The sequence below is a fragment of the Dietzia sp. NPDC055877 genome (genome assembly GCF_053615975.1).
The window spans coordinates 225,320-282,990 of the sequence record NZ_JBSHCV010000002.1; the positions used below are offsets into that span (position 1 = coordinate 225,320).

Annotated in this window: 49 protein-coding genes (2 of these 49 running past the window's edge); 39 read left to right on the top strand and 10 right to left on the bottom strand. The window is 69.9% G+C overall.

Annotated features, from left to right (window positions below; genetic code table 11):
* From ACWGLC_RS03270 to ACWGLC_RS03310, 9 genes are all read left to right on the top strand, one after another.
* A protein-coding gene (locus tag ACWGLC_RS03270; RefSeq protein WP_452098556.1) for a DNA-directed RNA polymerase subunit beta' crosses the window boundary here: on the top strand, window positions 1-2,759 show its 3' portion. The gene continues 1,201 nt to the left of window position 1, outside the view; the window shows 2,759 of its 3,960 coding nt (coding positions 1,202-3,960); the start codon falls outside the window, past its left edge; the stop codon is at window positions 2,757-2,759.
* A 210-nt stretch (window positions 2,760-2,969) separates the two neighbouring features.
* Complete coding sequence (locus tag ACWGLC_RS03275) at window positions 2,970-4,343, top strand: glycosyltransferase family 4 protein (RefSeq protein ID WP_452098557.1); 1,374 nt, start codon at window positions 2,970-2,972, stop codon at window positions 4,341-4,343.
* Window positions 4,337-5,056 carry a class I SAM-dependent methyltransferase gene (locus ACWGLC_RS03280; RefSeq protein WP_230928288.1) on the top strand — a complete coding sequence of 240 codons (720 nt, stop codon included), beginning with the start codon at window positions 4,337-4,339 and terminating at the stop codon, window positions 5,054-5,056. Before ACWGLC_RS03275 ends, ACWGLC_RS03280 begins: the two co-directional genes overlap by 7 nt.
* A gap of 90 nt (window positions 5,057-5,146) precedes the next feature.
* Complete coding sequence (locus ACWGLC_RS03285; protein ID WP_452098738.1) at window positions 5,147-6,340, top strand: prenyltransferase; 1,194 nt, start codon at window positions 5,147-5,149, stop codon at window positions 6,338-6,340.
* Window positions 6,341-6,416: 76 nt separating this feature from the next.
* Window positions 6,417-7,274 (top strand): LLM class F420-dependent oxidoreductase, encoded by an 858-nt coding sequence (locus ACWGLC_RS03290; protein ID WP_452098558.1) that lies wholly within the window; start codon window positions 6,417-6,419, stop codon window positions 7,272-7,274.
* Window positions 7,275-7,408: 134 nt separating this feature from the next.
* A complete protein-coding gene (locus tag ACWGLC_RS03295) occupies window positions 7,409-8,302 on the top strand; it encodes an SDR family NAD(P)-dependent oxidoreductase (protein WP_452098559.1) in 894 nt (297 codons plus the stop codon).
* 60 nt (window positions 8,303-8,362) lie between these two features.
* Window positions 8,363-9,403: a pirin family protein gene (locus ACWGLC_RS03300; protein WP_452098560.1), complete on the top strand. Its 1,041-nt coding sequence runs from the start codon at window positions 8,363-8,365 to the stop codon at window positions 9,401-9,403.
* Window positions 9,404-9,458: 55 nt separating this feature from the next.
* On the top strand, window positions 9,459-9,821 hold the full coding sequence (locus ACWGLC_RS03305; RefSeq protein ID WP_452098561.1) for a GNAT family N-acetyltransferase: 363 nt from the start codon (window positions 9,459-9,461) through the stop codon (window positions 9,819-9,821).
* Window position 9,822: 1 nt separating this feature from the next.
* Window positions 9,823-10,278, top strand: a complete 456-nt coding sequence (locus tag ACWGLC_RS03310) for a carboxymuconolactone decarboxylase family protein (protein WP_452098562.1) — start codon at window positions 9,823-9,825, stop codon at window positions 10,276-10,278.
* Between the two features lie 70 nt (window positions 10,279-10,348).
* Here the strand turns inward: ACWGLC_RS03310 and ACWGLC_RS03315 are convergent, their stop codons facing one another.
* On the bottom strand, window positions 10,349-10,765 hold the full coding sequence (locus ACWGLC_RS03315) for a YccF domain-containing protein (RefSeq protein WP_452098563.1): 417 nt from the start codon (window positions 10,763-10,765) through the stop codon (window positions 10,349-10,351).
* Window positions 10,766-10,821: 56 nt separating this feature from the next.
* On the opposite strand from ACWGLC_RS03315, the gene ACWGLC_RS03320 reads away from it, so the two are divergent.
* Both ACWGLC_RS03320 and ACWGLC_RS03325 read left to right on the top strand, forming a co-directional pair.
* A complete protein-coding gene (locus tag ACWGLC_RS03320; protein ID WP_452098564.1) occupies window positions 10,822-12,222 on the top strand; it encodes a sigma 54-interacting transcriptional regulator in 1,401 nt (466 codons plus the stop codon).
* 62 nt (window positions 12,223-12,284) lie between these two features.
* On the top strand, window positions 12,285-14,303 hold the full coding sequence (locus tag ACWGLC_RS03325; RefSeq protein ID WP_452098565.1) for a vWA domain-containing protein: 2,019 nt from the start codon (window positions 12,285-12,287) through the stop codon (window positions 14,301-14,303).
* Window positions 14,304-14,338: 35 nt separating this feature from the next.
* On the opposite strand, the gene ACWGLC_RS03330 is transcribed toward ACWGLC_RS03325, so the two are convergent.
* From ACWGLC_RS03330 to ACWGLC_RS03350, 5 genes are all read right to left on the bottom strand, one after another.
* Window positions 14,339-14,998, bottom strand: coding sequence for a class I SAM-dependent methyltransferase (locus ACWGLC_RS03330; protein WP_452098566.1), 660 nt, complete (start codon window positions 14,996-14,998; stop codon window positions 14,339-14,341).
* A 24-nt stretch (window positions 14,999-15,022) separates the two neighbouring features.
* Window positions 15,023-15,421, bottom strand: coding sequence for a carboxymuconolactone decarboxylase family protein (locus ACWGLC_RS03335; protein ID WP_452098567.1), 399 nt, complete (start codon window positions 15,419-15,421; stop codon window positions 15,023-15,025).
* Window positions 15,418-16,452 carry an NAD(P)-dependent oxidoreductase gene (locus ACWGLC_RS03340; RefSeq protein WP_452098568.1) on the bottom strand — a complete coding sequence of 345 codons (1,035 nt, stop codon included), beginning with the start codon at window positions 16,450-16,452 and terminating at the stop codon, window positions 15,418-15,420. The genes ACWGLC_RS03335 and ACWGLC_RS03340 overlap by 4 nt, the downstream gene beginning before the upstream one ends.
* 14 nt (window positions 16,453-16,466) lie before the next feature.
* Window positions 16,467-17,219 (bottom strand): SDR family oxidoreductase, encoded by a 753-nt coding sequence (locus ACWGLC_RS03345; protein ID WP_452098569.1) that lies wholly within the window; start codon window positions 17,217-17,219, stop codon window positions 16,467-16,469.
* A 68-nt stretch (window positions 17,220-17,287) separates the two neighbouring features.
* On the bottom strand, window positions 17,288-18,793 hold the full coding sequence (locus tag ACWGLC_RS03350) for an aldehyde dehydrogenase (RefSeq protein ID WP_452098570.1): 1,506 nt from the start codon (window positions 18,791-18,793) through the stop codon (window positions 17,288-17,290).
* 57 nt (window positions 18,794-18,850) lie between these two features.
* Between ACWGLC_RS03350 and ACWGLC_RS03355 the strand changes: the two genes are divergently transcribed.
* From ACWGLC_RS03355 to ACWGLC_RS03395, 9 genes are all read left to right on the top strand, one after another.
* Complete coding sequence (locus ACWGLC_RS03355; RefSeq protein ID WP_452098571.1) at window positions 18,851-19,423, top strand: TetR family transcriptional regulator; 573 nt, start codon at window positions 18,851-18,853, stop codon at window positions 19,421-19,423.
* Window positions 19,424-19,431: 8 nt separating this feature from the next.
* Window positions 19,432-20,649 (top strand): cytochrome P450, encoded by a 1,218-nt coding sequence (locus ACWGLC_RS03360; protein WP_452098572.1) that lies wholly within the window; start codon window positions 19,432-19,434, stop codon window positions 20,647-20,649.
* Window positions 20,646-21,440, top strand: a complete 795-nt coding sequence (locus tag ACWGLC_RS03365; RefSeq protein WP_452098573.1) for an SDR family oxidoreductase — start codon at window positions 20,646-20,648, stop codon at window positions 21,438-21,440. The genes ACWGLC_RS03360 and ACWGLC_RS03365 overlap by 4 nt, the downstream gene beginning before the upstream one ends.
* Before the next feature lie 89 nt (window positions 21,441-21,529).
* The gene (locus tag ACWGLC_RS03370; RefSeq protein WP_452098739.1) at window positions 21,530-22,828 is read left to right on the top strand and encodes a cytochrome P450; all 1,299 of its coding nucleotides are present in this window, start codon (window positions 21,530-21,532) and stop codon (window positions 22,826-22,828) included.
* Window positions 22,829-22,845: 17 nt separating this feature from the next.
* Window positions 22,846-23,046, top strand: coding sequence for a ferredoxin (locus ACWGLC_RS03375; RefSeq protein WP_230928272.1), 201 nt, complete (start codon window positions 22,846-22,848; stop codon window positions 23,044-23,046).
* A gap of 72 nt (window positions 23,047-23,118) precedes the next feature.
* Window positions 23,119-23,694 carry a nuclear transport factor 2 family protein gene (locus ACWGLC_RS03380; protein ID WP_452098575.1) on the top strand — a complete coding sequence of 192 codons (576 nt, stop codon included), beginning with the start codon at window positions 23,119-23,121 and terminating at the stop codon, window positions 23,692-23,694.
* Window positions 23,695-23,699: 5 nt separating this feature from the next.
* A complete protein-coding gene (locus ACWGLC_RS03385) occupies window positions 23,700-24,974 on the top strand; it encodes a hypothetical protein (protein ID WP_452098576.1) in 1,275 nt (424 codons plus the stop codon).
* A gap of 42 nt (window positions 24,975-25,016) precedes the next feature.
* A complete protein-coding gene (locus ACWGLC_RS03390) occupies window positions 25,017-26,732 on the top strand; it encodes an AMP-binding protein (protein ID WP_452098577.1) in 1,716 nt (571 codons plus the stop codon).
* The gene (locus tag ACWGLC_RS03395) at window positions 26,729-27,622 is read left to right on the top strand and encodes an SDR family NAD(P)-dependent oxidoreductase (RefSeq protein WP_452098578.1); all 894 of its coding nucleotides are present in this window, start codon (window positions 26,729-26,731) and stop codon (window positions 27,620-27,622) included. Before ACWGLC_RS03390 ends, ACWGLC_RS03395 begins: the two co-directional genes overlap by 4 nt.
* A gap of 190 nt (window positions 27,623-27,812) precedes the next feature.
* Here the strand turns inward: ACWGLC_RS03395 and ACWGLC_RS03400 are convergent, their stop codons facing one another.
* Complete coding sequence (locus ACWGLC_RS03400) at window positions 27,813-29,531, bottom strand: AMP-binding protein (protein WP_452098579.1); 1,719 nt, start codon at window positions 29,529-29,531, stop codon at window positions 27,813-27,815.
* A 203-nt stretch (window positions 29,532-29,734) separates the two neighbouring features.
* On the opposite strand from ACWGLC_RS03400, the gene ACWGLC_RS03405 reads away from it, so the two are divergent.
* From ACWGLC_RS03405 to ACWGLC_RS03420, 4 genes are read left to right on the top strand one after another with little or no spacing between them, the layout of a single operon-like run.
* Entirely contained in the window at window positions 29,735-31,261 is a 1,527-nt protein-coding gene (locus tag ACWGLC_RS03405; RefSeq protein WP_452098580.1) for a CoA-acylating methylmalonate-semialdehyde dehydrogenase, read from the top strand.
* Window positions 31,262-31,289: 28 nt separating this feature from the next.
* On the top strand, window positions 31,290-32,465 hold the full coding sequence (locus ACWGLC_RS03410) for an acyl-CoA dehydrogenase family protein (RefSeq protein ID WP_452098581.1): 1,176 nt from the start codon (window positions 31,290-31,292) through the stop codon (window positions 32,463-32,465).
* Between the two features lie 3 nt (window positions 32,466-32,468).
* Window positions 32,469-33,365 carry a 3-hydroxyisobutyrate dehydrogenase gene (mmsB, locus tag ACWGLC_RS03415; RefSeq protein ID WP_452098582.1) on the top strand — a complete coding sequence of 299 codons (897 nt, stop codon included), beginning with the start codon at window positions 32,469-32,471 and terminating at the stop codon, window positions 33,363-33,365.
* A gap of 28 nt (window positions 33,366-33,393) precedes the next feature.
* A complete protein-coding gene (locus ACWGLC_RS03420) occupies window positions 33,394-34,257 on the top strand; it encodes a LuxR C-terminal-related transcriptional regulator (RefSeq protein WP_230928263.1) in 864 nt (287 codons plus the stop codon).
* A 104-nt stretch (window positions 34,258-34,361) separates the two neighbouring features.
* Here the strand turns inward: ACWGLC_RS03420 and ACWGLC_RS03425 are convergent, their stop codons facing one another.
* Window positions 34,362-35,678, bottom strand: coding sequence for a cytochrome P450 (locus ACWGLC_RS03425; RefSeq protein ID WP_452098583.1), 1,317 nt, complete (start codon window positions 35,676-35,678; stop codon window positions 34,362-34,364).
* Between the two features lie 276 nt (window positions 35,679-35,954).
* Here ACWGLC_RS03425 and ACWGLC_RS03430 point away from each other — a divergent pair, with 276 nt between their 5' ends.
* Window positions 35,955-37,382, top strand: coding sequence for an MFS transporter (locus ACWGLC_RS03430; protein WP_452098584.1), 1,428 nt, complete (start codon window positions 35,955-35,957; stop codon window positions 37,380-37,382).
* 114 nt (window positions 37,383-37,496) lie between these two features.
* Here the strand turns inward: ACWGLC_RS03430 and ACWGLC_RS03435 are convergent, their stop codons facing one another.
* The gene (locus ACWGLC_RS03435) at window positions 37,497-38,003 is read right to left on the bottom strand and encodes a MarR family winged helix-turn-helix transcriptional regulator (protein ID WP_452098586.1); all 507 of its coding nucleotides are present in this window, start codon (window positions 38,001-38,003) and stop codon (window positions 37,497-37,499) included.
* A gap of 164 nt (window positions 38,004-38,167) precedes the next feature.
* Between ACWGLC_RS03435 and ACWGLC_RS03440 the strand changes: the two genes are divergently transcribed.
* Window positions 38,168-39,715 carry a succinate CoA transferase gene (locus tag ACWGLC_RS03440; RefSeq protein WP_452098587.1) on the top strand — a complete coding sequence of 516 codons (1,548 nt, stop codon included), beginning with the start codon at window positions 38,168-38,170 and terminating at the stop codon, window positions 39,713-39,715.
* Window positions 39,716-39,750: 35 nt separating this feature from the next.
* A complete protein-coding gene (locus tag ACWGLC_RS03445; protein ID WP_452098588.1) occupies window positions 39,751-41,199 on the top strand; it encodes an acyclic terpene utilization AtuA family protein in 1,449 nt (482 codons plus the stop codon).
* A gap of 48 nt (window positions 41,200-41,247) precedes the next feature.
* On the opposite strand, the gene ACWGLC_RS03450 is transcribed toward ACWGLC_RS03445, so the two are convergent.
* The gene (locus tag ACWGLC_RS03450) at window positions 41,248-42,855 is read right to left on the bottom strand and encodes a class I adenylate-forming enzyme family protein (protein WP_452098589.1); all 1,608 of its coding nucleotides are present in this window, start codon (window positions 42,853-42,855) and stop codon (window positions 41,248-41,250) included.
* Window positions 42,856-43,022: 167 nt separating this feature from the next.
* Between ACWGLC_RS03450 and ACWGLC_RS03455 the strand changes: the two genes are divergently transcribed.
* The 12 genes from ACWGLC_RS03455 to fusA form a co-directional block, all read left to right on the top strand.
* On the top strand, window positions 43,023-43,841 hold the full coding sequence (locus ACWGLC_RS03455) for a TIGR03084 family metal-binding protein (RefSeq protein ID WP_452098590.1): 819 nt from the start codon (window positions 43,023-43,025) through the stop codon (window positions 43,839-43,841).
* A complete protein-coding gene (locus ACWGLC_RS03460) occupies window positions 43,838-45,661 on the top strand; it encodes an acyclic terpene utilization AtuA family protein (RefSeq protein WP_452098591.1) in 1,824 nt (607 codons plus the stop codon). Before ACWGLC_RS03455 ends, ACWGLC_RS03460 begins: the two co-directional genes overlap by 4 nt.
* Entirely contained in the window at window positions 45,658-46,860 is a 1,203-nt protein-coding gene (locus ACWGLC_RS03465) for an acyl-CoA dehydrogenase family protein (protein ID WP_452098592.1), read from the top strand. The genes ACWGLC_RS03460 and ACWGLC_RS03465 overlap by 4 nt, the downstream gene beginning before the upstream one ends.
* Entirely contained in the window at window positions 46,857-48,455 is a 1,599-nt protein-coding gene (locus tag ACWGLC_RS03470; protein ID WP_452098593.1) for an acyl-CoA carboxylase subunit beta, read from the top strand. The genes ACWGLC_RS03465 and ACWGLC_RS03470 overlap by 4 nt, the downstream gene beginning before the upstream one ends.
* An 11-nt stretch (window positions 48,456-48,466) precedes the next feature.
* Window positions 48,467-50,557, top strand: a complete 2,091-nt coding sequence (locus ACWGLC_RS03475; protein ID WP_452098594.1) for an ATP-binding protein — start codon at window positions 48,467-48,469, stop codon at window positions 50,555-50,557.
* 5 nt (window positions 50,558-50,562) lie between these two features.
* Window positions 50,563-51,744, top strand: coding sequence for an acyl-CoA dehydrogenase family protein (locus tag ACWGLC_RS03480; protein WP_452098595.1), 1,182 nt, complete (start codon window positions 50,563-50,565; stop codon window positions 51,742-51,744).
* Between the two features lie 11 nt (window positions 51,745-51,755).
* Window positions 51,756-52,574 (top strand): enoyl-CoA hydratase family protein, encoded by an 819-nt coding sequence (locus ACWGLC_RS03485; RefSeq protein ID WP_452098596.1) that lies wholly within the window; start codon window positions 51,756-51,758, stop codon window positions 52,572-52,574.
* A 69-nt stretch (window positions 52,575-52,643) separates the two neighbouring features.
* On the top strand, window positions 52,644-53,777 hold the full coding sequence (locus ACWGLC_RS03490) for an NDMA-dependent alcohol dehydrogenase (protein ID WP_452098597.1): 1,134 nt from the start codon (window positions 52,644-52,646) through the stop codon (window positions 53,775-53,777).
* An 11-nt stretch (window positions 53,778-53,788) separates the two neighbouring features.
* Window positions 53,789-54,439, top strand: a complete 651-nt coding sequence (locus ACWGLC_RS03495; RefSeq protein ID WP_452098598.1) for a TetR family transcriptional regulator — start codon at window positions 53,789-53,791, stop codon at window positions 54,437-54,439.
* Between the two features lie 203 nt (window positions 54,440-54,642).
* The gene (gene rpsL, locus ACWGLC_RS03500; RefSeq protein WP_182631374.1) at window positions 54,643-55,014 is read left to right on the top strand and encodes a 30S ribosomal protein S12; all 372 of its coding nucleotides are present in this window, start codon (window positions 54,643-54,645) and stop codon (window positions 55,012-55,014) included.
* On the top strand, window positions 55,014-55,484 hold the full coding sequence (rpsG, locus tag ACWGLC_RS03505; protein WP_452098599.1) for a 30S ribosomal protein S7: 471 nt from the start codon (window positions 55,014-55,016) through the stop codon (window positions 55,482-55,484). Before rpsL ends, rpsG begins: the two co-directional genes overlap by 1 nt.
* A 196-nt stretch (window positions 55,485-55,680) precedes the next feature.
* A protein-coding gene (gene fusA / locus ACWGLC_RS03510; RefSeq protein ID WP_452098600.1) for an elongation factor G crosses the window boundary here: on the top strand, window positions 55,681-57,671 show its 5' portion. Its footprint extends 121 nt past the window's final position; only the first 1,991 of its 2,112 coding nucleotides appear in the window; its start codon is at window positions 55,681-55,683; its stop codon lies beyond the right edge, outside the window.

Below are 57,671 nucleotides of genomic sequence, written 5' to 3' on the forward strand. Positions count from 1 at the left end.
CGCTGTCCGACCTGCTCAAGGGCAAGCAGGGCCGCTTCCGTCAGAACCTGCTCGGTAAGCGCGTCGACTACTCGGGTCGTTCCGTGATCGTCGTGGGCCCGCAGTTGCAGCTGCACCAGTGTGGTCTGCCCAAGCTCATGGCACTCGAGCTGTTCAAGCCGTTCGTCATGAAGCGTCTGGTGGACCTCAACCACGCGCAGAACATCAAGTCCGCCAAGCGGATGGTCGAGCGTCAGCGCGACCAGGTGTGGGACGTGCTCGAAGAGGTCATCGCCGAGCACCCGGTGATGCTCAACCGTGCGCCCACGCTGCACCGTCTCGGCATCCAGGCGTTCGAGCCGCAGCTCGTCGAGGGTAAGGCGATCCAGCTGCACCCGCTGGTGTGTGAGGCCTTCAACGCCGACTTCGACGGTGACCAGATGGCCGTCCACCTCCCGCTGTCCGCGGAGGCCCAGGCCGAGGCCCGCATCCTCATGCTCGCCTCGAACAACATCCTGTCGCCGGCGTCCGGCCGTCCGCTCGCCATGCCGCGACTGGACATGGTCACGGGCCTGTACTACCTGACCCGTCTCGACGAGGGGGCGACCGGCTCCCACGTGCCGGCCACCGAGAACGAGCCGGCCCAGGGTGTGTACTCGACCCCGGCCGAGGCCATCATGGCCGTCGACCTCGGTGTGCTCGACATCCACGCGCCGGTCCAGATGCGTCTGACGCATCAGCGTCCGTCCGCCGAGATCGAGGCCGAGAAGTTCCCCGAGGGCTGGGCCCCCGGCCAGGAGTGGATCACCGAGACCACGCTCGGCCGCGTCCTGTTCAACGAGCTGCTCCCGACGGACTACCCGTTCGTCAACGAGCAGATGCCGAAGAAGCGTCAGGCCGTCATCATCAACGACCTGGCCGAGCGCTACCCGATGATCGTCGTGGCGCAGACGGTGGACAAGCTCAAGGACACCGGCTTCTACTGGGCCACCCGCTCGGGTGTCACCATCGCCATGTCCGACGTGCTCGTGCCGCCGGCCAAGAAGGAGATCCTCGCCTCCTACGACGCCAAGGCCGCGCGCCTCGAGTCGCAGTTCGACCTGGGCAAGATCACCGACGAGGAGCGCAAGAGCGACCTCGTCAAGCTCTGGCAGGAGGCCACCGACGAGATCGGCCAGGCCATGGAGGCGAACTACCCGGACACCAACCCGATCCCGACGATCGTCAAGTCGGGCGCGGCGGGCAACATGACCCAGATCCGAGCGCTCGCGGGCATGAAGGGTCTGGTGACGCGTCCGAACGGCGAGTTCATCCCGCAGCCCATCAAGTCCTCGTTCCGCGAGGGCCTGACGGTGCTCGAGTACTTCATGAACACGCACGGTGCCCGTAAGGGTCTGGCCGATACCGCCCTGCGTACCGCCGACTCGGGCTACCTCACCCGGCGTCTGGTCGACGTGTCGCAGGACGTCATCGTCCGCGAGACCGACTGTGGCACCAACAAGGGTGTCGAGACGGTCATCGCCCGTCCGGTCATGGACGTCCAGGGCAACCCGACCGGTGACCTCGAGCGGGACGAGCACGTCGAGACCTCGACGTTCGCCCGGACGCTCGCAGAGGACGCCACGGACGCCTCGGGCAACGTCATCGTCGCCGCGGGCACCGACCTGGGTGACCCGACCATCGAGGCGCTCATCGCCGCCGGCGTGCAGAACGTCAAGGTCCGTTCGGTCCTGACCTGCACCACAGGAACCGGCGTGTGTGCGACCTGCTACGGCCGCTCGATGGCCACCGGCCAGCTGGTGGACATCGGCGAGGCCGTCGGCATCGTCGCCGCGCAGTCGATCGGTGAGCCCGGTACGCAGCTGACCATGCGTACGTTCCACCAGGGTGGCGTCGGTGACGACATCACCGGTGGTCTGCCGCGAGTCCAGGAGCTCTTCGAGGCCCGTGTCCCCAAGGGCAAGGCCCCGATCGCCGAGGAAGCCGGCCGGATCCGCCTCGACGAGGAGGAGCGTTTCTACACGATCACGATCGTCCCGGACAACGGGGCGGACGAGATCGTCTACGAGAAGCTCTCCAAGCGTCAGGGCCTCGCGCACATCGACCTCGACGACGGCTCGTCGCGGCCGATCGCCGACGGCGACCACCTCGACCGCGGTCAGCCGCTCCTCGAGGGCCCCGCCGACCCGCACGAGGTGCTGGCGATCCTCGGTACGAACGGCGTCCAGAAGCACCTCGTCGACGAGGTGCAGAAGGTCTACCGCTCGCAGGGTGTGTCGATCCACGACAAGCACATCGAGGTCATCGTCCGCCAGATGATGCGCCGCGTGGCCATCAGCGAGTCGAACAGCACCGAGTTCCTGCCCGGTGCCCTGGTCGAGCGTGCGGAGCTCACGGCGGAGAACCGTCGCGTGCTCACCGAGGGCGGCTCGCCCGCCTCGGCGCGCCCGGTGCTCATGGGTATCACCAAGGCCTCGCTCGCCACCGACTCGTGGCTCTCGGCGGCCTCCTTCCAGGAGACCACCCGCGTGCTCACCGACGCCGCCATCAACAAGCGGTCGGACAAGCTCGTGGGCCTCAAGGAGAACGTCATCATCGGTAAGCTCATCCCGGCGGGTACCGGTATCAACCGCTACCGGAATTCGACGGTCGAGCCCACCGAGGAAGCCCGCGCAGCGGCGTACTCCATCCCGGATTACGGCGACGGCTTCTACGGTCCCGAGGACGGTTTCGGCGACGCCACCGGCGCGTCGGTCCGCCTGGACGACCTGGGCTACTGACACCGTCGGTGGGCGCGCGTAAGCCGTTCACCAGCGATATCGCCATCACCGGACCCCCGAGCACACACTGTGCCCGGGGGTCCGGTGCGTCAGCCCGGCCGCGTTCTGGCCAGGGGCGAACGTGTTCTAGACTTGACCGACGTGCCCTGGGCCGCCTCGCCTGTGGCGAGTGGCCCGCGGCGTCCGATGACCGGAGGGAGACGATCGACCGTGCGGATCGCACTGCTTTCGTACAGGAGTAAGCCACACGGCGGAGGGCAGGGCGTCTACGTCCGTCACCTCAGTCGTGAGCTGGCAGCACTCGGGCACACCGTCGAGGTGTTCTCCGGTCAGCCGTACCCCGAGCTGGACCCGGGGCCGTCGCTGTCGAAGATCCCGAGCCTGGATCTCTACAACGACGCCAACCCGTTCCGTACCCCGCACCCGCGGGAGATCCGCGACTGGATCGACGTGCTCGAGGTCGTCACCATGTGGACCGCCGGCTTCCCGGAGCCGCGGACCTTCAGCCTCCGCGCCGCCCGCACCCTCAAGAACAGGCTCGCGGATTTCGACGTGGTGCACGACAACCAGTGCCTCGGCACCGGCCTCCTCGAGATGGAGGAGGCCGGATTCCCGGTGGTGGCCACGGTGCATCACCCGATCACACGGGACCGCGCGTTGGCCATGAAAGAGGCGCCGCTGCGTAAGAAGCTCACCACGTGGCGGTGGTTCGGATTCCTGGGCATGCAGATCAAGGTCTCCCGCCGGCTGCACGAGATCATCACGGTGTCGTCCAACTCGGCAGACGACATCGCCTCGGACTTCGGTGTGGACCCGCAGCGGATAGTCACCATTCCGCTCGGCGTGGACACGGACCGTTTCCACGACCGCCGCGACCGGGAACCGGGTCGCCTGGTCTGTGTGGCCAGCGCCGATCAGCCGCTCAAAGGCGTGCCGATCCTCCTGCGCGCCCTGGCGAAGGTCCGCGAGGAACACCCGGGAGTGCGCCTGACGCTGATCTCCAAGCTCAAGCGCAAGGGCGAGGCAGCCAAGCTCCTCGATTCACTCGGGTTGCGCGATGCGGTGGACCTGGTCTCCGGGGTCGACGACGACGAGCTCGCCGAGCTCGTGGGTACGGCCGAGATCGCTGTCGTCCCGAGCATGTACGAGGGCTTCTCGTTGCCCGCGGTGGAGGCCATGTCCAGTGGTTGTGCACTCGTCGCGACCCGGGCCGGGGCGCTACCGGAGGTCGTGGGTACCGACGACTGCGCGGCCCGGCTGGTCGAGCCCGGCAACGTGGACGAGTTGGCGCAGCAGATCAGCGCTCTGCTGGCGGACCCCGCCGAGCGCAGGCGCCTCTCGGAGGGTGGCCGCGAACGGGTCATGGAGCGTTACAGTTGGGCGGCTGTGGCGCGCCGGACCGTCGAGGTCTACCAGGCGGCCATCGCGCGGGTCCGCGGCGAGACGCCGCCGGACTTCACCGCCGGGCCGGTCATCGGACCGGATCAGGCCGAGATCGACGAGCACGTCACCGCTGACGTGCCCGAGGTACTGCCGGACACCGGCACGTACGACATCCGTGAGCAGGAGGACGCCGCATGCTGACCGCTGACTTCGACCGTCTGGGGGTCACCCCGGGCATGCGAGCCATCGACGTGGGGGCCGGCCTGGGCCGGCACACCTTCGAGCTCTACCGGCGTGGAGCCGACGTGACCGCGTTCGATCAGAACGCGGACGAGATGCAGCAGGTCGCCGACATGCTCGCGGCCATGGAGGCGGAAGGGCACGGGCTCCCGGAATCCAAGGGTGAGGCCATCACCGGCGACGCGCTCGCGATGCCGTACGACGACGCGACCTTCGATCTGGTCCTCATCTCCGAGGTGCTCGAGCACGTGCCGGAGGACACCAAGGCGATCGCCGAACTGGTCCGCATCCTCAAGCCGGGCGGCGTCGCCGCGGTGACCGTCCCGCGTGAGTGGCCGGAGAAGCTGTGCTGGAAGCTCTCGGACGACTACCACTCCAACCCGGGTGGCCACTGCCGCATCTACACGGCTGAGGAGCTCGGCTACAAGCTCCGTGCCGCGGGCCTCGAGGTCACCGGGACCGGATTCGCCCACGCGCTGCACGCCCCGTACTGGTGGCTCAAGTGCGCGGTGGGTACGGAGAAGGACGACCATCCGCTGCCGAAGGCGTACCACAAGCTGCTCGTGTGGGACCTGATGAAGGGGCCGTGGGTCACGCGGACCGCCGAGAAGCTGCTCAACCCGGTGATGGGCAAGTCCATCGTGTTCTACCTTCGTAAGCCCGTGGAGGCCTGATCGTCCGTGCAGCCCCAGAACATCGGTTCCCGTAACGGCGCGACGCAGGGCGCCCCGGTAGGCGGTGACGCCCCCGCCGGTTCGCGGCTCGTGCCCGGCGTCCCGGGCGTTCTGGACGAGGACGCGGTCCGCGCCACCGGGGAGTGGATCGCCTCCGTCCAGAAGCCGAGCGGGGAGATCCCGTGGTTCACCGGTGGGCACACCGACCCCTGGGACCATGTCGAGTCCGCGATGGGACTGACGGTCGCCGGACAGTGGGAGGCCGCCCGGCGCGCGTTCGGATTCCTCCGGGACACCCAGCGCACCGACGGTTCCTGGCCGATCAAGTGGCAGGACGGCGAGGTCGCCGATGCCGACACGGACACCAACTTCTGCGCCTACATCGCGGTGGGACTGTGGCATCACCACCTGGTCACCGGAGCACGTGACTTCCTGGAGTCGATGTGGCCGACCGTGCGTCGCGCCCTCGATCTCGTGCTGACCCATCAGGGCCCCCAGGGACAGATGTGGTGGGGCTCCAGCCCGCGTGGCTTCTGCGACGAGGCGCTGATCACCGGATCCTCGAGCATCCACCACGCCCTGAGGTGCGGAGTCGCGATCGCCGAGGAGCTCGGTGAGAGCGCCCCGGAATGGGACCTGGCCGCCGACCGGCTGGGGCACGCGCTGCGCGCGCACCCGGAGCTGTTCACGCCCAAACCCGAGTTCTCGATGGACTGGTTCTACCCGGTGCTGACCGGCGTGATGGTGGGCGAGCAGGCACAGCAACGGATCGACGCCCGGTGGGGCGATTTCGTGGTGGACGGCCTGGGGATCCGGTGCGTCGACCACCGCCCGTGGGTGACCGGCGCCGAGACGTGTGAGTTCGTGCTCGCGCTCGAGGCCGCCGGTCGTCACGAGCAGGCGCTGGAACAGTTCACGAACATGCAGCACCTGCGCGAGGCGGACGGTTCCTACTGGACCGGCCTGGTCTTCGCGGACGGCAAGCGCTGGCCGGTCGAGCTGAGCACGTGGACCGGCGCGGTGGTGCTGCTGGCCGCGGATGCGCTCTCGCGCACCACGCCGGGCAACGAGATCTTCCGCTACGTTGCCGATCACACGATGCAGCGGCTGCGGTCGCGGCCGGGCGACCCGGCCACCTGCGAGGGCGACACCGCGGCCGACTGCGCGTCGGGCGCAGGGCCGAACGGGAGGCCCGTCAACGGGGCATCGCGCAACGGGGCATCGCGCGAGGCGGCCGAGGGCGCGGTCGGCGAAGCCCGCCCGTCCGAGTACTCCGTGCGATAGTCTTTCGGTAGCCGTCGATGGACACCTGTCTGGTCGGGTGTCTTGCAAGGCGGGGGCCGCGGACGAGGGAGTACGCATGGAGTTCGGACTGACCCTGTTCACCAGTGACCGGGGGATTCGGCCGACCACCGCGGCCGTCGCGGCCGAGCGGGCCGGTTTCTCCGCGTTCTACGTGCCCGAACACACACATATCCCGGTCCGCCGCGACGCGGCCCACCCCGGCACCGGCGGTGCCGAGCTGCCCGATGAGCGCTACTGCCGGACCCTGGACCCGTGGGTCGCACTGGGGGCGGTCGCGGCCGTCACCCGGACGATCCGGCTGGGCACCGCCGTGTCGATCCCGGTCGAGAGCGATCCCATCACGCTGGCCAAGTCCATCGCCACCGTCGACAACCTCTCAGACGGCCGCATCGTCCTCGGCGTGGGCTACGGCTGGAACCTGGACGAGATGGCCGACCACAACGTGCCACCCGGGCGCCGCCGCACCATGCTCCGCGAGTACCTCGAGGCGATGCGCGAGCTGTGGACCCACGACGAGGCCGAGTACCACGGCGAGTTCGTGGACTTCGGGCCCAGCTGGGCCTGGCCCAAGACCGCGCGCAAGCCGGGGCCGCTCACCCTGGTGGGGGCGGCGGGCAACGAGAAGAACTTCAAGTGGATCTGTCGCAGCGCCGACGGGTGGATGACCACGCCGATCTCGCAGGACATCTCCGGAAGCGTCCGACTGCTGCGGGAACTGTGGGCCGAGGCGGGTCGTGAGGGTGAGCCGTACATCGTCGTCCTGGACGGGAAACCGGAGCCCGGGAAGATCGAGATGTATCGCGAGCTCGGCGTCCACGAACTCGTCTACGGCACGCCGGACCGCTCCGAAGACGAGGTGCTCGGCTACATCGACCGCCTCGCCGGGAAGCTGGGAATCGGCGCCGGCGTCTGAGCCCGACGCTTGAGCCCGGCTTCGGAGACAGACGCCCGGCCCGGCGCCCAGTCCGTTACGGTGACGCCCTGCGCCCGCACCCGGGCCGCGTGAGGCGTCACCCGGGGACGGGCGCCCGACGGTAACGTCGGGTCATGGACACCGCGGAATCCGGTAACCCCGTCGTCGTCGTCACAGGTGCCGGGGGCGGCCTCGGGGCCGCCACGGCCGCGCTCTACGCCGAGCGCGGCTGGCAGGTCGTGGCCGTCGACCTCAGGGCGCCCGCCGGCGGCGCAGGCATCACCGGGCTGGCCGCCGACGTCACCGATTCGGCCTCGTTGGAGACGGTCGCCGACCGCGTGCGCGCCGAGCACGGCCGCATCGACGTGCTGATCACCTTCGCGGGAGTCCTCGGGATCGGGCCGCTCACCGAGTCCGACCCCGAGAAGACCCAGCGCGTGCTGGACGTCAACGTCATGGGCACCGTCCGCACCGTTCACGCGCTGTGGGATCTGCTGCGCGAGAGCGGCGGGCGCGTGGTGCTCATCAGCTCCGAGACCGGCCCGCAGCACGCCATGCCGATGAACGGCCCCTACGCCATGAGCAAGCACGCCGTGGAGGCCTACGGCGACGCGCTCCGCCGCGAGCTGATGTTCCTCGGGATGGACGTCGTGCTGGTGCAGCCCGGCCCGTTCCGGACCGGGATGACCGCCGCCATCCTGCGCAACTTCCAGGAGTCGACCCGGCCGGGCTCGCCGTTCGCCGCCATGGCATCGGTGATGGGGGAGATGGCCGCCGGGCAGGACGAGGTCGCCGGGGACCCGTCGGTGCTGGCGGAGACGGTATGGGCTGCCGGGACCGCCCGCCGTCCTCGACACCGCTACGCGGTGAAGTGGGACCTCGGACGTCGCCTGCTCGACCTCCTGCCCGTGCCGGTCGTCGACAAGGCGCTCACCCTCGCGCTCGCCGGAAAAATCAACGCCCGCAAGCTCGAGCTCCGGCGCGAGGCCGCCGACGACCGGCGGGCGATGAGCGAGGTGGCCGACTGACGCACCCTGCCATGACCGACCCGACCAGTTGTACCGACGTGACGATCAGGAGCGCGACCCATGACCAACCTCGACCCGCGACCGGACGAGATCGAGTGCGAGGCCGGCGGGGCGGCCAACGGCCGTGAGCCCGGCGGCGCCCGCGTGGAGATCATCACCTCCCGCGACGTCCCGCTCGGCGGCCCACGCGCGATGACCGTCAAGCGGACCCTGCCGCAGCGGCAGCGTTCCCTCATCGGGGCGTGGTGCTTCGTCGACCACTACGGGCCCGACGATGTCTCGGCGAGCGGCGGAATGGACGTGCCCTCCCACCCGCACACCGGGCTGCAGACCGTGAGCTGGCTGTTCGAGGGCAACGTCACGCACCACGACTCCGGGGACAACCACGCGGTGGTCCGGCCCGGAGAGGTCAATCTCATGACCTCCGGCGCCGGCATCTGCCACACCGAGGTGTCGACCCAGGACACGACGGTGTTGCACGGGGTGCAGCTGTGGACCGTGCTCCCCGACGAGCACCGCGAGACCAGCGGCCGCCGCTTCGATCACCACGTGCCCGAGCCGGTGGCATTCGACGGCGGTTCGGCCCTGGTGTTCATGGGCTCGTTGCTGGGGTCGTCGTCGCCGGTCTCCACGTTCTCCCCGCTGCTCGGGGCGGAGATCCGCCTGGACCCCGGTGCGGAGCTGACCATCGACGTCGACCGGGACTTCGAACACGGGCTCCTCGTCGACGCCGGGGACCTCACGCTCGAGGGCGTGAGCGTCGAGCCGGCCCAGCTGGCCTACACGGGCGTCGGTGAGACCACGCTGACCGTCCGTAACGTCGGCGATTCCCCGGGCCGCGCCGTCCTGATCGGTGGCACGCCGTTCGAGGAGGAGATCATCATGTGGTGGAACTTCATCGGCCGCACCCATGATGAGATCGCCCGCTACCGGCAGGAATGGGAGGAGCACTCGGAGCGCTTCGGACGCGTCCACGGCTACGTCGGCCACGACCTGGAGGGGCTGACCCGCCTGCCCGCGCCCACCCTGCCCACCACGACCCTCACACCGCGCGTCAACCCGGCGGGGCGAGCCCGGACCGACCGGCCCGGGACCGACTGACCCGCTGCGGCCCCGCACCGTGGCGCCGCCGAACCCGAAGGAAAGGACGACGACGATGACAGATCGCCAGTACACCGACAAGACCGGAGAGACCGTCACCGTGCGGCGCGACCCGCAGCAGGAGGCCTTCGAGATCAGAACGGCCGACGACGAGGTGGCCGGTCACGCCCACTTCCGCACTCGCGGCGACGATCGGATCTTCCACCACACGGTCGTCGACGAGCGATTCGGCGGCCGCGGGATCGGGACCGCGCTCGTCCGCGGCGCAGTCGAGGCCACGATCGCCGAGAACGTGCCGATCGTGGCCGTGTGCCCGATGGTCAAGGGATTCCTGGAGAAGAACGCCGAGGAGTTCGCGGACTCGTATCGACTCCCGACACCCGACGACATGGCATGGCTGCGCGAACAGGAGGACTGACGTGGCGATCCCACAGCTCGACCGGGTCCACCGGGAGGTCTACAAGCAGCTCGTCCGCTCGGCGGTCGCCTCGCGAGAGGCATCGACCGAGGCCGGGCTCGACGAGGGGCTGCTCGAGCTGGTCAACGTGCGGGTCTCGCAGATCAACGGGTGCGCGGCCTGTCTGGCCACCCACGTGCCGGCCGCACGCGATGCCGGGGTATCCCAACGGCGACTCGACCTGTTGCCCGCGTGGCGTGAGCTCGACGCGTTCGGGGAGCGGGAGCGGGCCGCGCTGCGGCTGGCCGAGACCCTCACACGGCTGGACGATGTGGATGAGCGGGCCGCCGCCATCACGGCCGCGTCGGAACATTTCGACGACGAGCAGCTCGCCGCACTGGAGTGGGCGATCGTGCTGATCAACTCGTTCAACCGCGTGTCGATCGCGAGCCACCACCAGCCACGTCTCGAGGACTGAGGACGGGCGCCGACGGGGCCCGGTGGCCGGCCACCGGGCCCCCGGATCGCCCGACGACCGGGGCCTCGCGTCAGCGGCCGGTCACCGGGATCATGCGCGCCCGGTCCGACGGGACGATCTCCTTGCCGAACGGGAAGCACGTCACGGGGATGAGCTTGAGGTTGGCCCACGCCAGCGGCAGCCCGATGATGGTGATGGCCTGGGCGATGGCGGTGCCGATGTGGCCGATCGCGAGCCACAGGCCGGCGATGAGGAACCAGACGACGTTGGCGACGGTGCTCGCACCCCCCGACCGGCCGGTGTCGACGACCTCCCGGCCGAACGGCCACAGCACGTAGAGCCCGATCCGGAAGCTCGCCACGGCGAACGGGATGGTGACGATGAAGATGACGGCCAGGATCCCGGCCGCGAGGTAGCCGAGGAACAGCCAGAACCCGGCGGTCACGAGCCAGATGATGTTGAGGACCAGAGTCAGCACTTCGCGCATGACACCCGAGTCTAGGCCGGAAGCGGCGGTGCGCCGGCGGGGCTACGGTGGGCAGCGTGAGCAACAAACCGGACATCAGGACCCTCGGCGAGTTGCGCGCCGCCGGGTACACCAGCCGCACTCTCCGAGAGGAGTTGCGGCACAACCTGCTCGGGGCACTCGCCGCTGGCCGGGATCCGTGGCCGGGCATGCACGGCTTCGCCACGACCGTCATCCCGCAACTCGAACGGGCGATCATCGCCGGCCACGACATCGTGCTGCTCGGCGAGCGCGGGCAGGGCAAGACACGCCTACTGCGCACCCTGGTCGGACTGCTGGACGAGTGGTCGCCGGTGGTGGCCGACACCGAGCTGTGGGAGGACCCGCTCGCCCCGATCACCGGCCCCACCCGGGAGCGGATCGCCCGCGAGGGTGACGCCCTGCCGATCGAGTGGCGCCACCGCAGCGAGCGGTACGTCGAGAAGCTCTCCACGCCGGACACCTCGGTGGCGGACATGATCGGCGACGTGGACCCGATGCGGGTCGCGGAGGGCCGCCGGATGGGGGATCCCGAGACCATCCACTACGGCCTGGTGCCCCGCGCCAACCGCGGGATCGTGGCGCTCAACGAGCTCCCGGATCTGGCAGAGCGGATCCAGGTGGCGCTGCTCAACGTCATGGAGGAGCGGGACATCCAGATCCGCGGGTATGTGCTGCGCCTGCCGCTGGATGTGTTGGTGCTGGCCTCGGCCAACCCGGAGGACTACACCAACCGCGGCCGGATCATCACCCCGCTCAAGGACCGGTTCGGCGCCGAGATCCGCACCCACTACCCGCTCGAGCTCGTCGACGAGATCGAGGTCGTGCGGCAGGAGTCCGACCTGACCGCAGACGTTCCGCAGCCGCTCATGGAGCTGTTGGCGCGGTTCACCCGCGAACTGCGCGCCTCCGACGCGGTCAACCAGGCGTCCGGGGTGTCGGCGCGTGTCGCGATCGCCGGCGCCGAGACCGTCGCCGCGGCCGCGCGGCGTCGGGTGGCGGTGCGAGGTCTGGATGACGACGACGGCGAAGCCGTGGCCCGCCTGGTCGATGTCGACGCCGCGGTGGACGTTCTGCGCGGCAAGATCGAGTTCGAGCCCGGGGAGGAGGGGCGGGAGTCGGAGATCCTCCGATACCTGCTGCGGAGCGCCACGATCGATGTCGTCCGGGACCTGTTCCGAGGGGTCGACATGGCGCCCCTCGTCGAGGCCTTCGACGGCGATCTGACGCTGACCACCGGCGCCGACGTGACGGCGGCGGAGTTCCTGGAGGCGCTGCCCGAGCTGTCCGAGCCCGGGTTGTACGACGAGATCGCCGAGCGGGCCGGCGCGCGGACCGCGGGTCAGCGGGCCGGCGCGATCGAGTTGGCGTTGGAGGGGCTGTACCTGTCGCGCCGGTTGTCCAAGGAGACCGGGGACGGCGCCGCGGTATACGGCTGACCCGGCACGGCCGCGAACGCCGGACCAGCGCTGCACGCCGGCGCGGAGGAGAGAGGTGCACGATGGCGCGAGCCGAACGCAATGCCCGCTATGGACGGTATGTCGGCGGGCCGGACCCGCTCGCCCCACCGCTGGACCTGTCGGAGGCGCTCGAGGCGGTGTCGGAGGGCGTGATGGCCGGCTACTCGCCGCAGCAGTCGATGCGGGAGTTCCTGCGCAGCGGTGGTCGGGACCTGACCGGGCTGGACGAACTCGCCGGCGACCTGAACTGTCGGCGGCGCGAACTGTTGGAGAAGCACCACCTCGGGGGCACGCTGGACGAGGTCGCTCGATTGCTCGAGCAGGCCGTGCTGGCCGAGCGGGGGCAGCTCGCCCGGGACACCCGGATGGACGCGATGGACCGCACCATGCGGGAGATGACCCTCGAGAATCTCCCGGGCTCCCCGGCCGCGGCGGTGGGGGAGCTGGCGGAATATGACTGGGCATCCACCGACGCCCGCGAGTCGTTCCGGCAGATCCAGGATCTTCTCGGCAGGGAGGCGCTGGACGCCCGGTTCTCCGGGATGAGGCAGGCGCTCGAGAACGCCACCGACGCCGACCGGGCCGCCGTCTCGGAGATGTTGTCCGACCTGACCGACCTGCTGGACAAGCACTCGCGCGGGGAGGATACGCGCGAGGACTTCGAGCGCTTCATGGACACGCACGGGGACTCGTTCCCGGAGCAGCCGCGCGATGTCGAGGAACTCATCGACACGCTGGCGGCCCGATCGGCCGCGGCGCAGCGGATGATGAACTCGATGATCCCCGAGCAACGGGAGGAGCTGATGGCCCTGTCGCAGCAGGCATTCGGTTCGCCCGAGCTCTCCGATCAGCTCGGTCGGCTCGACGGGCTGCTCCAGACCCTGCGACCCGGCGAGGACTGGGGTGGTTCCAGCGACTTCGAGGGCTCTGACGGACTCGGTATGTCCGAGGGGGCGGCGGTGATGGCCGAGCTCGGTGATCTGGATCGGCTGGCCGAGCAGCTCGCGCACTCCGACGGATCGCCATTGTCCGAGCTGGACCTCGAGGCCGTGGCCCGGCACCTCGGTCACAGTGCGGCGGTCTCCGTACAGACCCTCGCCCGGATCGAGCGGGAGATGCGGGAGTCCGGCTACCTCAGTCGCCGTCCGGACGGTGACCTCAGGCTGTCCCCGGCCGCACTGCGGAAGCTGGGCCGTTCGCTCCTGCGGGACGCGGCCCGCCGGTTGTCCGGGAGGTCGGGCGCGCGGGAGACCCGGGCCTCGGGAGCCGCCGGGGAGCAGACCGGGGCGAGTCGCCAGTGGCAGTTCGGTGACGTGGCGTCCTGGGATGTGCCGAGGACGGTCACCAACGCGATCACCAGGTCGGCGGCGGAGGGCCGCCCGACCGGGCAGCGGATCCGGCTGCTGCCCGAGGACATCGAGGTCCGTGAGAGCGAGGCCCGCACCCGGGCGGCGGTCGCGCTGCTGGTGGACACCTCGTTCTCCATGGCGATGGAGGGCCGCTGGGTCCCGATGAAACGCACGGCGCTGGCCCTGCACCACCTGATCACCACGCGGTTCCGGCAGGACCGCATGCAACTCATCTCGTTCGGCAGTCTCGCGCAGACGAGGACCATCGAGAGCCTTCTCTCCCTGGACGCCCGATACGAGCCGGGGACGAACCTGCACCATGCGCTGCTGTTGGCGGGACGCTTCTTCCGCGAGCACCCCACGATGCAGCCGGTGCTGCTCATCGTCACCGACGGCGAACCCACCTCGCACCTGCTCGCCGGTGGGGAGCCGTGGTTCGCCTATCCGCCGGATCCCGAGACGATCCGCACGACCGTCGACGAGTTGGACCGGGTGGCGCGGTTCGGGGCCCGGACGACGTTCTTCCGGCTGGGGGACGACCCCGGACTGTCGCGGTTTCTCGACGCGCTGGCCCGGCGGGTGGACGGCACGGTGGTCGCGCCGGAGGTCGACGACCTCGGCGCCGCGGTGGTCGGCCGATTCCTGCACGCCCGGCGCGGTGGGCCCGGTGCCGGCGACCCTTGGAGTGCCGGCGGCCGCTGGGCCGTCTGATCCGGCGTCCCGGAGGGTGTGGCCGGCGGCCCGGCTCAGGGCATCGGGGCGCCGACCTCGCCGGCGTCGCGGCGCAGCACGCGCAGCGAGTCCACGGCGCGGACCTCGGTGAACTGGCCGGACTCGATCGCACGGCAGTAGATCTCGTACGGGGGGCGCCCGCCGTCCTCGGGGTTCGGGAAGACGTCGTGGATGAGCAGTGCTCCGCCGATCTCGACCCACGGGGCCCACCCCTCGTAGTCGGCCTGCGCGGCCTCGGAGGAGTGCCCACCGTCGATGAACACGAACGAGGCGGGTTTGCCCCACACGCGGGCGACCTGACGGGAGCTGCCGACGGCCGCGGTCACCACGTCGTCGAGGCCGGCGTCCCACACGGTGTGCCGGAACCGGCCGAGCGTCTCGAGCCGACCGGTGTGCGGGTCGACGAGGTCGGCGTCGTGGTACTCCCAGCCCGGCTGGTGCTCTTCGGAACCCCGGTGGTGGTCGACGGTGACGATGCTGCCGCCGGTCACCCGGGCCGCTGCGCCGAGGAACACCGTCGAACGGCCGCAGTAGGTGCCGATCTCCACGCCCACACCGTCGCCCAGGTACTCGCAGGCGATCTCGTACAGGGTGGTGCCCTCTTCGAGGGGCATGAAGCCGGGGGCGGCGAGCGCGACGGCCAGCAGCGACGGTTCGATCTCGGGTGCGGTCATGGGCACCAACCTAGTAGGCACCCCTCAGCTCTCGGCGCGGCGGGCGGCCTTGCGGGCCCGGGCCACGTGCGGCCCCACGACGTTGCCGAGCTTGGTCCCGTTGGGCCAGCCCGCGTAGTAGCAGAGGAACAGCACGATCTCCTCGAGCTCGTCCGCCGTCAGTTCGCCGTTGCCCAGCGCCGCGCCCACCTGGATATCGGCGATGTCCGAGTTCCCCTGGGCGGTGAGGGCGCCGAGCAGCAACAGCCGGCGGTCGCGGTGGGTCAGTCCGGGACGGGACCAGATCCGACCGAAGAGATGGTCGGCGGTCTCGGCGAAGTAGTCACCCGGCCCGTCCGACATCTCGAATCCGTACGCCTCGGTCATCATGGCCAGTCCGTGTGCGCGTTCCGGGCTCAACCCGGCGTCCGCCTCGTTGCTCATCCGTGTACCTCGTCGTTGTCGTCGTTGTTGTCGTTGGTCTCGTCGGCACCCGCGCCGACACGCGCTCCGGCGCCGGCCCCGGTGCCCGCATCGGCGGCCAGGGCGATCTCGCCCGGCCCCACACCGAAACCGGCGCCCAGATCGCGCAGGGCGATCGCACCGAGCGGCAGGTCCACGCCCAGGCGATCGGCCAGGCCCAGGGCGAGCGACAGGTCCTTCTCTCCCAGGCCGCGGACATGGGTGAACACGCCGTGCCAGAAGTCCTCGGGGTCGATCGGCGCGGTGGTGTCGCGGAGCATCACCGCGCCGGCGCCGCCCGTGATCGCGTCGGTGTGCCGCACCACGCGGCCTAGCCCCGCGATGTCAATGCCTGCGGCCTCGGCCAGACGCGAGGCCTCGGCCGTCGCGGTGAAGGAGATGAAGTGCAGCAGGTTCCGCGCCAGCTTCATCCGCGTGCCCGCGCCCACCTCGCCGGCGTGGACAGGCATGCCCGCCCAGAGCCTGAACGCCGGCCTGCAGGCGTCGTAGACCTCGCGCGGGCCGCCGACCATCACCGCGAGTTCGCCGGCCTCCGCACCCTGCGCGCCGCCCGAGACGGGGGCGTCGATCAGATGTACGCCGGCCGCAGAACACACCTCGGCCAACTCTACGGCCGTCGAGTCGGAGATGGTCGAGTGGACGGCGATCACCGTTCCGGGGGAGGCGGTGCGCAGGATGCCGTGCGGGCCGTCGACCACGTCGCGGACCTGGGCGTCGTCGAGCACCGTCACCGAGATCAGCTTCGCCGTCCGGGCCACATCCTCCGCGCGATCCGCGACGGTCGCGCCCTCGGCGACGAACGGCTCGGTGGCCTCGGCGCGCACATCGCACACCACGAGCCCGCCGGGCCAGGCGAGCAGTCGCCTGGCGATGGGCGCGCCCATGTTGCCCAGTCCGATGAAGCCGACCGGGGCGGGGGAGTCGTCGGGAAGTCCCGGCCCGATCGGCGCGTCGGCCGGATCGGTGGGGTCCAGGTCGTCTGCGCCACTCATGGGCGGATGCTCGCTCACGATCTGATGACCTGTCCGCCGTCGACGTTGAAGATCTGGCCGGTGATCCAGCTGGCCTCGTCCGACAGCAGGAACAACAGCATCCCCACGAGGTCCTCCGGCTGGCCCATCCGCTTAATCGGCAGCTTGTCCACCATCTCGCTGACGATCGATTGCGGGGTGGTGGTGAGGTTGGCCTCGGTGGCGATCGGGCCGGGGGCGATCGCATTGATGCGGATGTTCGAGCCGCCCAGCTCGGTGGCCAGCTGCTGGGTCAGGCCGTTGACACCCACCTTGGCCAGGCCGTAGAAGCCCGAGTACAGCCACGCCGCGGTGGAGGACTGGTTGACGATCGCGCCGCCGCCGGCGGCCGCCATCTTCTCCCAGCAGGCCCGCACCATGAGCAGCTGGCCATTGAGATTCACCGACATGAACTTCTCGTAGTAGTCCCACGGCACGGTGATGAGGAAGTCCAGCTTCATGCCGCCGAAGATCGCGGCGTTGTTGACCAGCATGTCGAGCCCGCCGAATCGCTCCACCGCGGCCTCGGCGCACGCGTTCGCCGAGAACTCGTCGGAGACGTCGGTGTGCTGGAAGAAGGCGTGGCCGCCGGCCTCGATGATCTCGGTGGCCACGCGCTCGCCCTGCTCGGTGGAGACGTCGGCCACCACCACCTTGGCACCCTCGGCGGCGAGCGCCTTGGCGTACTCCTCGCCGATGCCGCCGGCCGCGCCGGTCACGATCACTGTCTTACCGTCGAAACGTCCCATGGTCTGACTGCCTTCTGTTGATGGATGCTGTGGTGAGGGGCCGGTCATCGGCGTGCGGCCGGCGCGGGTCAGGCCGGCGTCGCGACGGACTTGATCTCGAGGTATTCCTCGAAGCCCTCGCGGCCCATCTCCCGGCCGATGCCGGACTGCTTGTAGCCGCCGAACGGCACGTCGGCGCCGTACCACTGGCCGCCGTTGACGCCGAGCGTGCCGGTGCGGATCCCGGCCACGACCTTCTCGATCCGCTCGGGGTCGGTACCCCACACCGCGCCGGACAGGCCGTAGGGCGAATCGTTGGCGATCCGGATCGCATCGGAGTCGCCGTCGTGCGGGATGATCACCAGCACGGGGCCGAAGATCTCCTCCCGGGCGACGCGCGCGGAGTTGTCGAGCCCGGAGATGAGAGTGGGCTCGACCCAGAAGCCGCGGCCGAAGCCCTCGCCGGTCGGGCGGGCGCCACCGATCTCGATCGTGCCGCCCTCGGCGCGGGCGAGCTCGATGTAGCCCTCGATGCGCTCGCGCTGGACGGCAGAGATCACCGGGCCGCAGAACGCGCCGGGATCGGTGGGGTCGGTGGGGGCGAACGAGGCCATGGCGCCCTTGGCGGCCTCGATCGCCTCGGCGTACTTCTCGCGGGGCACCACGAGCCGGGTGGTCAGTGCGCAGCCCTGCCCGGCGTGGGTGCAGGTGTTGAGGGCGGTCATGAAGCAGGCGGTGCCGAGGTCGGCGTCGTCGAGCACGACCGACGCGGACTTGCCGCCCAGCTCCAGGAACACCTTCTTCAGCGATTCGGCTGCCGCCACCATGATCTTCTTGCCGGTCGAGGTGGAGCCGGTGAAGGAGACCAGGTCGACCCGGGGGTCGGTGGTCAGCTGCGCGCCGATCCCGTGGTCGGAGGAGGAGATCACGTTGAGCACTCCCGCGGGCAGGTCCGTCTCCTCGGCGGCGATCCGGGCCACGGCCGCGGCGATGAGCGGGGTGTCGGGCGCGGGCTTGAGCACCACGGTGCAGCCGGCGGCCAGTGCCGGGCCGATCTTGGCCAGGTTGATCTGGTTCGGGAAGTTCCACGGCGTGATCGCGCCGACGACGCCGATCGCCTCGCGCCGGGTGGTGCGGTGCGAGCGCACGCCCATGATCTCGGACTCGCCCAGGTCCTCGGTCCACTGGTAGGCCTCGACGAGATCGGCGAGCCAGCCCAGGTCCGCGACGGGCCCCTCGAGCTGGGGTCCGGTCGTGAACATGTGAGGCGCCCCGACCTCGGCGATGGTCAGCGCGCGCAGCTCCTCCGTGTGTGACTGCAGCGCGTCGCGGAGCTGGCGCAGGCACGACGCGCGGAATGCGTGGTCGGTGGACCAGTCGGTGGTGTCGAAAGCGGTGCGGGCTGCCGCGATCGCGGCGTCCATGTCCTCGGAGGTGGCGTCGGCGGCGGAGCCGAGGACCTCCTCTGTGGCCGGGTTGAGCACGTCGAACGTGGCGCCCGAAGTGGACTGCCGGAGTTCGCCGCCGATGAGCAGCGGTGCGGTGTCGGTGATGCTCGTCGTCACGGGGGGCCTTCCGTCGGGCTGGGTGGGCATCGGTTGGGTGGACAGCTGTCTAGACGATAGTCCGGGGTTGGTGTACTGTCCAGACACATGTCCACTGCAGCCCGTTTCGAATCCACACGGCGGCGGCTCAACGGCCAGCAGGCCGAGACCGTCGACCGCCTGACCAGTGCTGCTGTCGAAGTGCTTCGGGAGAAGGGTGCCGGAGGCCTCGCGGTCCGGGCCGTGGCGGCCAGGGCGGGCGTCGCCCCCGCGACCGCCTACACCTACTTCTCCTCCAAGGGACACCTCATCGCCGAGGTGTTCTGGCGTCGCCTCGATGACCACGCGACCGCACCGATCGAGGGTGGCTCCACGGTCGACCGGGTGGTCGCGGTGCTGCGCGATGTCGCCCTGTTGATCGCCGACGAGCCCGAGTTGTCCTCGGCGGTCACCGGCGCGCTCCTGGGCGACGATCCGGAGGTGTCCCACCTGCGCGTGCGGATCGGCGCCGACATTCGTCGCCGCCTGGTGGCGGCCCTGGGCGATCAGAACGACGACGACGTGGTGTCCGCGCTGGAGATGGTCTATGCCGGGGCGCTCGTCAGAGCAGGCATGGGCTACGGCTCCTACGCGGACATGGCGGACGCGATCGAATCCGCCGCACGACTGATCCTGAGGTGACATCGGATATGACCACCGCAACCCCCGCTCCGCTCGTGTTCAGTCCGTATGACTACGCGGTACACGAGGATCCGTATCCCTTCTACGCCCGTCTCCGGAACGAGGCGCCCGTCTACCGCAACGCGGAGCTCGATTTCTGGGCGCTGAGCAAGTACTCCGATGTGCGCGAGGCGTTCCGCGATCCCGAGGTCTTCTCCAGCGGCAGGGGGGTCTCGCTCGACCCTGCCGCGTACGGACCGCACGCCTACAAGACCATGTCGTTCCTCGCCATGGACGATCCCCGCCACGCCCGCCTGCGCCGGCTGGTCAGCAAGGGCTTCACCTCCCGGCGGGTGGACGCGCTGCGCGAGGGGATCGAGAAGATCTCCCGCGAGTACTGGGACGAGTGCCTCGAGCGCTCCCGCGACGGCGAATCGTTCGATTTCGTCGACGACTACGCGGGCAAGCTCCCGATGGACGTCATCTCCGACCTCATGGGCGTGCCCGAGGCGGACCGCGCCGAACTGCGACGGCTGGCGGACCTGGTGATGCACCGAGAGGAGGGCGTCCAGGACGTCCCCCAGGAGTCGATGGTCGCGGCGCTGGATCTCATCACCTACTACCAGGGCATGGTCGCCGAGCGGCGAAGGTCACGCACCGAGGACCTCACGTCGGCGCTGATCGACGCGGAGATCGACGGCGAGAAGCTGGACGAGGACGAGATCCTGTCCTTCCTGTTCCTCATGGTCGTGGCCGGCAACGAGACCACCACCAAGCTCCTGGCGAACGCCCTGTTCTGGGGCCACGAGTACCCCGCGCAGTCTCGGCTCGTCCTCACCGACCCGGAGATGGTCCCGCAGTGGGTGGAGGAGACCCTGCGTTTCGACACCTCGAGCCAGATGATCCTGCGCACCACCACGACCGAGACCACGATCCGCGGGGTGACGATCCCCTCGGACCAGAAGGTCCTGATGCTCATCGGATCGGCGAACCGGGACGAGGACGTGTTCTCCGACGGGGACGTCTTCGACCTGACCCGCGACACCTCGGCCAGCCTGAGCTTCGGCCAGGGCCCCCACTTCTGCCTGGGCGCCCATCTCGCCCGGCTCGAGGGCCGCGTCGCCCTGGACATGATCGCCAGCTCCATCACCGGGTACGAACTGCTGCCCGGCGCGGAGCGCGTGCACTCCTCCAACGTGCGCGGGTTCGCACACCTGCCGATGCGGGTCGAGGTGCGGCACCGATGAGTCTGCGTTTCCCGCCCCAGCTGGACAACGCGGTCCGGCCGGCCCTGATCACCGGGGCCTCGTCGGGCATCGGCCGCGCCAGCGCCGAAGCGCTCGCGGCACTGGGCCACCCCGTCGTCGTGGGCGCCCGCCGTGCCGCCCGCCTCGACGAGCTCGTCGCCACGATCCGTGAGGCGGGCGGCGAGGCCACGGCATGCGCGGTCGACGTCACCGACGCCCGATCGGTGGCGGCCTTCGTCGCCGCCGCGACCGAGGCCTACGGCGATCCCGAGGTGCTGGTCTCCAGCGCGGGAACGCTCAAGATGGCGAGGGTCTGGGAGATGGACCCCGGGGAGTTCGCAGCCCAGCTCGACATCCACCTGCTGTCCGTGCACCGGCTGCTCCACGCGATCGTGCCCGGAATGGTCGACCGCCGCCGCGGCGACGTCGTCGTCATCGGATCCGACGTGGCCTACACTGCCCGCCCCCGCTCCGGCGCCTACGTCGCCGCCAAGGCCGGGCTGGAGAACATGGCCATCCAGGCCCGCAAGGAGCTCGAGGGCACCGGGGTCCGGCTCGGCGTGGTCCGCCCCGGCCCGGTGATGACCGAGATGGGCACCGAGTTCGACCCGGAGACCGCCGAATCCGTCATCAACGACTGGGTACGCCACGGCTTCGGGCGTCATCCACGCATGTGCAAACCCGCCGACCTCGCCCGGGGCGTCGCCGCGATGGTGTCGATGCCCCGAGGCGCACAGATCACCGAGCTGGAGATCCAGCCGGAGGCCCCCATCGAGGAGGACTACTCGTGACCAGCACCGGCAACCCCGTAGAGTTCCCGGACTTCTCCACGCTCGCCGAGCCAGGACGAGTCTCCGGCGGCGAAGGCGGGCTCGGGCACATGGACGAGCTGCGCGCCGATCCGATCAGTCTGTTCTGGCGGGTGCGCGAGGAATGCGGGGATCTCGGGATCTTCAGGATCGCCGACCGCGACATCTGCCTGGCCTCCGGCGCCGCCGCCAACGAGGCGTTCTTCCGAGCCCCGGACGAATCCCTGGACCAGGCGGCCGCCTACCCGTTCATGACGCCGGTGTTCGGCGAGGGCGTCGTCTTCGACGCGAGCCCCGAACGGCGCTCGGAGATGCTCCACAACACCGCGCTGCGCGGCGAGCACATGCGACAGCACGCCGTGACCATCCCACGCGAGGTCGAACGGATGGTGGCCGAGTGGGGCGACGAGGGCGAGATCGACCTGCTCGAGTGGTTCTCCGAGCTGACCATCTACACCTCGTCCGCGTGCCTGATCGGACCGAAGTTCCGCGAGCAGCTCGACGCCCGGTTCGCCCACCTCTACCACGACCTCGAGCAGGGCACGGACCCCCACGCGTACATCGACCCGTACGCCGACATCCCCTCGTTCCGCAGGCGCGACGCCGCCCGCGAGGGCCTGGTGGAGCTGGTCTCGGCGATCATGGACGAGCGGATCGCCGACCCGCCGGCGGACAAGGACGACCGGGATCTGCTGGACGTGTTGGTCTCGGTCAAGAACGAGGACGGGACGCTCCGGTTCTCCCCGGACGAGGTCACCGGCATCTTCATCTCGATGATGTTCGCCGGTCACCACACCACCTCCGGCACCAGTGCATGGATGCTCATCGAGCTTCTCCGGAACCCGGGCTACCTGACTGAGGTCGTGGCCGAGCTCGACGAGATCTACTCCGATGGCGCCGAGTACTCGTTCGGTGCGCTCCGCCAGATGCCCAAGGTGGAGAACGCTCTCAAGGAGACGCTCCGCCTGCACCCTCCGCTCATCATCCTCATGCGGGTCGCCCAGGAGGACGTGCGGATCGGCGACTACGCGGTGCGTGCCGGACAGACGGTGGCCGCCTCGCCGGCGGTGTCCAACCGACTGCCCGAGGACTTCCCGGACGCCGACGCCTTCGACCCGGACCGCTATGCCGAGCCGCGGCAGGAGGACATCGTCAACAGGTGGACCTGGATCCCGTTCGGCGCCGGGCGGCACCGGTGCGTCGGCGCGGCGTTCGCCCAACTGCAGATCAAAGCGATCTTCTCCGTACTACTGCGTGAGTACGAGTTCGAACTCGCCCAGCCCGCCGAGAGCTACCACAACGACCACTCCAAAATGGTCGTCCAGCTGGCCCAACCGTGCGTGGTCCGCTACCGCCGGCGGCAGCGCTGAGGGAACAGGAGGACGCGATGAGAGTCGAGGTCGATTTCGACCTGTGCCAGGGGCACGCCGAGTGCCAGGCGGAGGCCCCCGACTGGTTCACGGTCGGCAAGGGCTCCGAGGCCAAGGTCCGGGCAAAGCGTGGCGAGATCCCCGACGACCAGCTGGCGGCCGTCAAGGACGCCGTCAGGTACTGCCCGACACAGGCACTCCGCCTGGTCGAGAACTGACACCCCGAACCGAACACAGTCACCCCGGGAATCAGACGATCCCGGACGACACCCCACCAGGAGACGAGTGACGTGACCCGATACGACCGTGCAGAGATCGCCGCTTTCGTCCAGAAATGGGTGGACGCGAACGCCGAGTGCGAGCGGAACAAGGACTGGCGACCGCTGGAGTCGTTCTACGCCGAGGACGCCACCTACGGCTGGAACTACGGCACCAAGGACGACTTCATGGCCGTCGGCCGTGACGAGATCCGGGACATCGCGCTCGGCCAGGAGATGGCAGGACTCGACGGCTGGGAGTACCCGTACATCCGGACGATCATCGACCCCGAGACCGGTGACGTGCTCTGTTTGTGGAAGCAGATCGCGCGCGACACCGTCGACCCGAAGACCGGCCAGCCGTACGAGGTGCACGGCCTGGGCGGATCGTGGTTCCTCTACAACGGGAACCAGCAGTGGGCCTGGCACCGCGACTTCTTCGACTTCGGCAACGTCGTGGACCTGTTCATGCGCATGTACGAGGCCGATGCGCTCACCGATTCCATGAAGGCCCGCTTCGAGGGCGCCGGCGGGAAGCCCGCCGGCTGGTACCGCATCGAGGACAGCCCGGCCCCGCTCTGGCCGGTGTCGAGCCCGGACGAGGTCTGAGCCCCATGGCCCCGCTGTCGCGCCCGGATCCGCTCGAGACCCTGGACCACGCCTCCCTCGCCCGGTTGCTGCCCGATCTCCTGCTGATCGGGCAGCTCATCGACAGGGCGGGGATGCCCGCGCTGCTCGGCGAGTTCGGCGTGGACGGCATGCGGGACGTGGCCATCGAGGAGTGGCAGGCCGCCAGCCCGCACTACACGCGCCGGATGAAGGAGGCGCTGTCGATCACCGGTGACGGCGTCGCCGAGATCTTCAAGGGCTTCCAGCTCGACGTGGGGGCGCCGCCCGAGTTCATGGACTTCCGGTACGGGATCACCGACCACGACAACGGCGAGTTCTGGCTCGACCACTGTGGGGCGCTGATGGATGTCGAGCCGATGGGCGACAGGCTCGTGACGACGATGTGTCACGACATCGAGGACCCCACCTTCCCGGCCACCGCGCTGGCCACCAACCCCCGCGCGGTCGTCGAGCCGATCCACCGACCCCCGCGAAGCCCCGAGGGACGGACACCGCACTGTCACTGGGTGGTACGGATCGACCCGGACGCCCCACCGGCGCCGATGCCCGGACCCGCGGTCGAGTCGGCGTCCAGCCGGCTCATCGACTTCCGGTTCGACCCGCCCGCCCCGCAGGACACCGCCGGCGAGGGCGAGCGCGACGACTACGCGGGCCCGCTGTTGACGGACCTCGTGTTCGGTGAATTCACCTCGGCGGCCCTCATCCGTGTCGTCCGCGAGGTGTATCTGCAGATGCACCTGCTGGCGGTGGGGTTCCACCAGTCGGTCCGGCGCCGCTCGGATCGCGAGACCGCCGACCGGCTGCTCGCGTACCAGGCCACGGGCATCGCGGGGGTCGCCGCGGGTCGCATCCGGGACGCCCTCGGCGCGGACCCCGACGCCCGGGGGCTCGCCGCGGTCCTCGATAGCCATCCCCTGGCCGGGCCGACCGCCTACACCGGCTACTCGTCGCGGGTGTCCGACGACGGGCGCGAGCTCACCGTCTCCTGGGACACCTCCGCGGACGCATTCGCCGACGACACCTGGCTGCCGCTGATGGCCGCCGGCGACCTGCGCCCGCTCGAAGCCGCCGTACACGCGGTCGACCCGCACTGGACCGTCGCGGCCGTGCCCGGCGACGGCTCACGACTCGAGGCGGTTCTGCGTCTCGGCGAGACTCCCGCGAAGGAATCGGAGGAGGTCGCCGTGACCCGCATCAGCACGGGCGCGGCCTTCGACTTCGGTCCCGCACGCACGTCCCTGCCCATCACTCCCGTCTGACCCCGCATCCCACCCGAACCGCCTGATCCCGGAGGCCCCGTCATGGCACACAATCTGGCTGACCTTTTCGAGCATGCCGCCGATGCGTACGGCGACGATCGGCTGGCCGTGGTCGAAAACGACCGGCGGCTGACGTACACCGGGCTGGACGAGGAGGCCAACAGGTGGTGCTCCGTCCTGGCCGACCTCGGGGTGAAGGCGGGTGATCACGTCGCCGTCCACCTCCGCAACGGCGTGGACTGCCTGGCACTGATCCTCGGCATCCTCAAGCTCCGTGCGGTGCCGATCAGCGTCAACTACCGTTACTCGGGCGCCGAGTTGCGCTACCTCTACGACTACTCCGATGCCTGCGTGCTGGTGTTCCACCGCGAGTTCGGGGCCGCGGTCGCCGGCGCGGCCGAGGGGCTGGACTCCGTCCGCCACACGATCGTCGTGGACGACGGATCCGGCGTGGAGCCCCTCCCGGCCGGGGCTCTGGACGCCCGCGCGCTCCTCGCCGCCGCCTCACGAGAGCGGCCCGACGTCGAGCGCAGCGCCGACGACCTCTTCCTGGTGTTCACCGGGGGCACCACGGGCAAGCCCAAGGGCGTGATGTGGCGGCAGGAGGACCTGTGGCGCAGCCTCGGCGGTGGCGCTGACTATCACACCGGTGAACCGGTTCCGGACGAGTTCCACCAGTCGCGGTCGGGACTCGCGGGCGATCCGATGCGCTATCTCATCCTGCTGCCGCTGATCCACACCTCGGGCCTCATGCCGAGCTTCACCGGGCTGTTCGCCGGCGGGACCATGCACTACATTCCGCACTTCCGTGCCGACGAGGCGCTCGAGGAGATCGAGTCCGAGAAGATCCAGGTAGCCGTCGTGGCCGGGGATGCGATGGTCCGCCCGATCGTCGAACGCCTCAGGGAGAGCGGGGCCGACACCTCGAGCATGTTCATGATCTCCTCGGGGGCCGCGTTGTTCTCCCCGTCGGTCAAGGCCGACCTGCTCGGATTGCGTCCGGACCTGATGATCATGGATGCGTTCGGCTCGTCCGAGAGCGGTTTCGGCGGCCTGGGGGTCGTCACCAAGGCCGATCTCGACGACGGCTCCCTGTTCACCGACCACGGCCCGCGCATCCCGCGGGGCACCACTCTGCAACTGGTCGACGATTTCGACGAGCCGCTTCCCGACGATTCGACCGAGATCGGCTGGATCGTCAAGTCCGGCTACCAACCCACCGGCTATTACAAAGATCCGGCCAAGTCGGCCGAGACGTTTCGCGAGGTCGCCGGCACCATGCGGGTGTTCACCGGGGACCGTGGCCGCTATGACGGCCCGGCCACGATCATCATGCTCGGACGGGGCAGCCAGGTCATCAACTCCGGCGGCGAGAAGATCTTCGCCGAGGAGGTCGAGGCGGCGCTGAAGGCGGTGGACGGGATCGTGGACGCTGTGGTGCTGGGCATTCCCGACGAGCGCTTCGGACATCGTGTCGGCGCGGTGATCGAGTGGGCCGTCGGGCACGACGGTCGGTTCGACGAGGTCGAGGCGTCACTGCGCGGAAGCCTGGCCGGCTTCAAGGTCCCGGCGGCTCTGTGGGTCGTCGAGAAGGTCGAGCGGCATCCGAGTAGCAAGACGGACTACGGCTGGGCGCGCACGCTCGTCGCCGATCGCGCGCCCGACCACGATCGACGTACCGGTCGGGGGCGCGGCACGGATCAGAATCGCCGAACCGATCAGGACCGCCGGACCGATGTCGAGGGCGCGTCCGCATGACCCCATCCGCCGACGATTCGCGGCTGCGCCTCGACGGGCAGGTCTTCGCGATCACCGGCTCGTCCCGCGGCATCGGCGCCGCAGTGGCCGAAGATCTCGCGTCCCGCGGTGCGGACGTCGTCCTCAACGGCCGCGACAACGCCGCGCTGGAGCGGCAGGTCACGGAGTTGGCGGCCCGCTCGGACGGGCGGATCACGGGTGTCGCGGGATCCGCCCATCTGCCCGAGGTGGCGCGTGAACTCCTCGAGCGGGCCCGCGAGGGCGACTCGGTGGTGGCGGGACTGATCGCCTGCGCCGGGGTGGCCGAACCGCCGGGGTCCTCGATCCTCACCGTGGGGCACAGCGAATTCGCCGATCTCATGGACGCCCACCTGGGGACGGTCTTCGCGACCTGTCGCGAGTTCGCCCCACACTTCGTCGAGGCGGGGGCAGGGACGATCGTCACCACGTCCTCGTTCGCATGGAAGGGCGACTACGGGGGGACGGGGTATCCGGCCGGCAAGGGCGCGGTGACGTCGTTGACCATGGCGATCGCCGCGGAGTTGGCGGAGCACGGCGTCCGGGCCAACGTGGTGTGCCCCGGCGCGCGGACCAGGCTGTCCGAGGGTGACGACTACGAGGGGAAGATCCGCGAGCTGGGGCGTAGGGGGATGCTCGACGAGCTCAGCGTCGCCGGTGCACTCGACCCCGCCGGGCCCCGGTACGTGGCGCCCCTCTACACCTATCTGGCCTCGGGATTGTCCGCTGGGATCACCGGAGGGGTGTTCGCCGGCTCGGGCGGCTTCCTCGGCAGGTTTCCCACGCCCGAGGCACAGATCCTGGCCTATCGGGACTTCCACGACAGCCCGCCCTGGACTCCCGAGGAGATCGACGTCCACCTCCGCCGCTGACGAGCACCCGCTCCCGTGCCCGCCTCTCGTGCCCGCCGCCCCGGCATCCGCGCGCGCGGATGACCGCGCGGGGCCCGTCCTCCGCATCCCACGACGGGCGCGGCCCCACGCAACCCAGCCAGCCGTCACCCCGGTCAGCGTTTCCCCAGGTGGATACCCGGGAGAACGTACCGGAGTGACGGGGAGGGTGTCAGCGGAGGGCGTCCTCGCGGAACTCGCCTGGGAAGTCGACGGACGGGCCGTTGTCGACCTCGCCCCTGCGCAGCTCCACGCGCCGGATCTTGCCCGAGATGGTCTTGGGCAGATCCGTGAACTGCAGGCGGCGGATCCGCTTGTAGCCCGCCAGATGGGTACGCGAGTACTCGAAGATCTCGCGGGCCGTGTTCTCGTCCGGCGCCCAGTCTCCGGCGAGGACGACGAACGCCTTGGGCACGCTCAGCCGGACCGGATCTGGAGAGGGGACCACCGCCGCCTCCGCGACCGCCGGGTGCTCGAGCAGTACCGATTCCAGCTCGAACGGGGAGATCCGGTAATCCGACGACTTGAACACGTCGTCGGTGCGGCCGACATAGGTGATGTACCCGTCCGAGTCCCGCGAGCCCACGTCACCGGTGTGGTAGAAACCGTCGGCGTACGCGGCCTCGGTGCGCTCGGGGTCGCCGTGGTAGCCGACCATCAAGCCCAGTGGGCGGGGATCCATACGCAGGCAGATCTCGCCCTCGGCACCGTCCTCGGTGACCTCCCGGCCGGTCGCGGGATCGACGAGCGCCACGTCGAAACCCGGGCAGGGGCGGCCCATCGAGCCGTCCTTGATCGGCTGGCCCGGGGTGTTGGCGATCTGCACGGTCGTCTCGGTCTGACCGAAGCCGTCGCGGATCGTCACGCCCCACGCGTCGCGGACCCGGCCGATCACCTCCGGGTTGAGGGGCTCGCCGGCTCCGACGGCCAGGCGCGGCGGGTTCTGCAGCTGCGCCAGGTCGGCCTGGATGAGCATGCGCCACACGGTGGGCGGGCAGCACAGGCTGGTCACCCCGCAGCGGTCCATCTCGCGCATCATCGCCGTGGCGTCGAAGCGGGAGTAGTTGTAGAGGAAGACGCACGAGCCCGCGATCCACGGAGCGAACACGTTGGACCAGGCGTGCTTGGCCCAGCCGGGCGAGGAGACGTTGAGGTGGACATCTCCCGGCTGCAGACCGATCCAGTACATGGTCGACAGGTGGCCGGCCGGGTACGAGGCGTGCGTGTGCTCGACAAGCTTGGGCTTACTGGTGGTGCCCGAGGTGAAGTAGAGCAGCAGCGTGTCGTCCGCGCGGGTGGTGTGACTCGGCTGGAAGTCCGGGGAGGCGTCCAGCGCGGCCGCGATGTCGGTCCAGCCTTCAACGGCTCCGCCGACGGAGATGCACTGGTAGTCGCCGGAGATCGACGCGAATCGCTCGGCGAGTTCGGCGCGGGCGATGACGTGCTTGATGCCGCCACGCGCAATGCGGTCCCGCAGGTCGCCCTCCGCGAGGAGCGTCGTGGCCGGGATGACGACCGCGCCGAGCTTGATCACGGCGAGCATCACGTCCCACAGCTCCACCTGGTTGGCGAGCATGAGCAGGATCCGGTCGCCCGGCTCGACGCCGCGGTCGCGGAGCCAGTTGGCGGTGCGGTCGGACCGGATCCGCATCTCGTCGAACGAGTACTTGGCCTCGGTCGGTGCGCCGCCGTCGTGCTCCTCGACGATCCACAGCGCCGGGTCGTCGTTCCCTTCGGCCTGGACATCGAACCAGTTCAGCGCCCAGTTCCACTCGTCGAGCTCCGGCCAGACGAATCCCGCCCGGGCGGCGTCGTAGTTCTCGGCGTTCGCCTGGAGGAAGTCGCGGGCGGCGCGGAACTGTTCGGTGGCCTCGGTGGAGAGCGGCGGCATGGATGCTCCTGTCGATGAATCGTAAAGTGAGTCAGCTCACAGTAAGGCGGGGGGTGGGTCCGCGGTACACCCGAAAGGGGAGGGGTGCGGGCAATCCGGGCCCCGACCCTGGATTACTAGGAGGTGCAAGTATATGGTGATGGTCATCACGGGAACGGGCGCGGCCACCAGAGGTCGCCACCCACACGTCAGGAAGGACGTCCATGTCGGATCTCAGGCAGGTCGAGCACTACATCAACGGAAAGCGCGTCGCCTCGACCGGCGGTCGCAGCCAGGAGGTGCTCAACCCGAGCACCGGTGAGGCACAGGCGGTCGTGCCGCTGGCGACCACCGCCGAGGTCGACGACGTGATCGCCAAGGCCGCGGTCGCCCAGAAGGAGTGGGCGGCCATGAACCCGCAGAAGCGCGCCCGCGTGCTCATGCGTTTCGTGGCGCTGGTCAACGAGAACATGGACGAGCTCGCCGAACTGCTCGCGATCGAGCACGGCAAGACCACCCCGGACGCCCGTGGCGACGTCCAGCGCGGCCTCGAGGTCATCGAGTTCTCCATCGGCATCCCGCACCTGCTCAAGGGCGAGTACACCGAGAACGCCGGCACGGGCGTCGACGTCTACTCGATGCGCCAGCCGCTCGGCGTGGTCGCCGGCATCACCCCGTTCAACTTCCCCGCCATGATCCCGCTGTGGAAGGCCGGCCCGGCGCTGGCGTGCGGTAACGCGTTCGTGCTCAAGCCCTCCGAGCGCGACCCGTCCGTGCCGGTGCGCCTGGCCGAGCTGTTCACCGAAGCCGGTCTGCCGGACGGCGTGTTCCAGGTCGTGCACGGTGACAAGGAGGCCGTCGACGCCATTCTGAACAACGACACGATCAAGGCCGTCGGCTTCGTCGGCTCCACCCCGATCGCGCAGTACATCTACGAGAACGCGGCCCGCACCGGCAAGCGCGCGCAGTGCTTCGGTGGCGCCAAGAACCACGCGATCATCATGCCGGACGCGGACTTCGACCAGGTCGCGGACGCCCTGGTCGGTGCCGGTTTCGGCTCGGCCGGTGAGCGCTGCATGGCCATCTCGGTTGCCGTCCCGGTCGGCGAGGGCACCGCTGAGAAGCTGCTCGAGAAGCTGCTGCCCAAGGTCAAGGAGCTCAAGGTCGGCCACAGCCACGACCCGCAGTCGGACTACGGCCCGCTGGTCACGCCCGAGTCCAAGGCCCGGGTGCTCGACTACATCGACCAGGGGGAGAAGGCCGGGGCGAAGATCCTCGTCGACGGCCGCGGCGTCGGTGCGTACACCGGCGAGTTCAACGGTGAGGACATCTCGGGTGGTTACTACGTCGGCCCCACGCTGATGGACAACGTCACCACCGACATGAGCGTCTACACCGACGAGATCTTCGGGCCCGTCCTCACGATCGTCCACGCCGAGAGCTTCGAGGACGCCCTGCGTCTGCCGAACGAGCACGAGTACGGGAACGGCGTGGCCATCTTCACCCGCGACGGCGATGCCGCCCGCGAGTTCGTCTCCCGCGTCGAGGTCGGCATGGTCGGCGTCAACGTGCCGATCCCGGTCCCGATCGCCTACCACACGTTCGGCGGCTGGAAGAAGTCCGGATTCGGCGACCTCAACCAGCACGGCCCGGAGTCGATCAAGTTCTACTCCAAGGTCAAGACGGTCACGCAGCGCTGGCCCTCGGGCATCAAGGACGGTGCCGAGTTCGTCATCCCGACGATGGACTGACGTCGGTCACCGTAGGAGAGGAACACTGATGTTCACCCTTGATGACGACGACAAGGTCATCGTCGACGCGGCCCGTGACTTCTCCGAGAAGCGGATCGCGCCCCGGGCACAGGAGTGGGATGCGACCCACCATTTCCCCAAGGACGTCCTCCGCGAGGCGGCCGGGATGGGCATGGGCGCGATCTATGTCTCCGAGGACGTCGGGGGCAGCGGGATGCGTCGTCTGGACGGCGTGCGCATCTTCGAGCAGCTCGCCCGCGGCTGCCCGTCGGTGGCGGCCTACCTGTCGATCCACAACATGTGCGCGTGGATGATCGACGAGTTCGGCACCGACGAGCAGCGGCGGCAGTGGATCCCGAAGCTGGCCTCGATGGAGTTCTTCGCGAGCTACTGCCTCACGGAGCCGGGCGCGGGTTCGGATGCGGCGGCGCTGCGGACCAGGGCGGTCCGGGAGGGCGACGGCCCGGACGCCGAGTACGTGCTCACCGGCACAAAGCAGTTCATCTCCGGCGGTGGCCAGTCGGACGTGTACGTCGTGATGGCCCGCACCGGTGACCCGGGTGCCAAGGGCATCTCGACGTTCATCGTCCCGGCCGATTCCGAGGGGCTGAGCTTCGGCCCGGACGAGCAGAAGATGGGCTGGAACGCGCAGCCCACCGCTCAGGTGATCATGGAGGGCGTCCGCGTGCCGGCCGCCAACCTCATCGGCGGCGCGGACACCGGTGGCGAGGGCCTCGGCTTCACCATCGCCATGCGGGGACTCAACGGCGGCCGCATCAACATCGCGGCGTGTTCGCTGGGCGGCGCCCAGCAGGCGTACGCGCAGGCGGTCGCCCATCTGCGCGATCGCGAGGCGTTCGGTGGTGCGCTCATCGACGAGCCGACCATCCGGTTCACCCTGGCCGAGATGGCCACCGAGCTGGAGGCCAGTCGCCTCATGTTGTGGCGCGCCGCCGCGGCCCTGGACGCCAAGGAGCCGGACCACGTCGAACTGTGCGCGATGGCCAAGCTGTTCGTGACCGATCGGTGCTTCGAGATCGCCGACCGGGCGCTGCAGCTGTTCGGCGGCTACGGGTACCTGGCCGAGTACGGAATCGAGAAGATCGTGCGAGATCTCCGGGTGCACCGCATCCTGGAGGGGACGAATGAGATCATGCGTGTCGTCGTCGGCCGGGCCGTCGCCGCACGCGGACTGGGAGCGTAGGACATGAACAACGGTTCGCAGACTGTGGCGTTCCTCGGCCTCGGCAACATGGGTGGGCCCATGGCGGCCAATCTTGTCGGGGCGGGCCACGAGGTCCGCGGCTTCGACCCGGTCGAGGCCGCCCAGAACGCCGCGCGGGACGCGGGTGTGACCGTGTGCGCCTCGCCGGCCGAGGCCGTCGAGGGGGCGTCGGTGGTCATCACGATGCTGCCCAACGGTGCGTTGGTCACCTCGACCTACGAGGAGGTACTGCCCAAGGCCGGGAAGGGGACGTTGTTCATCGACTCCTCGACGATCTCGGTCGACGACGCTCGTGCGGTGCATTCCACGGCCGTCGCCGCCGGCATGCTGCAGGTGGACGCCCCGGTCTCCGGCGGTGTCAAGGGTGCCACCGCGGGGACCCTGGCCTTCATGGTCGGGGGCGAGGACGAGGCCTTCGCCGCGGCGCAGCCGGTTCTCGAGCCCATGGCCGGAAAGGTCATCCACTGCGGTGCCGCCGGTGCCGGTCAGGCGGCGAAGGTCTGTAACAATATGGTTCTGGCGGTCCACCAGATCGCGATCGGTGAGGCGTTCGTCCTCGCCGAGCGGCTCGGGCTGGAGCACCAGGCGCTGTTCGACGTCGTCACCGGGGCCACCGGCAACAGCTGGGCGCTGCACACCAACTGCCCGGTTCCCGGACCGGTGCCCACCTCTCCGGCCAACAACGACTTCACACCCGGGTTCGCCACGGCCCTGATGAACAAGGACCTGGGGCTCGCTCTCGCGGCCCTGGAGAGCACGGGAACGGTCGCTCCGCTCGGCGCGGCGGCGGCAGCCCTGTACGACGAGTTCGCGCAGGACAACGGCAGCAAGGACTTCAGTGCCATCATCACCAGCATCCGCGAGTCCGCGGGGAGCTGACCACCTGTAACTCTCGGGAGAGCAGACCATGTCCACCCACCGCCCCAAGGACTCGGACGCCGTGCTCGGCGCCCTTCGGAGAGTCCGGCAGGAATCCGGGTTGCCGATGGTGTTCGCTGGCGAGGCCGACGGCGAGACCGCGCAGCTGACCCGGTTCATCGGCGCCCGCACCAGTTCGATGCAGGGCCTGGCCGTGGCCAAGGGGCGTGGGCTCGGCGGTCACGTCATGGCCTCCGGTCGTCCCGCGACCGTGCGGGACTACGAGGACTGCTCCAGTATCACCCGCGACTACGCGGCCGCGGTGGAGCTCGAGGGGCTCCGGGCGATCATCTCGGTGCCGGTCATGGTCTCCGGGGTGGCGCGGACGATCCTGTACGGCTCGGCGCGAGTGGCAACCCAGCTGGGGGATCAGGTCGCGCGGACGTTCACCTCGGTGGCCGCGGAGCTGTCGTCCGAGTTCCAGATCCGTGACGAGGTGGACCGTCGGCTCCGGATGGCCGATCTGGCCGCCGCCGAGCAGGGCGCCGGATTGGAGGCGACCGACCGCGAGCAGATCAGGATGCTGCACGGCGAACTCCGGGCGATCGCCGCGGAACTGGGCGACGCCGCGCTGCGGAATCGGCTGCTCGCGGCCGGTTCCGCGCTCGCGGGGGTCGGCAGGGCCCCGGACGCGGCGGATACCCCGGTCCAGGACAAGCCGGTTCTCTCGCCGCGGGAGATCGACGTGCTCGCCCAGGTCGCATTGGGATGCTCCAATGCCGAGGTGGGCGCGCGGCTGTCGCTGTCTCCCGAGACGATCAAGGCGTACCTGCGCAACATCGGCACCAAGCTGGGCACGCGGTCACGGATGGAGTCCGTCGCCCGCGCGCGGTTGCTCGGCGTTCTGCCCTGATCTGCCCCTGCCTGCGCTGACCTGTCCCGGTCTGTGCCGCCGGGACCCGGTGGGCCGGTACGTACCCGCAACCGCGTCCGGAGGCAGCCGGCCGGATCCGTTGGTCAGGTGGTGGCGGTCGCGCGGTAGCGCAGCCGAACACCGGTGGCGGGGCGGGTCAACATCCGGGTCCACGGGAACGTCAGGTCGTCGGCGTCGTCGCTGATCTCGACGCCGGGGCGGCACAGCGCGGCGACGGTCGCGGACAGGGCGGTGACGGCGATCTTCTCGCCGGGACAGCGGTGCCCGCTGCGCACCCCGGCGCCCCCCTGGGGGATGAACGCCGCGAGTTCCTCGGCGTCGGCCACGTCGAGGAAGCGCTCCGGATCGAACGTCCCGGCGTCGTCCCAGTGATTCGGGTCCGTGTTGGTGCCGAGAATATCCAGGAACACGCGTTGGCCGCGGTGGACGGGACAGCCGCCGATCTCGGTGTCGACCGCGGCGAGGGCGGGCAGCATCGGGACGAACGGGTACACCCGCCGGACCTCCTGGGCGAACGCGACCGCCTCCGGGATGTCGGTGAGGCGCCCGGCGGCGGTCGTCGCCTCGCGGATCCGCCGCGCCCAGTCGGGGTGGTCGACCAACGCCACGGCGGCGAAGGCCGCGAAGCGTGCGACGGCCACGGTGGGCCGGGTGAGATTCTGGAGTTCGACGGCCGCGGTGTGGTCCGACACGAGAGCACCGTTCTCATCGCGCAGGTCCGCGATCGCCGTCAGCACCGAGTCCGCCGCGACGCGTGCGTGGCCGTCGCGGGCACCGTCGCGGGCGCCGCGGATCAGGCCGGTGGCCCAACGGTCCAGCCTCGCCCGTTCGACCCACGCCAGGGGATTGGTGGCCGGGCGGCCGAACGTGTCGAGGAGCCTGCTCATCTGATGCGCCCTGCGGTCGGCTTCCGCGGTGGACACCGGCACACCCGCCCACCGGAACGCGGCGCGGCCGAAGGCGACGGTGGTCGCGTCGTACACCGATCCCGACCGCTGCCGGGAGAGCGTCGTGAGCATCTCCTCCAGTTCCTCCGAGACGCAGGTGGCGAACGCCGCGACCCGGGAGTCGTCGTACGCGAGGTCCGCGAGCGCGTTCTTCCGCGCGCGGTGCGCGTCGCCGTCGAGACCGTGGACCGCGCCGGCGCCGAACAGCGGCCCGCGAACGAACGCGGGCATCGCGCCGTCACGCCGGAACAGGTCGGTGTCGTAGAAGAACCGGACGCCCTCCTCACCGCGCACGAGCAGTGATGATCGGCCGAGCAGGCGGATGGGGACCGGGGAGTCGGAGCCGGGTTCGAGTCCGGCGGCGCGGCGCACCCGGGAGGCGAAGAGGTACCCGGATCTCAGGAATTCGGCGGTCTGGTCGAGGAGACGGGCACCGGGCCGGTTCGACATCATTCGGACCTCCACACATCGGAACTGGGGACGTCCGTCACCCTAGGAGTGTCGGGACCGGGGCGCTTCCGGTCGTCGCGGGCGCCAGACGGCGCCGCGGGCACACATCCGGCCACCCCGCTGCAGACGATGTGGCCCAGATCACCCGACATCCACTTTCGGGTGTACCGGGTGTGGCTCGCCTCACATAGTTTCTTCTCAGTCGACGTGAACACGTCGGAGAAATCTGTCAGCGCCGCAGGTTCACAGCCCGGCGACACTGAGAAGACTGGAGTTGTCTTGACAGCCACGAATTCGCCCACGGGGGGCGCGACGCCACAGGCGGCGGCCGGCGTCCCGGTTAAGAAGACCTCGCTCGCACGCGTCGCCGCGGCCTCCTCGATCGGTACGACGATCGAGTGGTACGACTTCTTCATCTACGGCACGGCCGCCGCGCTGGTCTTTCCCACGTTGTTCTTCCCCGATCAGAGTGCGGCCTCGGCCACGCTGTCGTCGTTCGCCACCTTCGCCGTGGCCTTCTTCGCGCGCCCCGTCGGCGCTGCGGTCTTCGGCCACTTCGGCGACCGCATCGGCCGTAAGCGCACGCTGGTGTGGACGCTCATGATCATGGGCGTGGCGACCGTGTTCATCGGTCTGCTCCCCGGCTACGAGACCGGCGCGTTCGGCGCCTTCGAGAACGGCATCGGCATCGTGGCGCCCACGCTGCTCGTGCTGTGCCGCTTCTTCCAGGGCTTCGCCGTCGGTGGCGAATGGGCGGGCGCCACCCTGCTCACGGCCGAGTATGCACCGGAGGGCAAGCGCGGACTGATGGCCATGTGGCCACAGCTCGGTGTGGCCTTCGCGTTCTTCCTGTCGTCGGGCACCTTCCTCATCTTCGCGCTCGTCGCCGGAAACAACGCGGGTCCGGACAGTGCGTTCATGCAGTACGGCTGGCGCATCCCGTTCCTGCTGTCCGCGGTCCTCGTCCTCATCGGCCTCTGGATCCGCGTCTCGGTCGAGGAGACCCCCGTCTTCAAGCAGGACCGCGAGCTCGCCTCCAAGGACACCGCACCCGCGACCCTGCCCTTCGCCGACGCGATCCGCTTCCAGTGGAAGGAGATCCTCATCGCCGGCGGCGCGCTGACCTCGCTGTTCTCGCTGTTCTACATGGGGACCTCGTTCCTCACGAACTACGCCACGGCCACGCTCGGCCACTCCCGCCCGTTCGTCCTCGGCATGGGCATGGTCGCCGCCCTGGTCTTCGGTCTCGCCATCGCCCTGTCCGCGATGTACTCCGACCGGATCGGCCGCAAGAAGGTCATCGGCACCTCCGTCGGGCTGGCCATCGTCTGGTCGCTCGTCGTGTTCCCCATCCTCGACACCGGATCGACCGGCGCCTTCGCCGTGGGCCTGCTCGTCACCCTGATCATCTTCGGTATCGCCTACGGCCCGGCCGGCGCGCTGCTGCCCGAGCTGTTCCAGGCCCGCTACCGCTACACCGGTGCCGGCCTCGGCTACAACCTCGCCGGAATCCTCGGTGGCGCACTGCCGCCGCTGGCCGCCGCCGCGATGGTCGCCGCGGGCAACACCCTCGGAGTCGGCATCATGCTCTCGCTGTTGTCGGCCATGTCGATGATGTGCGTGCTCGCCATGACCGAGTCGAGCAAGAACAAGGTGACCGGTGAGCTCGCCGAGAACGACGCGGTGCTCGCCACCGAGGTCCCCTGACCCGGTGACCTGACGGCCCCGACGGGCCGCACCCCACCAGCAGCCGCGCCCGGCCCCACCCGAGAGGGGGCCGGGCGCGGTGTCGTTCGTGCCCGGTGAGGACGGCGCGAGTCGTCAGAAGTCGCCGGCGGTGCGGCGCAGCGAGCCGATCGCCTCGATGAGCGCGATCTGATCGGCCTCGTCCATGCCGGGATCGGCGAACACCCCGGCGTTGAGGGCGGCCGTCGCCTGGGCCACGACCTCGCGGCCCGCATCGGTGATCTCGACAAGCGTCGTACGGCCGTCGGTGGGGTGCGGTCGGCGTTCGACCAGGCCGGCGTCGAGGAGCCGCTTCATCGCGCTGGTGACGCTGGTGACGTGGACCTGCAGACGTTCCGAGGCCTTGGTGATGGGCAGGGCGCCCGAGCGGGAGAACGCGAGCAGTCGCAGCAGCTCATAGCGGGGAAACGACAGGTTCCAGGGCCGCAGGGTCTCCTCGACCCGGGCCAGGAGGATCTGGTGCGCCCGCATCACCGATGTCACCACGGTCATCCCCTGCGCGGCGTCGAGCCAGCCCTCGCGCTCCCAGTTGGCGCGGGCCTGGTCGATGCGATCGGGGATCGGTGCGGTCCTGGGGGACAAGGCTCACTCCTGGGGCCACGACGGTCGGCGGATTCCGTCGATTCTATCGGTCCCGTGCCACCGGCACCGTCAGACATGACGAGCGCGCCTGACACACCGGTTCGGGGGGAGGTCGCCTGTCTCACCATGAGGAGCAGGGCACCGCCCGGCGATAGGCTCCGCGCATGACCAACACCGTCCAGCAGGGTGCCGCCACCATCACCACCCGTGTCCGACACCCGCATTTCCAGGGGCTGGTGACCGACGCCGCCACGGCGGTGGCCCGGATCCAGGACGGGGACACGGTCGCGATCAGTGGATTCGCCAGTGCGGGTACGCCCAAGGCGTTCGCGCCGGCGCTGGCCGAGCGGATCCGTCGGGTGCGCGCCGGGGGCGGGCAGCTGAGCGTCAATCTTCTCACGGGCGCATCCGTGGCCGGCGAGGCCGAGGCGACCCTCGCCGAGGTGGACGGCGTGGCCCTGCGGATGCCGTACCAGAGCGAGCCCACCGCCCGCGGCAAGATCAACGACGGTCGGATGGACTACGTGGACATCCATCTGTCGCACGTGGCCCAGCAGGTGTGGGAGGGCTACTACGGGGACGTGGATGTCGCTGTGGTGGAGGTCGCCGCCATCACCGAGGACGGCAAACTGGTCCCGTCGATGTCGGTGGGTAACAACAAGACCTGGCTCGAGGTCGCGGACAAGGTGATCCTCGAGGTGAACTCGTGGGTCCCGCTCGACGTGGAGGGCATGCACGACGTCTACTACGGCACGGCGCTTCCTCCGGCGCGCAAGCCGATCATGTTGACCCGGCCGGCCGACCGCATCGGCCAGCAGTACCTCGAGGTCGACCCGGCCAAGGTCGTCGCCGTGGTGCCCACCGATGAGCAGGACTCGGAGACCACCGTCGCCGCGCCCGACGCCATCAGCCAGGCCATCGCCGGGCACGTGGTGGAGTTCTTCCGTCACGAGGTGGAACGCGGCCGCCTGCCCGCCGCCGGCCTGCTGCCCCTGCAGGCCGGGATCGGCAACGTCGCCAACGCGGTGCTCGGCGGCCTCGCGGAGGGCCCCTTCACGGGCCTGACCTGCTACTCGGAGGTCATCCAGGACTCGATGCTGGACCTGATCCGCCAGGGCACGGTCGCGCACGCCTCGGCCACGTCGCTGGCACTGTCCCGGGCCGGCCTGGCCGAGCTGGTGGACAACATCGATCTGTACCGCGAGCACGTCACGCTGCGCCCGCAGGAGATCAGTAACCACCCGGAGATCGTGCGCCGTCTCGGGATCATCGGCATGAACGGCATGCTCGAGGCCGACATCTACGGCAACGTCAACTCCACCCATGTCGGTGGCACCCGCATCATGAACGGGATCGGCGGCTCGGGCGACTTCACCCGGAACGGTTACGTATCCATGTTCCTGTCGCCGTCGACCGCCAAGAACGGCACGGTCTCGGCGATCGTGCCGATGGTGCCGCACGTCGACCACACCGAGCACGACGTGCAGGTCATCGTCACCGAGCACGGCCTGGCGGACCTGCGCGGCCTGAGCCCCCGCAAGCGCGCGCCGCTGATCGTGGACCGCTGCGCCGATCCGGCGTTCCGTCCGATGCTGCACGATTACCTGGATCGGGCGACCGCGCGGCCGGGCGCGGGCAACACCCCGCATATCCTCGAAGAGGCCCTGTCATTCCACACCCGCCTCGCCGCGACGGGAAGCATGCTGGAGTAGGTCGAATAACACCACCCGAGTGACCCGGAGGATCGATGACGACCAGCACGCGCCCCCTGCGGATCGGCAACGTCTCCGCCGCGCGGACCGACCGGGACACCGCGACCGCCGAGTTCCTCGCGGCCTCGAGGTTGGATGTCGTGGCGCTGGACATGCTGTCCGACGAGGCGATGCTGGATCTCGCCGCACAGCGCGCCGCGGGCGGGTCCGGGTATGAGCGCGCCGCGGTGGTGCAGCTGCGCGAATGCCTCGATCTGCTCGGCGTCGGTGGTGCGGGCGGACGTGGCGACGGGGCGGGTGACGACGACAAGGCGTCGGGCGTAAGGGTCGTCACCAACGCCGGAGCTCTCGACCCGGAGGGGCTCGCCCACGAGCTGCGGGCGCTGGCCCGGGAGGCCGGGGTGGACCTCCCGGTGGCCTCCGTTGATTCCGGCGACGTCACCGACCGGGCGCCCGAACTCGGTCTCGGTGTGGTCGACGTGGCGACCGTGCGGCACGGTGCGTTCGGGATCGCCCAGGCTCTGGCCGAGGGTGCCGTCGTCGTCGTCACCGGCCGCGTCAGTCGCGAGGCGCTCGTCACCGGCGCCGCCGCGGCGCACCACGGGTGGACCTCGTCGGCCCTGGACGCGCTGGCCGGGTCGGTCGCGGTGGGCCACGTCCTGTCCGGCGGGCCGGGCGCGACCGGCGTCGTGGACTCCTCCACGGACGTCACCCGGACCACCGACCCCGTGACCGGCGGTTACCCGATCGCGGAGATCGCCGATGACGGATCGGCGGTCATCACCCGACATCCGTCCGCGTTCGGCTCGGTCACCGTCGGCACGGTCACCGACCAGCTCCTCGACGGCGTCGCCGGCGCCCGCTACGCCGCGCCGGACGTGGTGCTGCGGCTCGACTCGGTGCGCCTGGCGCAGGAGGGCACGGATCGGGTGCGGCTCAGCGGCGCGCGCGGCGAGCCCGCGCCGCCGGTCGTCGCCCTGGTTGCCATGACCCGGGGCGGGCAGCGGCCCACGCGCGTCGCCCGCCCGCTCCCGCAGGAGGAGTCGGGGCACGTCGTGGTGTTGGCGGACGGGCGTCGCGTGCCCGTCCCGGTGCCGATGGAGACGGCGCCGATCGGGCCCGGCGAACTGCCGACTCCGTGGACTCCGAGCGCGGTGCCGGGCGGGGAGCAGGTGTCGACGGTTCTCGGGTCGGTCGCCAGCGTGCGGCGCGGGGTCGTGGGGCGTGGGGTCAACATCGCGGTGTGGACGTGGGACGACTCGGCATTCGCGTGGCTCGCCGACGAGTTCACGGTCGAGCGGCTGCGCGAGCTGGTCCCCGGCCTGGAGGGGATGGACGTGCGGCGCTACCCGCTGCCCAACCTGCGCGCGGTCAACCTGGTCGCGCGCCCGCCACGTGGCGAGGTGCTGACCCCGGGACTCGGCGCGGATCTCGCCGCCGCCCGGATCGAGGTTCCGGGCGAACTGCTCGAGTACGGTCCGTAGCCCGGGCCGGGGCCAGCGGCGGCTGCAGGTTAGAGCGGCCCGGGCAGGTCAGCTCATCGACCGCAGCTCGACCTTGCGGATCTTGCCGGTCGCGGTGCGGGGGATCGCGTCGGTCACCACGACGCCGCGGGGCCGCTGCGAGCTGGTGAGATGTTCGGCGCCGAACCGCAGGATCGAGTCGATTAGGTCGGCTTCCGGCGGCGCGTCGACGGCGGGGACCACCACCACGACCACCTGCTCGCCCCACGTGGGGTCGGGCCGGCCGATGCAGGCGACCTCGGCGACGTGCGGGTGGTCGAGGAGAACTCGTTCGACGTGCAGGGAACTCACGTTCTCGCCGCCGGACTTGACGATGTCCTTGACCCTGTCGGAGAACCACACCACGCCCTCGGCGTCGATGCGGCCGAGGTCGCCGGAGTGCATGCGTCCGCCCGCGAAGGCCTCGGCGTTGGCGTCCGGGTTGTTCCAGTAGCCCTCCATGACGGTCGGGCCGCGGTAGACGATTTCGCCGTCCTGCCCGGTCGGCATGAGCTCGGCTCCGCCGGGTTCGGAGATGCGGTTCTCGGCGAACGGGGTGGGGTAGCCCCACGAGTCGGCCTTGTCGGCGTTGAGTTCGGGCCACTGCATCACGGTCGCGGGCGTGCATTCGCTCATGCCGGATCCGAGCACGATCGTCGCGTCGGGCAGCGCCGCGGAGAGCCTCGTGCGCATCGCCTCCGACATCGGCGCCATCGCGTAGAGGAGCATCTGGATGGAGCTCAGGTCGAGCCCGCGGTCCGTCCCGTCGGCCAGAGCCTCGAGCATGAGCGGCAGCCCGACGAGGTGGGTGGCACGGACCCGGGCGACGGTGTCGGCGTAGCCGACCGGGTCGAAGCCCGGAAGGAGGTGGATCGTCGCACCCATGGTGACCGACGGGATGAGTACCCCGTTGAGACCGGCGGTGTGGAAGAGGGGGAGTGGGCACACCGTGACCGATCCCCGGGCGCCCCAGGCCATGCCGAAGATCGCGCTGTTACCGAGCGCGGCGACGGTGACGGCCAGGTGGGAGGTGAGCACGCCCTTGGGGCGGGAGGTGGTCCCGGAGGAGTAGAGGCACTGGACGATCTGGCGGTCGGCGATCACGGTGTCGGGATTGGTGTCGTCGCCGGCGAGAAGGTCGTCGAAGGACAGCACCGTGGGTCCGTCCGGTGCGGGCGTGAGGCCGTCGGGCAGGCCCCCGATGACGACGACGAAGCGGATCGCCGGGATCGCCCCGACCGCACCGAGTGCGAGCTCCGCGAGCGCGCCGTGGACGACCAGGATGCGCGTGCCGGAGTCGGTCAGGGCGTGCGCGATGTTCTCGAGGCCGGAGAGCAGGTTGACCGGCAACGCGACCATCCCCGCCTTGGCGCTGCCGAAGTAGGTGGCCACGAACTCGCGGCAGTTCGTGGACAGCAGAGCCACCGGCTCCTCGGGTTCGAGGCCCAGGCCGGCGAGCCCGTGAGCCACGCGATTGGACACCGATTCGAGTTCGGCGAAGGTCCACGATCCGGTGTCGTCCGTGACGGCGGTCCGGTCGGCGAAGGTGGCCGCGGCTCGGGTCGGGATGTCGCCGACCGAGCAGCGGCGCGCCAGGGCGTGGTCATGGGGGTCGATGCCGGTGGGGTCTAGTCGCACGGGGGGTCTCCGGTGTTCTGAGCGGGGATGGGGCGAGGGTGAAGGCAGGGCCGACGGCGGACGGCAGTCGTGTGACCGGGGTCACTGTGTCCACAGTGTCAGGATGGTCGAAAATTAGCAAGCAATCATGCTTGCTTTATTTGCGGCGGTTTGGGATCGTGATGCCCATGACCACCCCCCAGACCCCGGAGACCGAGGACCCACACGCGGCCCTCGCCGCGCTCAACGCCAGGTTGGACGAGATCGTCGAGGCCGCCGGCACCGACCACTGGAACGCCGCGACCCCGGCCGAGGGCTGGGACGTCGCCATGCAGATCGCTCACCTGGCCTGGACGGACGAGGTCTCGGTATCCGCTATCCGTGACGCCGACGCATTCCAGACGATCGTGGACAAGGCCATGGCCGACCCGGCAGGGTTCGTCGACGCCGGAGCCGAGGAGATCGCGTCGACCGGTCGCGACGAGGTCCTGGCACGGTGGCGCCTGGCCCGCGGGGAACTGGCGGACGAGCTCAAGGCCGCCGATCCCGGCGAGAAGGTCCCCTGGTTCGGGCCGCCGATGCGGCCGAAATCCATGACCACGGCCCGGATCATGGAGACATGGGCGCATGGCGTCGACGTCGCCGACGCGATCGCGGTCCCGGTCACCGACGACCCCGCTTTCCTCGCGGCGATGCCCCACGTGGCCCGGCTCGGCTTCAGGACCCGCGGCTTTTCCTATGCGATGAACGGCCTCGAGGCGCCCGCGAGCGAGATCCACGTCGCCCTCACGCAGGCGGACGGCACGGTGGTCGAGTTCGGCCCTGCCGATGCCGATCAGCGCGTGAGCGGGCCCCTGCTCGACTTCTGCCTCCTCGTCACCCAGCGCGTCCACCGCGAGGACACGGCCCTGGAGGCCGTGGGGGAGGATGCCGAGGGCTGGCTGCGGATCGCCCAGGCCTTCGCCGGCCTGCCCGGCGGGGGCCGCGAGAAGGGGGCGCGGGCATGAGCGTCGACCCCACCCCCGCGCAGCGAGTCGGCACTGAACCCACGGTGCCTCCGCTCCGCGTCGGCAACATGTCCGGCTTCTACGGCGACCGCATCTCGGCCATGCGCGAGATGCTCGAAGGCGGCCAGCTCGACGTCCTCACCGGCGACTACCTCGCCGAGTTGACCATGCTCATCCTCGGCCGCGACCGGATGAAGAGCGCCGAGCTGGGCTACGCCAGGACCTTCCTCCGCCAGCTCGAGGACTGCCTCGCGCTCGCTCTGGAGAAGAAGGTCAAGATCGTCGCCAACGCCGGCGGTCTCAACCCGGCGGGGCTGGCAGCGGCGATCCGCGAGCTCGGCGAGCGTCTCGGCCTGCAGCCGGAGGTCGCGTACGTCCACGGCGACGACCTCATCGACCGCGTCGGCGAGCTCGACCTCCCGGCCGACGCCGGCTTCCCGGTGACCGCCAACGCCTACCTTGGGGCGTTCGGCATCGCCCGGTGCCTGGATGCCGGCGCCGACGTCGTCGTCACCGGGCGCGTCACCGACGCCTCCGTCATCGTCGGCCCCGCGATCAGCCACTTCGGGTGGACCAGGCAGGATCTCGACGCGCTGGCCGGTGCCACCGCCGCCGGCCACGTGATCGAGTGCGGTACCCAGGCCACCGGCGGCAACTACGCCTTCTTCAACCGCGGTGAGATCGCCGACCCCGTCTCCCCGGGATTCCCGATCGCCGAGATCGCGGCCGACGGTAGCTCCGTCATCACCAAGCACGCCGGGACCGGCGGCGCCGTCACCGTCGGCACCGTCACCTCCCAGCTGCTGTACGAGGTCACCGGCGCCCGCTACGGCGGCCCCGACGTCGTGACCCGACTCGATACCGCCCGCCTCGAGCAGGAGGGGCCGGACCGCGTCCGGATCTCCGGGGTCCGCGGCGAGACCGCGCCGCCGGACACCAAGGTGTCGGTGACCTGCCTCGGCGGCCACCGCAACGAGATCACCTTCCTGCTCACCGGCCTGGACATCGAGGACAAGGCCGCACTGGTGGAGCGCCAGTTCCGCGCTGGACTCCAGCGCGAGCCCGCGGACCTGCAGTTCCGCCTGCACCGGACCGACCACCCGGATGCCGACACACAGGCCGCGGCCACCGCTATGCTCACCATCGTCGGCTGGGACCCCGACAAGGACGTCGTGGGCCGGGCATTCACCGACGCGGCGGTCGCCATGACCCTGGCGAGCTACCCGGGGGCCACCCCGAGCGGCCCGCCCGGTCGCGGAGCGCCCTACGGCGTGTACATCCCCGCCTACCTCGACCAGAAGGCGGTTCCCCACATCGCCGTGCTCCCGGACGGCACCAGCGTCGACATTGACCCGCCCGACGAGACGGCGGAGATGGGCGACGGCCACGCCTCGGACGGACTCGACTCCGCCGGCCGTCCGCTGGCCCCGCAGGACCCGGCCGGCCCCTCGACGACCCGCCCACTGGGCGACGTCTTCGGCGCGCGGTCGGGAGACAAGGGCGGCACCGCCAACATCGGGCTGTGGGCCGGCGACGAGCGGTCCTACCGGTGGATGCTCGCCACGCTCACCGTCGACGAGGTCCGCCGCCTGCTACCGGAGGCGGCCGACCTGCCGATCGAGCGCTACGAGCTGCCGCGCCTGCATGCGGTGAACTTCGTAATCGACGGGCTACTCGGCAAGGGCGTCGCGCACGGCTACCGCTGGGACCCGCAGGCGAAGGGGCTGGGCGAATGGCTGCGCTCCCGCGTCGTGGACGTGCCCGATTACGTCACCGCCCCCGTCGACTCCCCGGCGGCCGCCATGAAGGAGAACCAGTGACCGTTCCTCGCAGAACCGCCCCCGCCGTCCCGCCCCATGTGCCCGGAGACCCCTGGTACTCGGACGAGCGACTCGCGCTCCGCGAGACCGCGACCCGCTTCGCGGAGCGGGAGATCCTGCCCCATCTCGCCGAGTGGGAGGCGGCGGGCGCGATCCCGCGGGAGCTGCACCGCGCGGCCGGCGAGCTGGGCCTGCTCGGGGTCTCCTTCCCCGAGGAGGTGGGCGGTGGTGGCGGCGACGCGATCGACTCCCTCGTGGTGTGCGAGGCGCTCCACGAGGCGGGCGTCTCCGGTGGCGTGTTCGCCTCCCTGTTCACCTGCGGCATCGCGGTGCCGCACCTGGCCCAGTCCGGGCGGCCCGACCAGATCGAACGGTGGGTGACGCCCACGCTGGCCGGCGAGCTGATCGGCTCCCTGGCCATCACCGAGCCCGGCGGCGGCTCCGACGTCGGTCACCTCACCACCACCGCACGCCGGGAGGGTGACGACTATGTCGTCAACGGCGCCAAGACCTACATCACCTCCGCCACGCGCGCCGACTTCGTCGTCACCGCCGTCCGCACCGGAGGCGGGGAACTCGCGGGCGCCGCCGGGGTGAGCCTGCTGGTGATCCCGACGGACACCCCGGGATTCCACGTCTCGGAGCCGCTCGACAAGCTCGGCTGGCGCGCCTCGGACACCGCCGAGCTCACGTTCACCGACTGCCGCGTGCCGGTGGCCAATCTCGTGGGCGCGGAGAACGACGGCTTCACCCAGATAGCGATCGGCTTCGTCAGTGAGCGCGCCGCCCTGGCCTGCCAGGGATACTCGCAGGCGCAGCGGTGCCTCGATCTGACCCTGGACTGGGTCCGCGAGCGGGAGACCTTCGGTCGACCGCTGCTGTCCCGGCAGGCCGTGCAGAACACGGTCACCGAGATGGCCCGCCGCATCGACCTCGCCCGCACCTACACCCACCACTGTGTGAACCTCGCGGTCTCGGGGCACGACGCCGTGGCCGAGGTCTGCTTCGCCAAGAACACCGCCGTCGAGTGCGCCGAATGGGTCGCCAACCAGGCGGTGCAGCTCTTCGGAGGACTCGGATTCATGTCCGAGTCCGAGGTGAGCCGCCAGTACCGCGATGTCCGACTCCTCGGCATCGGCGGAGGCACCACCGAAATCCTCACCACCCTCGCCGGACGACGTTTGGGGTACACCGCATGACAATCCTGCGTTCCACGATCGACACCACCACCGCCGAGTTCGGCGCGGCGCGACAGGCCATGGAGGCCAAGCTCGACCAGCTCGCCGCCGATCTCGAACCGGCACTGGCGGGCGGCGGCGAGCGCAAGGTCGCCCGCCACCGCGAGCGCGGCAAGTTCACCGCGCGCGAACGGATCGACATGATCCTGGACCGCGAGTCGCCGTTCCTAGAACTGTGCGCGCTCGCCGCCTGGGGCTCGGACTTCCAGACCGGCGCCTCCGTGGTGGCCGGGATCGGCGTGGTCTCCGGCGTCGAGTGCCTCCTCGTCGCCAACGACCCCACGGTCAAGGGCGGCACCTCCAACCCGTGGACCCTGCGCAAGATACTCCGGCTCAACGACGTCGCCATGAAGAACCGGCTCCCGGTCATCAGCCTCGTCGAATCCGGCGGCGCCGACCTGCCCACGCAGAAGGAGGTGTTCGTCCCGGGCGGCGGCCTGTTCCGTGACCTGACCCGCCTGTCCAAGGCGGGCATCCCCACCATCGCCGTGGTCTACGGCAACTCCACCGCCGGCGGCGCGTACGTGCCGGGGATGAGCGACCACGTCGTGATGATCGAGGAGCGCTCGAAGGTGTTCCTGGCCGGCCCGCCGCTGGTCAAGGCGGCCACTGGTGAGATCGCCGACGAGGAGACGCTCGGTGGCGCCGACATGCATGCGCGGGTCTCGGGGCTCGCGGACCATCTCGCCGCCGACGAGGCCGACGCCGCACGGATCACCCGGGGCATCGTCCGGAGGCTCAATTGGACCAAGGCCGGGAGGGCCCCGCGCACCGAGGTCCTCGAGCCCCTCCACCACGCCGACGAGCTGCTCGGGATCGTGCCCGAGGATCTCAAGATCCCGTTCGACCCGCGGGAGATCATCGCCCGCATCGTGGACGGCTCGGACTTCGACGAGTTCAAGCCGCTGTACGGCGCGAGCCTCGTCACCGGGTGGGCCGAGATCCACGGCTACCCGGTGGGCATCATCGCCAACGCCCGCGGCGTGCTCTTCAGCGAGGAGGCGCAGAAGGCCACGCAGTTCATCGAGCTGGCCAACCGCTACGACACCCCGCTGCTGTTCATGCACAACACCACCGGCTACATGGTCGGCTCGGAGTACGAGCGCGGCGGCATCATCAAGCACGGCGCGATGATGATCAACGCGGTCTCCAACTCCGAGGTCCCGCACCTGTCGCTCATCACCGCGGCCTCGTACGGCGCGGGTCACTACGGCATGTGCGGCCGCGCCTTCGATCCGCGGTTCCTCTACACCTGGCCGAGCGCGAAGTCCGCCGTCATGGGCGGTCAACAGCTCGCCGACGTGGTCACCTCTGTCGCCGCCGCGGCCTCCGCGGCCCGGGGCGAGGAGATGGACCCCGCGACCATCGACGGCCTCAAGACGGCGATCGCCGACCAGATCGAGGCCGAGTCACTGCCGGCGTTCCTGTCGGGGATGCTCTACGACGACGGCGTCATCGACCCCCGCGACACCAGGACGGTGCTGGGACTCAGCCTGTCCGCGATCCACTCCGCTGAAGTCGCCGGCACGAGCCGCTTCGGCGTCTTCCGGATGTGAGGAACCAGACCATGAGCTCCACCAGCCCCGCCCGGCCCGCCCAGAAATCTCCGAACGACCCGACGACAACGACGACGACGACACCGCCGGTCACCTCCGTCCTGGTGGCCAATCGCGGCGAGATCGCCCGGCGCGTCCACCGCACCGCCCGGTCACTGGGCATGTCGACGGTCGCCGTGTTCTCCGACGCGGACGCGGACTCGCCGCACGCCCGCGAGGCCGACGCCTCCGTGCGACTGCCCGGTAACACCCCTGCGGAGACATACCTGCGCGGTGACCTGGTGATCGAGGCGGCCCTGGCCGCGGGCGCCGACGCCGTCCACCCCGGATACGGGTTCCTGTCGGAGAACGCGGGATTCGCCCGCGATGTGATGGCGGCGGGTCTGACCTGGGTCGGGCCGCCACCGCAGGCCATCGAGGCCATGGGCTCCAAGATCGAGGCCAAGAAGATGATGGCGGCGGCGGGCGTGCCCATGCTCACCGACCTCGAGCCCGACGACGTCACCGAGGACCTCCTGCCGGTCCTGGTCAAGGCCTCCGCAGGAGGTGGCGGGCGCGGGATGCGCATCGTGCGCACCCTCGACTCACTGCACGACGAGATCGCGGCCGCCCGGCGTGAGGCGAAGTCGGCGTTCGGCGACGACGCGGTGTTCTGCGAGCGCTACCTCGAGCGCGGCCGGCACATCGAGGTCCAGATCATGGCCGACGCCCACGGCACCGTCTGGGCGGTGGGGGAGCGCGAGTGTTCCATCCAGCGCCGCCACCAGAAGGTCATCGAGGAGGCGCCCAGCCCGCTCGTCGAGCGCACGCCGGGGATGCGGGCGAAGCTGTTCGAGGCGGCCCGGGATGCCGCGACCGCGATCGGCTACACCGGCGCCGGGACGGTCGAGTTCCTGGCGACCGACGGCGGTGAGTTCTTCTTCCTCGAGATGAACACCCGCCTGCAGGTGGAGCACCCGGTCACCGAGGCCACCACCGGTCTGGATCTGGTGGCGCTGCAGTTCGACGTGGCCGCGGGTCTGCCGCTGCCCGCCGCCGAGCCGCCGGCCACGCACGGCTGGTCGCTGGAGGCCCGGCTGTACGCCGAGGATCCGGCGGACGACTATCGCCCCGGCTCCGGCGTCCTGTGGGCGCTCGAGGTGCCCGGTGTGACCTCGCGCTTCTCCGGCCCGCACCGGCCAGGGATCCGGCTGGACAGCGGCGTGGAGCCGGGGCCGGACGGCACGCTCATCGGCGTCCACTACGACCCGATGTTGGCCAAGGTGATCTCCTATGGCCGGACCCGCACCGAGGCCTGCACCTCGCTCGCCGGGGCACTCGCCCGCGCCAGGGTCCACGGACTGACCACCAACCGGGCCCAGCTCGTGCGCGTGCTCCGCCATCCCGAGTTCCTCGCCGGCAATCTGTCGACGGCGTTCCTCGACGACCACGGCGCCGCAGAACTCGCCGCCCCGCTCGCCGACGACGAGGCCGTACGCATCTCGGCACTCGCCGCCGCGATCGTCTCCGGTACCGCGGAGCACGCCGGCGGCCCGGTCGCGCTCGCCCCGGCCGGGTTCCGCAACGTCGGCCGCTCGCTGCAGACCCGCACCTACCGGGTCGGTGAGGACGAGCTCGAGGTGACCTACCTCCGCGACCGCGCCGGTGCCCGCCCCGCCGCCGAGGACCTCGACGGCATCGTGACGATCGGAGACGCCACCGCCGATTCGCTCGTCGTGGAGGTCCGTGGGGTTCGCCGCACTCTCGCCGTGGCCCGGTACGAGACCCCGGGGGCCGACTCGCGCGTGGAGGTCGACTCCCCGCTCGGACCGGTCTCACTCGTCGAACCGCCCCGCTACACCGACCCGTCGGCGGAGGTCGCCGCGGGATCGCTGCTCGCCCCGATGCCGGGCTCGGTCATCCGCGTCGCGGTCTCGGTCGGGGACGCGGTCACAGCAGGTCAGCCACTGCTCTGGATGGAGGCCATGAAGATGGAACACACCATCTCCGCGGCCATCGACGGCATCGTCACCGAGCTGCCCGTCGAGGTCGGCACGCAGGTCGAATCCGGCACCATTCTCGCCGTCGTCGTCGAACCCAGCACCGACACCGAACAGGAGTGACCGCGATGACCGACATCTCGACCGTCCCCAACCCCGTGATCGACACCGACGAGCAGGCCCAGCTCCGGAAGGTCGCCTTCGACCTCGGCTCGCGCTACGGCCTGGAGTACATGCGCGAGAAGTCCGACGCCGGCGAGACCACCGACGAACTGTGGACCGAGGCAGGCAAGCTCGGCCTGCTGGGCGTCAACCTGCCCGAAGAATACGGCGGGGGCGGCGCGGGCATGACCGAGCTGGCCATCGTCGAGGAGGAACTGTCCGCCGCGGGCGCCGGGCTGCTCATGATGGTGGTCTCGCCGGCCATCAACGGGACGATCATCTCGCGCTTCGGCACCGAGGAACAGAAGCAGCGGTGGCTGCCCGGGATCGCGTCGGGGGAGACCATCACCTCCTTCGCGATCACCGAGCCCGACGCCGGATCCAACTCCCACGCCATCACGACCACCGCGCGGCGTGACGGCGCCGACTTCCTGCTCAGCGGGCAGAAGACCTATATCTCGGGTGTCGACCAGGCGGATGCGATTCTCGTCGTCGCCCGTCTCGAGGGGTCCACCCCCGGCCGCCTCGAACCGGCGCTGTTCATGGTCCCCACCGACGCCCCGGGCCTGACGAGGGCCCACATCCCAACCGAGGTCCGTACGCCCGAGCGGCAGTTCCAGCTGTTCTTCGACGACGTCCGCCTCCCCGCCGACGCGCTCATCGGTGACGGCGACACCGCGCTGCTCATGCTCTTCGCCGGCCTCAACCCGGAGCGCATCATGGCCTCCGGCATGGCCTGCGGCACCGCGCGCTACGCGATGGACAAGGCCACGAAGTATGCGAACGAGCGGTCGGTGTGGAAGACGCCCATCGGCGCTCACCAGGGCGTCGCCCACCCCCTGGCCCAGTGCAAGATCGAGCTGGAACTCGCGCGGCTGATGATGCGCAAGGCGGCGGCCCTGGTCGACGCCGGCATGGACGAGGCGGCCGGCGAGGCGGCGAACATGGCGAAGTACGCCTCGGGAGAGGTCTCGGCGCGCACCGTCGACCAGGCCATCCAGACCCTCGGCGGTAACGGACTCTCGGTGGAGTACGGGCTCGCCGGGATGCTCGCCGCGTCCCGACTGCCCCGTATCGCCCCCGTCAGCCGGGAGATGATCCTCAACTACGTGGCCCAGCACTCGCTCGGGCTGCCGAAGAGCTACTGAAGGTGGCGGCCATGAGTGACACGCACGCCGGCGGGCCGGCCCCCGCCGGGCAGACGGTGGTCCGCTACGAGGTCCGGGCCGGCGCCGCGCGCATCGACCTGGACTCACCGCACAACCGCAACGCCCTGTCGACCGCACTCGTCGAGCAACTCCACGCCGCGCTCGACGGTGCCGCGGGTGACGACGCCGCCCGCGTCGTGGTGCTCGGGCACACCGGCGGGACCTTCTGCGCCGGCGCCGACCTCTCCGAGGCCTCGGGAGGCACCGGCCGGCCCGAGGAGCAGGCGGCGGAACGGACCAGGGTCTTCCTGGGACTGTTGCGGGCGATCATCGCCCACCCCAAGCCGGTGATCGCCGCCGTCGACGGCCATGTGCGGGCCGGCGGCATGGGCCTGGTCGCGGCGTGCGACCTCGCGATCTCCGGGCCCTCGTCGACGTTCGCGCTGACCGAGGTCCGACTGGGGCTCGCCGCCGCGATGATCTCGGTGCCCCTGGCAGCGCGCGTCAACCCCCGCGACCTCGCACGGGCGCTGCTGACGGGGGAGAAGTTCGACTCCGCGCACGCCCGGGCCATCGGCCTGCTCACCGAGGCCCCGGAGGACGTCCCGGCCGCCGTGGACCGGCTGGTGGCCTCGTTCCGCCCGTGCTCGCCGCAGGGGCTGACCGAGAACAAGGCGCTGCTCGCGGCGCCGCTGCTGGCCGAGCTCGACGCCCGGGGGGAGGAGCTGGCCGGGATCACCGCCCGGTTGTTCACCACCCCGGAGGTGGCCGAGGGGATGACCGCATTCCTCGAACGCAGATCGCCTGCCTGGGCGGCGGACGCGGAGTAGCGTGAAGTGTGGTGTTGGTCACACGACCAGCACCGCCTTCACCGTCGTCTCTCATCGAGGAGTACACGCATGCGCACCAAGGCCGCCATCATCCGCGAGCCCAAGCAGGACGGCTGGGAGATCGTCGAGGTGGACATCGACGACCCGAAGGCCGGGGAGGTCCAGATCAAGCTCGCCGCCTCCGGCCTATGCCATTCAGATGAGCACCTGCTCACCGGTGATCTGCAGTTCGAGTCGTACCCGATCATGGGCGGGCACGAGGGCGCCGGCGTGATCACCAAGGTCGGCGAGGGCGTGCGGGGACTGGAGGAGGGCGATCACGTCGTCCTGGCGTTCATCCCCGCCTGCGGCACATGCCCGCCCTGCTCGGAGGGGCTGCAGAACCTCTGCGACAACGGTGCCGGCCTGCTCAGCGGCCGTGCGATCAGTGACGGTGGCTTCCGCGTCCATACCACCGACGGCGAGGACGTGGCCACGATGTGCGTCCTCGGCACCTTCGCGCCGCACGTCACCGTGCACGAGTCCTCGGTGATCAAGATCGAGAAGGACATCCCCCTCGACAAGGCCGCACTCCTCGGCTGCGGCGTCTGCACGGGCTGGGGATCGGCCACCGAGATCGGCGGCGCCAAGGAGGGCGACGTCGTCGTCGTCGTCGGTGTCGGAGGTATCGGCATCAACTCGGTCCAGGGCGCCGCGGCCGCGGGCGCCCGCGCGATCGTGGCCGTCGACCCGATCGACTTCAAGCGTGAGAAGGCGCTCGAGTTCGGCGCCACCCACACCTGTGCCTCCATGGACGAGGCCATGGCGTTGGTGGGGGAGATCAGCTGGGGCAGAATGGCGGATCTGGTGATCCTGACCATGGGCGTCGTCGAGGGCAAGGATCTGCTGCCCGGCCTCCTGCTCACCGGCAAGGGGCGGCGCTGCGTGGTGGTGGGGCTGGGCGACATGACCGCTGTCGACGCACAGATCTCCATCCTGGACCTGGCGATGCAGCAGAAGACCCTCCAGGGGGCCATCTTCGGCGGCACCGGCCCGCGCAAGCAGATCCCGCATCTGCTGCACCAGTACCGTGCGGGCAACCTCAAGCTCGACGAACTGATCACCACGACGTACCGGCTCGAGGACATCAACCAGGGCTATCAGGACATGCGGGACGGAAAGAACATCCGCGGCGTCATCATCTACGACGAGCAGGACTGGTAGCAGGAGGAGACATGGCGGGACCCGAGCAGCGCGCCCCCAAGCAGGACCGCAGCCGCATCACGCGGGAGCGGTTGCTCGGTGCTTCCATCGACCTCCTCGCGACGCAGGGCTGGGCGGCGACCACCGTGGGCGCGGTGGCCGCCGCCGCCGGCGTCTCACGGGGTGCCGCCCAGCACCACTTCCCGACCCGCGAGGACCTGATCACAGCGGCTCTCGAGCACATGATCGAGCAGCGTGTCGAGAGCGTGCGCGCTGTCGGGCTGGACCTCCCGGAGCCCGGGCCGGCCCGCACCGAGGCGGTGGTGCGCCTGATCGTCGAGCACTACACCTCCGACCTGTTCAAGGCCGCACTGCAGGTGTGGACCGCGGCCGCCAGCGATCCCGCTCTCGCGGACCGGGTGCTTCCCCTGGAGACCGCGATGTCGCGCGAGGTCCTCGGCATCGCCGCGGCCGCGCTGGAGCGCGACGCCTCGGACGCCCGCGTCCGCCGGGCGCTGCAGACGACCCTCGATCTCGCGCGTGGCCTCGGCCTGGCCGACGTGCTCTCCGACGATTCCGGACGTCGTGACAAGATCATCCGATTCTGGGCGCAGACGATGGACGAGGTCCTCGACGACGCCGGAAAATCGCACCCGGTGGCGGGCGGCCGCGGCTCATTTTGACCCGGTATCCCCACGGCGGTTAGGCTTGACCATCGTGCTCGCAGTATGCGAGCTGGAGGATCGTGCCCTGTAGGCCAGCGAGAGCGGCTGACGAGGTCGCCCGTGCGCGGCGACGGGTGTTCGAGAGTCCGGATACGAGCAACGTCCCAGTGACCGGTGGTCGCCCTTGAAAGCGGAGGCCGCCAGCTAGAGAAAGTCGGTTCATGCCAACCATCAACCAGCTGGTCCGCAAGGGCCGCCAGGACAAGAAGTCGGCGACGTCGACGGCTGCCCTCAAGGGTTCGCCCCAGCGTCGCGGCGTGTGCACGCGTGTGTACACCACGACCCCCAAGAAGCCGAACTCCGCGCTCCGTAAGGTCGCCCGTGTGCGCCTGACCACCGGCGTCGAGGTCTCGGCCTACATCCCCGGTGAGGGCCACAACCTCCAGGAGCACTCGATGGTGCTCGTGCGCGGTGGTCGTGTGAAGGACCTCCCGGGTGTCCGTTACAAGATCATCCGTGGCTCGCTCGACACGCAGGGCGTGAAGGACCGCAAGCAGGCCCGCTCCCGCTACGGCGCCAAGAAGGAGAAGTAATGCCTCGTAAGGGTCCCGCCCCGAAGCGCCAGCTCATCAGCGATCCGGTCTACGGTTCGCCGCTGGTCACGCAGCTCGTCAACAAGATCCTCCTCGACGGCAAGAAGACGACCGCCGAGCGCATCGTCTACTCCGCGATGGAGATCTGCCGCGAAAAGACCGGCACCGATCCGGTCATCACCCTCAAGAAGGCCCTGGACAACGTCAAGCCTGCACTCGAGGTCCGCTCCCGTCGCGTCGGTGGCGCCACCTACCAGGTGCCCGTCGAGGTGCGCCCCGGACGCTCCACCACCCTCGCGATGCGCTGGCTGGTCACCTTCTCCCGGCAGCGTCGTGAGAACACCATGATCGAGCGTCTCGCCAACGAGATCCTGGACGCCTCGAACGGCCTGGGTGCCGCGGTCAAGCGCCGCGAGGACACCCACAAGATGGCCGAGGCCAACCGGGCGTTCGCGCACTACCGCTGGTGATTCGGTGGGCCCCTGGCGGGGCGGTGTCGTCAAGACCCCCCGTCCAGGGTCCCGCAGCCGCCCACTTGGTGGCATCATTGACCAAGCCCCGTCTCGCCTCGCTGAGAGTGCGCAGCCGGAATCAACACAATGACCCGGTTCGGACGGTCGACACCGACCGCACGGGCCACCGACGACTCACGATCGGGGAGAATCCGTGGCACAGGACGTGCTGACCGACCTCAACAAGGTCCGCAACATCGGCATCATGGCGCACATCGACGCCGGTAAGACCACCACGACCGAGCGCATCCTGTTCTACACGGGTGTCAACCGTAAGGCCGGCGAGACGCACGACGGCGCGTCGACGACCGACTGGATGGAGCAGGAGAAGGAGCGTGGCATCACGATCACCTCCGCCGCGGTCACCTGCTTCTGGGACGACAACCAGATCAACATCATCGACACCCCGGGCCACGTCGACTTCACGGTCGAGGTCGAGCGGTCGCTGCGCGTGCTCGACGGCGCCGTCGCGGTCTTCGACGGCAAGGAGGGCGTGGAGCCCCAGTCGGAGCAGGTCTGGCGCCAGGCCGAGAAGTACGACGTCCCCCGTATCTGCTTCGTCAACAAGATGGACAAGCTGGGCGCGGACTTCTACTACACCGTCCAGACGATCGTCGATCGTCTCGGTGCCAAGCCGCTGATCCTCCAGCTCCCGATCGGTGCCGAGGACGCGTTTGACGGCGTCGTCGACCTGCTCACCATGAAGGCGCACTTCTGGCGTGGCAAGACCGAGATCGGCAGCGCGGCCTCGATCGAGGACATCCCGGCCGACCTGCAGGAGAAGGCCGAGGAGTACCGCGAGAAGCTCCTCGAGACGGTCGCCGAGACCGACGAAGAGCTCATGGAGAAGTACTTCGGCGGCGAAGAGCTGACCATCGACGAGATCAAGGCTGCGATCCGCAAGCTCGTGATCAACTCGGAGATCTACCCGGTCCTGTGTGGCTCCGCGTACAAGAACAAGGGCATCCAGCCGATGCTCAACGCGGTCATCGACTTCCTCCCGAACCCGCTGGACGTCGGCGAGGTCCACGGCCACAAGGTCGGCGACGAGGAGACCGAGATCCTGCGCAAGCCGTCCAAGGACGAGCCGTTCTCGGCGCTGGCGTTCAAGATCGCCGTGCACCCGTTCTTCGGCAAGCTCACGTTCGTGCGCGTCTACTCGGGTCGTGTCGAGCCGGGCACCCAGGTCGCCAACTCGACCAAGGGCCGCAAGGAGCGCGTCGGCAAGCTCTTCCAGATGCACGCCAACAAGGAGAACCCGGTCGACGAGGCCGTGGCCGGCAATATCTACGCCTTCATCGGGCTCAAGGACACCACCACCGGTGACACCCTGTGTGACCTGAACGACCAGGTCGTCCTCGAGTCGATGACGTTCCCGGACCCGGTCATCGACGTCTCCATCGAGCCCAAGACCAAGGCCGACCAGGAGAAGCTGGGTACCGCGATCCAGAAGCTCGCCGAGGAGGATCCGACCTTCACCGTGCGTCTGGACGACGAGACGGGTCAGACCGTCATCGGCGGCATGGGTGAGCTCCACCTCGACGTGCTGGTCGACCGCATGAAGCGGGAGTTCAAGGTCGAGGCGAACGTCGGTAAGCCGCAGGTCGCCTACCGCGAGACCATCAAGGGCTCGGTCGACAAGTACGACTACACCCACAAGAAGCAGACCGGTGGTTCCGGTCAGTTCGCCAAGGTGCAGATCGCGCTCGGACCCCTGGATCAGGAGTCCGTCGAAGAGGGCGAGACCTACGTGTTCGACGACAAGGTCACCGGTGGCCGCGTGCCCAAGGAGTACATCCCCTCCGTGGACGCGGGCATCAAGGACGCCATGCAGTACGGCATCCTGGCCGGCTACCCGATGGTCAACGTCAAGGCGACCCTCGTCGACGGTGCCTACCACGAGGTCGACTCGTCGGAGATGGCGTTCAAGGTCGCGGGCTCGATGGCCTTCAAGGAGGCCGCGCGCAAGTGTCAGCCCGTGATCCTCGAGCCGCTCATGGCCGTCGAGGTCACCACGCCGGAGGACTACATGGGCGACGTGATCGGCGACCTCAACTCCCGCCGCGGCCAGGTCAACGCGATGGAGGAGCGCTCCGGTGCCCGCGTCGTGAAGGCCAACGTGCCGCTGTCCGAGATGTTCGGCTA

Coding starts and splice junctions, on each gene's coding strand:
- ACWGLC_RS03485 (WP_452098596.1), top strand. CDS start 51,756: ATGAGTGACACGCACGCCGGCGGGCCGGCCCCCGCCGGGCAGACGGTG.
- ACWGLC_RS03360 (WP_452098572.1), top strand. CDS start 19,432: ATGACCACCGCAACCCCCGCTCCGCTCGTGTTCAGTCCGTATGACTAC.
- ACWGLC_RS03295 (WP_452098559.1), top strand. CDS start 7,409: ATGGACACCGCGGAATCCGGTAACCCCGTCGTCGTCGTCACAGGTGCC.
- ACWGLC_RS03480 (WP_452098595.1), top strand. CDS start 50,563: ATGACCGACATCTCGACCGTCCCCAACCCCGTGATCGACACCGACGAG.
- ACWGLC_RS03440 (WP_452098587.1), top strand. CDS start 38,168: ATGACCAACACCGTCCAGCAGGGTGCCGCCACCATCACCACCCGTGTC.
- ACWGLC_RS03365 (WP_452098573.1), top strand. CDS start 20,646: ATGAGTCTGCGTTTCCCGCCCCAGCTGGACAACGCGGTCCGGCCGGCC.
- ACWGLC_RS03305 (WP_452098561.1), top strand. CDS start 9,459: ATGACAGATCGCCAGTACACCGACAAGACCGGAGAGACCGTCACCGTG.
- ACWGLC_RS03315 (WP_452098563.1), bottom strand. CDS start 10,765: ATGCGCGAAGTGCTGACTCTGGTCCTCAACATCATCTGGCTCGTGACC.
- ACWGLC_RS03455 (WP_452098590.1), top strand. CDS start 43,023: ATGACCACCCCCCAGACCCCGGAGACCGAGGACCCACACGCGGCCCTC.
- ACWGLC_RS03495 (WP_452098598.1), top strand. CDS start 53,789: ATGGCGGGACCCGAGCAGCGCGCCCCCAAGCAGGACCGCAGCCGCATC.
- ACWGLC_RS03405 (WP_452098580.1), top strand. CDS start 29,735: ATGTCGGATCTCAGGCAGGTCGAGCACTACATCAACGGAAAGCGCGTC.
- ACWGLC_RS03335 (WP_452098567.1), bottom strand. CDS start 15,421: ATGAGCAACGAGGCGGACGCCGGGTTGAGCCCGGAACGCGCACACGGA.
- ACWGLC_RS03400 (WP_452098579.1), bottom strand. CDS start 29,531: ATGCCGCCGCTCTCCACCGAGGCCACCGAACAGTTCCGCGCCGCCCGC.
- ACWGLC_RS03355 (WP_452098571.1), top strand. CDS start 18,851: ATGTCCACTGCAGCCCGTTTCGAATCCACACGGCGGCGGCTCAACGGC.
- rpsL (WP_182631374.1), top strand. CDS start 54,643: ATGCCAACCATCAACCAGCTGGTCCGCAAGGGCCGCCAGGACAAGAAG.
- ACWGLC_RS03350 (WP_452098570.1), bottom strand. CDS start 18,793: ATGCCCACCCAGCCCGACGGAAGGCCCCCCGTGACGACGAGCATCACC.
- ACWGLC_RS03290 (WP_452098558.1), top strand. CDS start 6,417: ATGGAGTTCGGACTGACCCTGTTCACCAGTGACCGGGGGATTCGGCCG.
- ACWGLC_RS03280 (WP_230928288.1), top strand. CDS start 4,337: ATGCTGACCGCTGACTTCGACCGTCTGGGGGTCACCCCGGGCATGCGA.
- ACWGLC_RS03330 (WP_452098566.1), bottom strand. CDS start 14,998: ATGACCGCACCCGAGATCGAACCGTCGCTGCTGGCCGTCGCGCTCGCC.
- ACWGLC_RS03300 (WP_452098560.1), top strand. CDS start 8,363: ATGACCAACCTCGACCCGCGACCGGACGAGATCGAGTGCGAGGCCGGC.
- ACWGLC_RS03395 (WP_452098578.1), top strand. CDS start 26,729: ATGACCCCATCCGCCGACGATTCGCGGCTGCGCCTCGACGGGCAGGTC.
- ACWGLC_RS03445 (WP_452098588.1), top strand. CDS start 39,751: ATGACGACCAGCACGCGCCCCCTGCGGATCGGCAACGTCTCCGCCGCG.
- ACWGLC_RS03375 (WP_230928272.1), top strand. CDS start 22,846: ATGAGAGTCGAGGTCGATTTCGACCTGTGCCAGGGGCACGCCGAGTGC.
- ACWGLC_RS03475 (WP_452098594.1), top strand. CDS start 48,467: ATGAGCTCCACCAGCCCCGCCCGGCCCGCCCAGAAATCTCCGAACGAC.
- ACWGLC_RS03460 (WP_452098591.1), top strand. CDS start 43,838: ATGAGCGTCGACCCCACCCCCGCGCAGCGAGTCGGCACTGAACCCACG.
- ACWGLC_RS03345 (WP_452098569.1), bottom strand. CDS start 17,219: ATGGGACGTTTCGACGGTAAGACAGTGATCGTGACCGGCGCGGCCGGC.
- rpsG (WP_452098599.1), top strand. CDS start 55,014: ATGCCTCGTAAGGGTCCCGCCCCGAAGCGCCAGCTCATCAGCGATCCG.
- mmsB (WP_452098582.1), top strand. CDS start 32,469: ATGAACAACGGTTCGCAGACTGTGGCGTTCCTCGGCCTCGGCAACATG.
- ACWGLC_RS03470 (WP_452098593.1), top strand. CDS start 46,857: ATGACAATCCTGCGTTCCACGATCGACACCACCACCGCCGAGTTCGGC.
- ACWGLC_RS03410 (WP_452098581.1), top strand. CDS start 31,290: ATGTTCACCCTTGATGACGACGACAAGGTCATCGTCGACGCGGCCCGT.
- ACWGLC_RS03340 (WP_452098568.1), bottom strand. CDS start 16,452: ATGAGTGGCGCAGACGACCTGGACCCCACCGATCCGGCCGACGCGCCG.
- ACWGLC_RS03390 (WP_452098577.1), top strand. CDS start 25,017: ATGGCACACAATCTGGCTGACCTTTTCGAGCATGCCGCCGATGCGTAC.
- ACWGLC_RS03425 (WP_452098583.1), bottom strand. CDS start 35,678: ATGATGTCGAACCGGCCCGGTGCCCGTCTCCTCGACCAGACCGCCGAA.
- ACWGLC_RS03385 (WP_452098576.1), top strand. CDS start 23,700: ATGGCCCCGCTGTCGCGCCCGGATCCGCTCGAGACCCTGGACCACGCC.
- ACWGLC_RS03370 (WP_452098739.1), top strand. CDS start 21,530: ATGGACGAGCTGCGCGCCGATCCGATCAGTCTGTTCTGGCGGGTGCGC.
- ACWGLC_RS03420 (WP_230928263.1), top strand. CDS start 33,394: ATGTCCACCCACCGCCCCAAGGACTCGGACGCCGTGCTCGGCGCCCTT.
- ACWGLC_RS03325 (WP_452098565.1), top strand. CDS start 12,285: ATGGCGCGAGCCGAACGCAATGCCCGCTATGGACGGTATGTCGGCGGG.
- ACWGLC_RS03490 (WP_452098597.1), top strand. CDS start 52,644: ATGCGCACCAAGGCCGCCATCATCCGCGAGCCCAAGCAGGACGGCTGG.